Consider the following 57,671-nt stretch of genomic DNA (forward strand, 5'->3'; position numbering starts at 1 on the left):
AGTACGAGGAAGACGAAGATCAGGGCAAATCCAAGGTAGGTCATCTCATCTTTTGACGAGGACAAACCTCCGATAAGCGCTGTCATGATATCGAAGCTCCCGATGGGCTGGACGGTGATACCCTGCGGCGGCTGGAGGAACGCAATATCATCGACCATCTCTTTCTTGAGGTCTTCCTCCTGAGGGATCTGGAGCGAAATCGTCCCGAAGTGCACAACGCCACGCATCGATCCGCTGATATACTGGTCTTTCACGGATGATGGGATCTTTTCCAGTACGGCATTGAGCTGGCTCTGGGTCTGCGGCATCACCCCGCCGTTATAGTCCAAGATGTAGGTGACGATACTGGTAGCTGACGTAAGTTCCGAATGGGTGGCAAGCTCATGGTCCTGGAAATTCTTGAGCCAGACGATAGTATCGAGGTCCGTGACCCGGGCTCCCTGCACATAGAAATCTGCCGTGCTCGTTGCCCCGAGGACCCTTGTGACTTTATTCATTTCGATAAGTGCCGGCATATCGCTCGGGACAAAGTTGTTCTGGTTTGCCTCAATGGGAATATACGGGTCGAGCTGGAAACCGATCACTGCGATGAGTGCCGCAATAAGGAGAATCGGGATCGGGTTTTTCGCGATCTTGACAGAGGTATCGGTGAGGAACTGGCCATAGGTCCAGCCCTTCTTCTTTGGCGCCGGGAGGGTATCGCAGGCCTCTTCGCCAACTGCATAACAGACCTCGGGTATCTGCGGCTTGGGCTTGTAGCCGATGATGTGGGCAACCGCCGGTATTCCCACGAGCGAGATGCAGTAACAGCTCATTATACCGATTATTGCTACCAGCCCGAATGACTGGATCATGGGGACCGTGGAGATGAACATGGCAGAGAATCCCAGGGATGTGGCTAGCATCGCGTACATGACAGCAGGCCCGGTCCGGGTGATTGTCATGAACACGGCATCGTCAAGCGACCCTTTACGGGACTCCTCGTCGAGTCTGGCATGGAACTGGATCGCATAGTCGATCCCAAGGCCTATCATGACAGGGAATGCCCCCAGCACTGCCATGTTAAGCTGGATACCTGCAAGCCCCATGAGGCCGATGGCGGTCGTAAGCCCCAATCCCACAAATACGACCGGCAGGAAGCGGTGACTGACATACGAGAAGAGCAGGCCCATGACAATGATCATCAGGATCATAGCGCCTCCGATCAACACCCCCATCGAGGAACCCATTTCAGCCTGCATCTGTTTACTGAAAGCGGGAGTGCCGGACACCTCTACCGTTACCCCGGCAGGGGGATCGGAATGATCAACGATTTGCTGCACCGTATTCAGGACCATGGTTTCGGTATTAGTTGACAGGCCGTTATCGAGGTTTACCTGTACCAGGGTCAGGACATTTGACGGTACCGCTCTGGCCCGGGTGGCGGGTGGAATCTCGTTCACGAGTGAATCGATCTCCCCCTTGGACTGGGGAAGGACCCCGTTGTTCTCACTTTTCAGAATATCGACAACACTCGATGCTCCGGAGATGTGCTGCTGCTGCCGGATATTTCCTTCGAGTCGATCGATATAATTGAGCACGTTCGGGTCGAGTGGATTGCCGGTCTCAACGATCAGGATAATGGAGTCCGTGTTGAACGTCTCGGTATACTGCGTATTGGCGATACCTTCCGGAGAATTCCTGTCCATATAAGTATCGTTGCCGGTCTGCATGGTAATCATCGTCATACCGATAATGGCAACAATAAAGACAATCCCGATGATGCCAACAACCACTCGAGGCCGACGGTTTACGAACCGTGCGATTGAACTGAAGATCTGATCAATCATAGTAATCCTGTCTTACAAGCAATGTTGGCTGGAAAAAATGGGAACTCACTGTTTCCTGACCCGCCGTGAATAGACGAAGTATCCGAGAACTGCAAGAATACCGATGACAACCAGCGTGAGCAGGCCGGGGAGGCCCAGTATATCGATGACGCCCCTTGATGGCACGACCTGGACGTTGACCTTGAGGGGGTCTGAGGTGATCTCGTTGTTGAGGGCGTCCTGGTAGATCACCTCGGAATCGAGACCGTATTCCTTGACGGTTGCATCGGAATCGAGGGATACCTGGTAGGAAGCCTGCCGTACATCGCCCGGGGCCATGGTACCAAGGTACGCAGTATCGTCGTTGCTGGTGAAGGGGTCGACCGCACTGATCCGTGCCTGTGCTTTGTATGCCGTTGCGGTCCCGGTATTCTGGAAGGTGACGGTAATAATGGACGTTGCGCCGGGCGAGATGGTGGTCATGACCGGTGTTACGTTGAACTGGATCTTTTCACCGACCGGTACCCCGATAGTCTCGGTTGCGGAGTTGACATACACGCCATTGGTGTTCTTGTAATTGACCAGCACGTCAAGCGGGTAGGTCTTCTGCTGGGCATCACCGGAGACCATGAGCCGGAACGTGCAGTTTGCCACCGCACCGGCCGGGTAATCCCCGATATAATAGCTCCCTTCCGTGGGCGAGAGCGGGCTCTGGTCGGGCTGCTGGATCATCACTACCGCGTCCTGGCCGTCCTCATACCCGGTATTCTGGAGATTGATCGTGACATAGCCTTCATTTCCCACGTTCAGGTCCTGCGTATCGATCGATAATGCGGTGATCTGTACTTCCGGTTTGATCGTTATCGGGATCGTCACGGTCTGGTTGACGGTCTTATACATATACGAGAGCGTATCGGTCCCGTACTGGTTGGCGGCGTAGAGATACGTGTAGTTCAGCGTTACCGGCAGGTTGTATGTACCCGCCGGGGCGTCCTGATTGACGGTGATGTGGAATGTTGCCGTTACTACCGAACTGCCGGGAAGATCTCCTACCAGCTGCGGATCCGACTTGACCCGAAGGGGCGCATCGGCGGAACCGAGACTTACGCTGAGCTGCTTGGCAGTATTCGAGAGATCCCCAGGATCGATAATCGACGACTTGACGATCTTGAACTGGTTGGTCCCGCTATTCTCAATGGCTACAGGCACATTAAGATCGTCACCGGGGGAAAACTCGTTGGTCCCGGATATATGCGCTGTAAGTTCCGGGTTCCCGGCCATGTACCGGCTTCCGGAATCGTCCGCCAGCGATGGCATGGCCAGAAGGATCACGGTCATTACGGCAAGGCATATATATAAATATCCTTTGCTGCTACCCACTAAATGGCCATTCTGTCCATTTGTGGGACGTATTGATCTTGTACTCTCAAAATTTTTCCAGATGGTTTCGTTCATGCGGTTCCTCGGTTGTAATTTAAAAATTTTGAACTGCAGGTTTTCAGTTCATAAATAGAACACATCCTCCATATTGCATAGCCAACCAAAAAAATAATCGTTATAAGAATTTTTCCGGCTGCCATTTCATATTATGTACTCTATTTCATCAGATCCATCATCACTATACTCACCAATAAATTCATCATGAAGAAGACAATAATTACATCGTTTTATTTTTGCGATCGCTTAACCAAGTCCAGTCCATGATAATTGATTTTATGATTATTTCAAAATTTTGAAATTTAACTTCCTCATTATCAATGTTAATTCATTATTTAATTTTATGGATAGTGGATTAACGTTTATAGTTACATATATTCATTATCAATTGATGTAACAATACACAATTATTTATTTATACAATTATACCATTCTCTAACGTATGGAACAATTTCAAAAAGTTTCCCTTAAAATACTTGATATTCTTAAAAACTCTTCTCATGGCATGAGTATCACGGAGATCGCGCGCATTATACATAAAAATAAACATTCTGTCGGGAGATATCTTGAGGTATTACAGGTTTCCGGACAGGTTGAAATGCGAATGTTTGGGAAAGCCAAAGTGTTTTCAGCATCCAACAGGATTCCACTTGAATTACTCATGAATTTTTCCCGGGAGTTTATTCTCATTCTCGATAACGATTACCGAGTACTCCATGTTAATAATTATTTTCTCGACCTGATCAAAACCACCCGTGATGCAATAATCGGAAAAAATTGCTTTTATATTTCCTTTTCATCCTCTTCATCTTCACAAACTATCATCGATTCAATTCAATCCTGCATCAAATCCGGCATTCCTGAAACTGAGATAATTGTCGGAAATGGAATAAAACAGATCTATTTGCTGAGAATTATATCCATTGTTTTTAATGAGGGGACGAAAGGAACCGCCATTTCGATTGAAAATATTACTGACAGGAAAAATGCAATGTTTCTGGAACAGAAATATAACTTTCTGCTTGATCTAATTTCTGATTCCACTCAGTTGGGAATTCTGATCGTGAGGAATAAAAGTGTTATTTTTGCAAATACGCCGATCGAAAGATTATTTGGTCCATGCCTGGAGACACCATTACTCTATTTAATGGAAAATATTGTACCGGAAGACAGGGACAGGATAAGCAAAATGTTTTTGGAACCTCGTGTGGGACTGCAAAAAACTTATGATATAACATTTGGTTTGGAAGGTGCATCACGGAGCAGGATCATTGTTAAGGGTCGTATAGGTTCATTCAATGAGGCCGATGGAGTATCATGTTTTTTATTGGTAAACGATATTTCCGGATAGAAATTCCGTTTATTAGTATTTCCACAATATTACCTAATCATAAATCCATGATATCTTGATCAGAAATTGAAACGAATTTTTTATCTGAAAATTTTTTATCATTATGTGTATTTAAAAATAAATACAGAAAAAACTCAATTCTTACGGAAATTAAAGAAGATTTAAAAAATATTTACTGAATTTGATATGAGTCTTCGATAGGTTTCCGAATACAGATGAATATCAGGATTTTTTTAAAGGCATCCCTGAATTATGATACTTCGCAATTTAAAATTATTTAAAGTTTGTAATCCAGCTACAAGGGATATTTGAAATCCTTAATTACTAGGAATTACAGTACTCTGATTAATGAAAAACAAACAATTGTATCTGATCAGTTGCATCGTGTTGCTCCTTATAATTGCTGCAACGGGGTGTGTTGCGCCGCCAAAAGATACATCTGGTGGAGCAACATTGACATTTAATCCCGCTGAAGGTACTCCCACGACAACAATGCGTAATTCCTATGTGACAGAAGTTACTCCATACGTAACCTCGCAGGGATCGAACGTATGCCAGACAGAAACTCTTGGATATCATACTTTTGCAACCCCGACACCATTGCCATCTGACAAAAGCTGCCGCATCTATACAACTACTCAGACTTTTACCTATAATTCGTCCGCGTTCACGTTCGACCTGAAAAATCCACCAATGTACATCAATTACACGGTTATTCCTACGAATATTACGGGAATCAAAGAGGTGACTTCACAGTACGGATCCAAAGCTGTAGAGGATATTGCATATGATACCTACGATCCACAATCGTATTTTATAATCACCGTCCGTAACAAAACATCCGGGGAGATATATCTTCAGGACGGTTTCGGTACGGGTTACACGACGTATCTGGACCGGACTCTTAAAGTTTTAGATAGTGACAACATGTTGATTGAGATGAAAGGCAACAAGATTACTGCAACCATGAGCGTCTGGGTAAAGCCCCAGGGAAATTTTGATGATCCAGATAACATGACATTTGATGCCTGCACATACTGGCAAGGCACACCTCGCGACGTCACGGCTGTTGCCTTAGTAACAGGTACCCCCCTACCAACGTGGGCAGGATCAGGCACTTCATAACTTATGCTTTCAATCCGAGGATATCACATTCTTTTTTAACGGTGAGATATTTAAGCGATGAGAGCAATTTTAGTAAGGCAGTCATTAAGTGCGTCCCGGTGGGGTAGTGGACATCCTAGAAGATTGCGGATCTTTTGACCCGGGTTCAAGTCCCGGCCGGGGCGTTTCTTTTATTATTACAAATATGTGAATGTTTCTTTCAATGCATAGTATAAGATCGCTCAGTTTTATCTGACCGTTTAGGCTCACTCGATAAAATAACTTTTTTATCTACGTATACGTATTTATGAAATCGGGCTTCCTATAGACCCAGTAAAAATCAGAGAATGTGTTCCAGTGCAAGAAATGTATATGTGCAGCTGATAGTTGCCAATCCCAATAGTACACAAAAGTCCCGCGCATGAAAGATGAATTCTCGCAAGCGGGTCCGTTTACCGGTCCGATAGCCGCGAATATCTATTGTCAATCCCAGCACGGTTGCCCGCGACAATGCATTCGATACGAGGGGTATGACAACCGGGGCGACACTGCGGAGCTTTCCGATCAGCCCGGTTCCGGGGTTATATCCCCGCGCAAGCTGTGCTTCATGAATCCTTGTTCCCTCAATCTGGAGTGTAGGAATGAACCTGAGGGCAACAAGAAACATGAGCGTATAATCAACCGGAATTTTCAAGCGTTCCATTGTATGCACGATATCCCGCGGCTGGGTTGATATGACAAAGAGCTGAAAGGCACAGATAAGGATCATGAACCTGAGGGTAAGGACCAGCCCGAACTCAACAGCACCGCTTGTCACCGGCAGACTTCCGCCAATGACTGGGAACCCGTTGGGGATCAGGTAGCCCAAGATTTCACCGCTCGGCATTGTGATAATGGTAATGCCGATAAGGATCACGCTCATGATCACGATGAGACGGAACTGGTGCAGCACTTCGGAACCAAGGTTTGCATAACAGGAGATTATGAGTATCGAAAGCACCAGCAATGCAAGAAATCCAAGGTTTGTTGACAATATGGACATCAGGCCGACGATGAGTATGAAAAGGATCTTGGTCACCGGATGGAGCCGGTGAAAAAAACCGTCCTTATGGACGTAGGCAAGAATTTCAGCCATCTAGCATGCTCCCCTTGCCGAATCAGAGATGACCCTTCCTTTCTCCATCATAATAACCCGGTCTGCGCAATACTGTGCTATTTCCCGGTTATGCGTGATCAGGATTATTGTATGTCCTGTCTGTTGTAGCGTTTTTAATATCTCCATAACGAGCCGGGCCTCATTTCCGTCAAGTCCTGTAGTCGGTTCATCCAGGATAATTGCAGGAGGTTTCATAGCGATAACGCAGGCAATAGCAAGTCTCTGGCGTTCACCCCGGGAGAGCCAGCGGGGGTAAAGATCTTTTGTATGGGAGAGGCCGACTTCTTCCAGTGCCTTCTCTATTACAGAATCCCCGTTATGGATTCCGATATTTTTCAGGCCGAATTCAACTTCTTCCCTGACGGTGTCTGCAAAGAACATGTGATCCGGGTTCTGGAATACCAGGCCTACATCCCTGGCCAGGTTCGTGATAGTGCATTGCCTGGTATTTTTGCCGGCAATATACACGTTGCCCTCTGTCGGTGTGAGCAGCCCGTTGAAATGTTTGACGAGGGTGGTTTTCCCTGACCCGTTCTCACCGACAATGGCAATGAACTCACCGGGCCTGATTGCGAGATTCAGGCCATTGATAGCATTTATATCCCCGTAGGAATACGAAAGGTCCTGAACGGAAATAAGCGGATCCGCGGTGATAACCGGTGCCGGAGAGGAGGACTTATACACGGGCTTCAGGGCCCGTATTCCTGAAAAATCAGGAATCACGATCTTTCGCAACCGCTCATCCTTAAGCAGTTCTGCCGGAATTCCGGCTGCACGGATCTTCCCGTTTTCCATCACAACGATAGTATCGACAATCTCTTTAAAATGAGAGAACTTGTGTTCTATCAGGAGAATTGTTTTTCCCTGTGCCTTAAGAGTGTTCAGGATTGACACGATTCGTCCGGTAGCATGTTCGTCCAGCTCTGAAGTTGGTTCGTCAAGGATCAGTATGTCATTGCCAAGCACGAGTGTTGCAGCAAGGGCAACACGCTGTTTCTGGCCCCCGGATAGCTTATGCGGTGACCGGTTCCGGAGTTCTGACAGGTGGGTAACCTGCATGATCGACGCAAGGCGGTCTTCAATAACTGATGCTTCAAGACCCCGGTGCTCAAGGGCTGATAGGATCTCTTCTTCGACAGTGGTGAAGATCATCTGTGCTTCGGGATCATCAAAAACGATACCTATCTTCTGTGCAAGATCGCTGAGTCCTGCATAAGAAGCAACGTTTTTTCCCTCGACTGTAACAGTCCCCTCTTTTTTCCCACCATATTCATGGTGCAGGATACCGGCAGCGGCAAGGCACAGGGTGGTCTTTCCGGCACCAGACGGACCGGTGACCAGAATACACTTCCCTTGCGGTAAAGAAAAAGAGAGATCATGCAGGGCTGTCTGCACGGTATGGGGATAGGTGTAACTGACGTTTTCGAGTTCTATCATCACGGTCCTCGTGACAATACCCGGTTTGCAGGTATGTAGAGGATTTGGACGATAACGGCATTAAATACTGCAGTTATGACTACAATCGGTACAAAGACGATGATGAATCCTTCCATGGTGGTATATTTGTTAAGGATCGTCGGGGCAACAGCAATGAGTGCAATCGCAGCAAAGGAAAAACCGCTGACCAGCGTAACAAGGAATGTTGTTGCTGTAGGTGCGAGTTTTGACCGGTTTTTAATGACGGCATACAGCGCAAAGCAGACCAGGGCGCCGAGAGGTTCGCTGATCAGATTTGCCGGGGGAAATATCGATCCTGATATCAGCATCGATAATATCCCCGCTACAAGTCCGATACCCACGGCCTCGAAAACTGTCGGTGCAATGAGGATGATTGCAAGACAATAGAACGCAATGATCATGTTCGGTGTCAGGGGTGTATGCAGCATAGCAAGGAAATACCGGAGAATCGCACCAATCGCAAGCAGGATTCCAACAATAGCAATATCTTTTGACTTCATGATTTGCACATCCAGAAATTACAGATTTCCGGGAAACCTCTGTAAGAGATTCCCGGAGTTGACTGAATTATACCTTAATGTATACATTTGATCATAGATGTATTAAGTTTTGTCTTTCTGCCATTATTTTAATAGGTTAATGTGTACTGCTCAACCGATGCAACTGCTCCAAATGATTTCTGGTGAGTTATTCCGAAAATTCATTATATCGACCGCTAACTTCATTGCCTGCCCGCTCACTGTGACGTATGTGATGTGATCAGAATGGTCTTTTCTCCAGGCAGCGATGAGATCTACAAGGAATCTCTTGCTCTTCACGCACTTCACAAAGGAAAACTGGAAATCCATTCCAAAGTCTCCCTGAAGACACGGCAGGATCTCTCGCGTGCATACACCCCGGGAGTTGCCGAGGTCTGCCGGGTAATAGCAAAGGATCGGAATCTCGCGTACAAGTATACCCTAAAAGCAAATACCATCGCAATTGTCACGGACGGATCAGCCGTCCTTGGTCTTGGGAATATCGGGGGCTATGCAGCAATTCCTGTCATGGAAGGAAAGGCCATCTTGTTTAAGGAGTTCGCCGGGGTGGATGCGTTCCCGATCTGTTTTGAGAACTATGAGACCGACTTTGTTGACCAGATAAAAAATATCGCGCCGGTCTTTGGCGGCATTAACCTCGAGGATATTGCGGCCCCGAAATGTTTTGAGGTGGAGGACGCTCTTCAGGATATCGGTATTCCGGTGATGCATGATGATCAGCACGGTACTGCCGTTGTTGTCCTCGCTGCACTTCTCAATGCCTGCAAAGTCACCGGAAAAAAATATAAAGATCTCAACATCGTCATCTGCGGTGCGGGAGCTGCCGGATTTGCCATAACCCGGCTGCTCAAGTGTATTGGATACGATCCCCGGGTATGTACGCGGGTGAATGAGATCATTGTCTGCGATACTCAGGGAACCATTTTCCGTGAACGGGAAGGTCTGTACAAAAACAAGTACAAATTTATTATCGGTGAAGAGACCAACAGGCCAGCCCTTGCCGGATCGCTCTCTGATGCGATGATCGGGGCAGATGTATTCATCGGTGTATCGGCACCGAACATTGTAACAGAAGATATGATCGCATCAATGAACAAAAAAGCCATTGTATTTGCCATGGCCAATCCGGTCCCGGAAATCTGGCCGGATAGAGCAACGCATGCAGGGGCGATGGTCGTCGGGACCGGGAGGAGTGATTTTCCTAACCAGATCAACAATGTCCTCGCATTTCCCGGCATATTCCGGGGAGCGCTCGATGCCCGGGCCACGCGGATCACGGATGAGATGAAGATTGCAGCAGCCCACGCAATTGCCGATTATGTCCCACATCCGAGGAGTGATCGCATACTGCCCAGTATCCTCGACAAGAACGTGACTAAAAATGTTGCTGCTGCGGTGAAAAAGGCAGCGATAAGTTGTGGCTGCAGCAGGGATATTGAATAACGGAGCGGTCCCGGCAACACTACCCGTAGCCGGTGATATCATAATCGATCAAGGTGGAGTTCTTGGCACATTCCTTACCGTGGATGAGAACCTCATCGATCATCTTTTTCAGGATAGCGGGGTATATCGCGCCCACCATCTCCTGGACGGGTTTCCCGTTACAGAAAAACTTGAACGTGGGAGTACTTTTTACCCCGTACCGTTCCGCTGTCCACTGGCTGGTCAGGATATTGAGGCGCACAAAAATAACCGAATCACGGTATTCTCCGGCATAACTCCTGAAATACGGTTCCATCTGGTGACAGAATACACAGGTTGGAGAGTAGAACATGACGGCAACAGGTTTTTTGGACTTCTCGACGGCATTTTCCCAGGTAAGATCATCAGTTTCGATGAGCGGATCGCCGTCCGGCAGGACTGCCGGAGCGACACCAGCCTGCGGTGCAGCCGGCGTTTTCCCCTCTTCATGTTCACCTTCCATGCTGGTAACTCCCTAAATGCAGACTTTAGGGTATATGCCCAAATAGTTTGTTGTAATAATAAAGGAAAGATGCAGCGGGATGCAACAGGGGAATTTTACACTATGAATACACCATCTGAAACCATAATCAATCGGTAAAGGAGGGAACACGATGCTGATGAGGATCGGAGGGAAAGAATCTGCTTCCCTTGATGAAGCATGGACGGAGGTAGAAAACCCGGCCACAGGTGAAGTGATCGATCGGATTCCGGCTGGATCTCCGGATGATGTGGCACGTGCGGTGGATACTGCCGAAGCAGCATTCCGGACCTGGAAGAAGAAAACCCCGCGCGATCGGGGCATGATTCTCTTCCATGCCGCACAGAACGTTCGACAGCAGCACAAGGATCTGGCCAGACTTCTCACCATGGAACAGGGTAAACCTCTCACCGAATCCATTGACGAAGTACGCGGATTTGCCAACATCCTCGAGTTCTATGCCGGAATCTCCGCACAACTATCCGGGGATACAATCAGGCTCGGTGCTGCGGGGGACTGCATGGTAGTGCGTGAACCACTGGGTGTCTGCGGTGCCATCATCCCATGGAATATGCCCGTACTCATCATGGGATGGAAGATCGGACCTGCGCTTCTCGCGGGCAATACATTAGTCCTCAAACCAGCCTCTACAACATCCCTTACAAATCTTCAGCTCGGAAAAATTCTCGATGAATCCAGTCTTCCCCCCGGGGTCCTGAATATTGTAACAGGAAGCGGGAATTCTGTGGGGGAGGCACTGGTGAAACATCCATCGGTCAGGAAGATCTCCTTTACCGGAAATATTGCCACCGGCCTCAGGATCCGTGATCTTGCACACCAGAGTCTCAAGGCAGTCACGCTGGAGCTTGGCGGATCCGATCCCATGATCGTGATGAACGATGCGGATATTGACAAAGCGGTCGAAGGCGCAGTCCGGGGCAGGTTTTACAATGCCGGCCAGACCTGCACGGCGGTAAAGCGTCTTTATCTCCACGAGAAAATTGCAGGGCCGTTTGTTCTGAAACTGAAGGCGCGAATCGAATCTCTGCGGATCGGCAATGGCCTTGAGCCGGCTATCGACATGGGTCCCATGAACAGCCCCATGCAACGGGAACGGATCGAGAAGATAATTGACGAAGCCCGGGATACAAACAGCGGAACGATCCTGACCGGCGGGTGTCCCATGAAGGAGGGATCGTATAAGCAGGGTTATTTCTATAGCCCGACTCTCGTGACTGACGTTACCACGGGCAGTCGTCTCGTTACTGAAGAACTCTTTGGCCCGGTGCTTCCGGTCATGACCGTACCGGACCTGGAGACCGCAATCAGCGAGGCCAACAACACGCGGTTCGGCCTCGGTGCTTCGATCTGGACCTCAAACCTTGCCACTACCAAACGGGCATTTGATGAGATCCGGGCCGGCATCATCTGGGTAAACCGCCATCTCACAGTACCACCGGAAGTCCCGTTCGGCGGTACAAACGAGAGCGGGATCGGCAGGGAGAACGGGCACCATGCCCTTGACCAGTATTCAGAGACCAAAACGCTGTTTCTGGGATGGTAAATTAAAGAAAAAATCAGGTATTTCCTTTTCTCATCCGCGTAAGGATGAATGCAGTGGAAACAGCCCCGATACAGATCCCTGCGGCTAACGCGGATTTTTTTGTCGTGGGAATGGCAGTCACCGGAGAGATTGCTTCGGTCTGCGATGGCATCGTTGTTATCATGGGTATCGGGGAGGGTATTGGTATTGTTGTCGGGAGCGGTTCTACGATATTGAAGGTGGCAGACCCTTTGATATCCTGGATAATACCGCTGACGGTAACAATATATTTGTCAGGCTTGAAATCCTTCCCGTCCACGTCAAACGACCATGTGTTGCTCCCATCGCTACCCGGCATTACCTGGACAACCCCGGTTGCACCGGAGAATGAGCTGTCCTGGTTCTTTCCGGTCGGCTGGAACGAGGATGAGTACACCTCCACCTGGAGTTGGTCCCCGACAGCAAGATTCGTGGACCCGGTAATGGTAAAATTTTCCCCTACCACATGATCCCCGACAGGATGAATGATCGTATCCGGGGGACTGATGAAAAATGAGGCAGTGGCGAACGTATCATCAATATTCTGGCTACCGATAGCCTGCATAAGGGCTGAGGCTGCATCCGGACTCTGGAGGCTCCCGGTCTTTCCGAGCTGGAAGATAACTGTGCCCCCTCCAAGCTGGCGGTTGATCACATTGCCCGTTGACGGATCGTAGATGATATCAAACTGGCCGTTCATCATCGGGTGCTGGACAATCACCAGGTACTGACCGGATGCAAGATTTTCTGTATCTGCAGATTTCATCTCGTAATTGTAGGTATTATCAGCATTGACCTGGATGTTGGAAATCATAAGGTAATTGTACCCGATTACCCAGACCATAAGTCCTGCCTGGGGGTGACCGGTGGCAATACCATGAACTGTCACCGGATCCCCGTTGGAGATCGCCGGCATTGACGACTGGGACATCCCAGGCGTCAGGTCAAGCGCCTGGGAAGGCACCACAACCAGAAGAATGCAGATACAGAGTGTAAGAACACCAGTTATCAGCCGGATTTTCTGAAACCTGCGTGAAGAATTCATAAGACCCCTTTTTTGTGTACCACGTTTTCCGCGATAATCGATAGATGTATCCATCAGGATCCGGAATCCGTAAGCATATCCATACCGGGTAAGAAAAGAACCTGAACTTCAGGTACAGGAACCCTGGTCCGACCAAGAAATATTCTTATTAAAAAGATCCATCCGTATAAAATCCTTAAAAGAAGTGAGTGGGAGGAGTAAGCCTCCTTTTGTTCTAGCGGCATTCAGCTTTGCGTCAAACCCGGACGGATACCGGACGATCCATCTGTCCTGTTCTGACTTGCACCCGCAGGGATTCGCCGTTTCATCGTTTCCTGTCTGTTAGCGCTCAGCGGGTTACTCGCATGGAGACCATGCTTCTCGCCTTAACGGCTCAGCCGCATCATCACTGAAAACAGGCCGTGTCGTTTCTGTGCCATTGCCGTGACTCTCGCCACCCGTACTTGCGTACGGCTGCGTGACCGGTGGGTGGGGGGACTTTCCTCAGCGACACTGAAGTCACCGTCGGCCGCTCTCTCCCTCTCCTGTACATATATGATTTCGCACGTGATAAGCGCAGCGCCGTAGCTCGGATCACGGCCATCTGCCGGCATTCTCCCGGAGGTTCTATATACCCAACCAGGGAAGATTACCAAAAATCCGATAAGTTGTTATCCATGACGGGCTATAGACAGTCACAAGGATGGGGGAATACCATGGATTTGCTGACCGCTGAAGAGGGAACACTGGCCGTCCGCCTGGCACGCGGTACGATCGAACATATCTGTGCAAAGAAACCAAAACCTGTCCAGAAGCTGACGCCGGTTTTCCGGGAGAAACGGGGTGTCTTTGTCACACTCAGCAATCGCGGGGAGTTGCGCGGATGCATCGGACTCCCGTACCCGGTCATGCCCCTGGGCGAAGCCATAGTCCATGCCGCTGCTGCTGCTGCGCTCGAAGACCCCCGGTTTCCCCCGGTAAAAAAAGAGGAACTGGAGGATATCTCCCTTGAGGTCACTATCCTGACGGTCCCGGTACCCCTTGATGCAAAACCATCAGAACGCCCCCATAAGATCGAGATCGGGCGTCATGGGCTGATCGTCCGGGGCATGGGCACCAGTGGCCTGCTCCTCCCCCAGGTTGCTACGGAATACGGATGGGACCCCACGACATTTCTTGAACATACCTGTATGAAGGCCAGCCTTTCAGATCACTGCTGGAAGAACGAGGCCGTGGAGTTCCTCACGTTCGAAGGCCAGATCTTCTCCGAACAACACTGAATGAAGAGGGCCCGAAGGGCAACCGTTTAACCTGAAGAGAGCTCAATTAAAGGCACATACGGTGCGTCATGGCAATTGCATTTGAAAGTCTGGACAGCGATTGCGCAGGACGCGCAGGAAAGCTGGCAATCGGGAAAAAGACTGTCAGGACTCCCGCGCTGCTCCCGGTCATCAACCCTCATCTCCAGCTGGTCACCCCAAAGGAACTCAGGCAGATGGGCGTCGAGGCGCTCATAACAAATGCCTACATCTTCTCCCAGAGCCAGCAGTACCGGGAACAGGCACTGGCCGAAGGGCTCCATAAACTCCTGGATTTTGACGGCGTGATCATGACCGACTCCGGCTCGTTCCAGCTCTCTGTCTATGGTCAGGTCTCGATCACGAATACCGAAACCCTCTCGTTCCAGCGCGATATAGGGAGCGACATCTGGGTGCCACTCGACATCCCGACATCTCCCGCATCAGACCGCGAGACTGCTGAACGGGAACTCGCTGTCACCATGCAGCGCCTCAAAGAAGCCCGCGATGTATTCGGCAGCGATGCACCGATCGCGGGTCCTGTCCAGGGGGGCATCTTTGAAGATCTCCGGGAACGGGCGGGTCGCGAGGTGACCGATCTCGGGTTCACGTTCTGCCCGGTAGGCGCAGTGGTACCGCTCATGGAATCATACCGGTACCGCGATCTTGTCAGCGTCGTGATGGCGGCAAAGCGGACTCTCTCGCCCGCTTCCTGTATCCACCTTTTTGGTGCCGGCCACCCGGCCATGTTTGCCCTAGCCACCGCAATGGGGTGCGATCTCTTCGATTCGGCTGCTTACGCACTCTATGCAAAAGACGGCAGGTACCTCACCGCGCACGGCAGTTACCGGATCGGCGAGCTCGCAGATCTGCCCTGTGCCTGTGCGGTCTGTCGTTCGCATACCGCAGAAGAACTCCGGACGGCGAAAGATCGGGAGCGCCTGCTTGCCCTCCACAACCTCCACGTGACGCTTGCGGAGATCGCACGGATCCGGCAGGCAATCGCGGATGGCACGCTCTGGGAACTGGTGGACGAGCGCTGCCGGGGCCACCCGCAGCTTCTGGCCGGATACCGGGCCCTGCTCGGCCACGCGCCTGCGCTCGAAGCACATGATCGTGCCTCCAAACGACGCTTCTTCTACCGGGGTACCGAGAGTTGCCGGCGCACCGAGGTCCTGCGGTACCAGCGACAACTCTCGCGCCTGAACCTCGGGAGGGACGTGCTCGTATCATTCGATGGCACCCGCGCTGAAGGGTTCGATGATATCCTGCACTTCAAACCACCTTTCGGCCCGTACCCCGCTGAACTGAGAGAGACGTTCCCGATCGGGCCGTGCGAGATTCCCGAGTGGGACGAGGATATGGTGCGCCAGGGATGCCTCGGGATAAAAGCCTTATCCGAAAGCCACGCTGGCAGCAGGATCGTGGTCTCCTGCAGCCCTCGATGGGAACCGGTGGTCAGGAAGGAACTTGCCACCATGGAGCTCTGGCATGCCCCGGTATAACATAAGGAAGCGGGACGGCCTTGCCCGCACCGGCATGTTCGAGACCGGAATGACAGCCTTCAGATTACCCGCCGCTGCTGGATGTGAAGAACTCTTTCCCGCACTCCTGGAAGAAAAATATACGAACCTTCCTCTGTCAGCCCCTGCTGCACTCGTGCAGCAGTATCCCCCGGCAAACAAGGGCCAGCCGGTCACCATCCATCCGCGGCTCGACAATCCTGCGCAGAGTGGTGACTGCGTGATGGTGCCTGGATGGCACACGGCATACGCCAATCCACGAACCTATGTGGACTGGTTGGTTGATCTCAAGGAGAAGACACCGGCCGATACGGCATGGTACGCTCCTGCAGCGGCCCTTCCGTCAACCATCGCCATACTCTGCTATTCCGGGTTCGATTTGTTTGATTACGTGGCCGTGGATCTCAAGGCTGCACAGGGCCGGTTCTGCACACCGGAAGGCGATTTCCCCAAAGAGGTTTTGGCAGCCGGCCTGTGCGGTTGTGCAGGATGCAGGGACACGAATCTCAAAGAGCACAACAGGCAGGCGCTCAGGTCTGAAATCGCGCTCGTCACCCGGTTCATCGAGCAGGGGCAGCTCCGCGAACTGGTGGAGTCCCGGTGCCGGATGGATGCGCCCCAGGTAGCGATCATGCGCCACCTGGACAACAAGTATACCTTCATGGAAACGCAACAGCCTGTCGGCCGGAGCGGCGTCATGAAGGCGAACTCCGGTGAGTCTATGCAGCGCGTTGAAGTGAAGCGGTTTGCCGAGCGCGTGGTCAACCGGTATGTCCCACCCCGCTGCGATGTTGCGGTACTCCTTCCCTGTTCGGCACGAAAACCATACTCCCTCTCCCAGAGCCACCGTAAATTCCAGATGGCGGCAGGTAGCCGGGCCCACGAGCTGATCGTCACCTCCCCGCTCGGCCTTGTCCCGCGGGAACTTGAGACCATCTACCCGGCCGGTCATTACGATGTGCCGGTAACCGGCTACTGGGATGCAGAAGAATGCGCAATCATAGCCGGTGTGGTCGAACGTTACTTCCGGCGCCACCAGTACCGGCGGATCATCGCCCACCTCGAAGGAGGAGCCCTGGAGGTTGCCCGGCAGGCTGCCGAAGCCTGCGGTATTACGCTCGAATATTCCTGCTCCGGGAACCCGGCGAGCCCCGCGGCACTGAACGCGCTCGATGCCGCACTTGCCGGGGAAAGGAAGATCAAAGACGACCGGCTCCACGGCATGATCTCCTACCAGTTCAACGTGGATGTCGATACAAAAGGGATCACGCTGCGCGGCCACTATCCCGAAGTTTTCTACAGCAAAGGAAACACGCAGCTCTTCTCTATCGACACCGGCACGGGGCTGCTCCGCCCCACGTTCGATGGCTGGAAGATGATACCGGAAGGGTACCGCGTCTGGATTGACGATTTCATACCGGAAGGCGATGTGCTTGTGCCGGGCGTAACCCGGACCGACCCCGGCATTCGTGACGGCGACGAGGTACTCGTAGTCGGTGCACGTGCGCTCGGCACGGGCCGTGCTGCGCTGCCTTCCGAAGAGATCCCCCGGTCAAAGCGCGGGATAGCCGTGCGGGTGCGTAAGATAAAGAAGCTCTAGCGAAAAAGAAGTACAGACAACATACTATCAGCAATATTCCCATCATCCCGGATATTTCGTATCTTTAATCGAGGAGTGAAAACGTTGTTTCGCATAGAAAAATCAGAGCAGCTTGCCGAGAAGATCTGCCAGATGTGGATCAGAGCACCCCATGTGGCCCACCACGCGCAGGCAGGCCAGTTCGTGATCTTACGGATCGATGAAAAAGGCGAACGGATCCCTCTTACCATTTCAGCAGTGGACGGCGATGCAATACGCATCATCTTCATGGCCGTCGGAAAGACCACCAACCACCTCGCCGCATTCCATGCCGGAGACCATATCCAGGACGTGGCCGGACCTCTCGGCAAACCCAGCGAGACACATAAATTCGGTACCTGCGTTCTTGTCGGCGGTGGTGTCGGCACGGCAAGCCTCCCGATCATTGCCCGGGCACTCAAAGCCTCGGGCAACCGGGTCATCGGCATTGTCGGCGCACGGAACAAGAGCCTGCTCCTGCTCGAGGACGAGATGGGAAAAGCCTGCGACGAACTGCTCATCTCCACGGACGATGGCAGCAAAGGGTTCCATGGCTTTGCCGCCGACCTGCTGAAGCAGGTGATGGCAAGAGAGCCCGTCCATGCGGTCTGGATCATCGGGCCCGCAATGATGATGAAAGTGACCTGCGAAGTGACACGCCCCGCAGGGATCAGGACCTTTGTCAGCCTCAACCCGGTAATGGTGGACGGGACCGGCATGTGCGGCTCCTGCCGTGTAATTGTTGACGGTGCCACGAAATTTGCCTGTGTCGACGGCCCCGAGTTCGATGCCCATAAAGTGGACTTCAACGGGCTTATGCAGCGCCTGCGCACGTACCAGCCTGAAGAGAAGGAATCGCTTGAAAAGTACCAGGCACATCTCTGTGCGTGTGGCGGAGGCGATCACCATGCATGACCGGCCGGTTGAGCGGCGTATCCATGACTTTGGCGAAGTGGATACCGGGATCACGCCGGAAGAGGCTATGGCGGAGTCCGGGCGCTGCCTCCAGTGCAAGAAACCCCTCTGTGTCAAGGGATGCCCTGTAGGTATCGACATCCCCACGTTCCTCCGGGAAGTCGCGGCCGGAAATTTCAAAAAGGCTGCTGTCATCATCAAGGAGCAGAATATGCTCCCGGCGATCTGCGGGCGTGTCTGCCCGCAGGAAGAGCAGTGCGAAGGGGAATGCATTCTCGGGAAGAAGGAAGAACCGATCCCGATTGGCGAACTCGAGCGCTTCGTAGCCGACCAGGAACGGGAACATGGCATGGTCCTCCCCCGGAAGAAGCCCACCACCGGCCGACGGGTAGCGGTCGTCGGCGCCGGCCCGGCCGGGCTCACTGCTGCTGCCGAGCTGGCACGAATGGGGTACCATGTCACGCTCTTTGAGTCCCTGCACGCAGCTGGCGGCGTACTGATGTACGGCATCCCGGCCTTCCGTCTGCCCAAGCAGATCGTGAAAGCAGAGATCGATGCCGTGCTCTTGCTGGGTGTTGACCTGAAACTCAACCACCTGGCCGGGCGGAGCGTCACGATAAAGGAACTCCTGGATTACGATGCTGTATTCCTGGGTACCGGTGCCGGCCTCCCCTATTTTATGGGCCTGCCGGGAGAGAATCTCCCCGGCGTATATTCGGCAAACGAATTCCTGGCAAGGGTCAACCTGATGCATGCCGACCGGTTCCCCGTCTTCGACACACCGGTCAAGAGGGGCAGCCGGGTCGTGGTTGCCGGTGGTGGCAATGTCGCGATGGATGCGGCCCGCGTTGCCCTCAGGCTAGGAGGAAAAGTCACGCTTGTCTACCGGCGGCGCGAAGAGGATCTTCCGGCCCGGGCGGCTGAGGTTGCCCGTGCAAAAGAGGAGGGGATAGAGTTCGTTTCCTGCGCAAACCCGGTCAGGATCCTGGGCGACCAGGCAGTGACCGGTGTTGAATGCGTAAAGATGGAGATGTGCGCACTGGACTCTTCCGGCAGGCCGGAGCCGGCACCAATAGAAGGCAGCCGCTTCACGATCGATGCCGACATCTTTATCGCGGCGATCGGGCAGGGGCCAAACCCGCTCCTCATCAGCCTGCTGCCGGAACTGAAGCGGGGGAAGCGGGGAAATGTCATTGTGGACGAAGAGTTCCGTACCTCTATGCGCAAGGTCTATGCCGGCGGTGACGTGGCAACCGGCGCAGCGACCGTCATCCTCGCAATGGGTGCCGCCAAGAGTGCCGCCCATGCGATCGACCGGATGCTCCGGGAAGAATAATCTTTTTTTACGTCCGGGTCTCTCGTAAGTTCCGGTGCTGTTCCAGGGTGAATGATCGCAAGGACCGGTATATGACGCTGCTTCTTATTCTGTCGGATTCTTAAAAAACGGTGACCTTATATGGTTATCTGCCAGAATGATGGTATCAGAGGGGGCTACACTATAGAAGATACCGTCCCGGTTCCGGATGGACAGGTTGTCCGCAAGAAACTCCACTTTTTCTGGATTGCCGACTGCTCAGACTCCATGCGGGGCAAGAAGATTGCGACCCTGAACCAGGCAATACGGGAGGCAATACCGGAAGTCCAGAAGGCCGTTGCTGCATACCCCCAGGTCGAGATCTTCATGCGGGCGATCAAATTTTCCAACGATGCTGCGTGGCACGTGGGCCCGGACCCGGTCCCGATCGAACAGTTCACCTGGCCGGAACTCGGGACCTCTGGTCTGACTGCCACGGCAAAAGCCCTGCGGTTGCTGGAAGGGGAACTCTCGATCGAGCGTATGCCCCGTCGCGGTCTTCCCCCGGTCTGTATCCTTGTTTCCGACGGATTCTGCACGGATCCCCGCGATGAATACGATAACGCGATCGCCGATCTCGCTAAGATCCCCTGGGGCGTCAAGGCAGTCCGGCTCGCAATTGCGATCGGCGATGAGTCTGACTACAATGAACCCGAACTCCTGAAATTCGTGAACCAGGACTCGGTCGGTCTCCTGAAGGCGCATTCCCCCGAAGAGCTTGTCTCCTACATCAAGTGGGCCTCGGTCTCGGCATCGGTTGCTTCCTCCCGGGGCAGGAGCCGCAGTACCGGTATCGCAGACGATACCTCCAATGTCACGCTCGACTCCCCGCCACCCATGATCACGTCCAACACCGACCTGTTCTAGTTCTGTCGCATGCACCCCTCACGACAATTTCTCTGTTCCGGTGATCCCGGCCTCGGCTGGGCATTCGGCTCCAGCCGGACCGGCGCCTCCCATCTCCGGTCGGACAGGCCCTGCGAAGATGCATTCGCCCTCTGGAGCGGAACTTCCGGTGCAATACCCTGCATTGCGGCAGCGATAGCTGATGGTCACGGAGACTTCCGCCATGACCAGAGCCGGGCCGGTGCCGCGCTTGCTGTCCACGCAGCGATAGATGAACTGGTCTCATTCCACCGGATCCACGGGGAGACCGCATCCCGGGTGATTCTGCGATCGGAATTCCGGGCCGATTTCCCACGGCGGGCTACCCGGCGCTGGCGGGAAGCGGTGCTCGGGGATGCACAACGGCGTCAGATCGACATTTTGCCGCAGGATGGCAGCAGATCCGGGGATTTTTCACGGTACGGCACTACGCTGATCGCCGCCATGGTCCTTGCAGATACGATCCTTATCGGGCAGATTGGCGACGGGGATGTAGTCCTTGTCCGCCCGGACGGGACGCTCGATACTCCTATTCCTGCCGATACCACCCTCATGGGTGCGGAGACCCGTTCCCTTTCGTCCCGGGACGCCCACCTGCTCTGGCGCACGGCCACGCTGGATCGCGGGGCCGGAGGCGTCCTCATTGCAGCCACCGACGGGGTCTCGGATTCATTCGATGGATCGGAAGGCGAAGAGTTCAGGAAATTCATAACAAGCCTCGCTGCCCGCATCCGGGATTTCGGGATCGAGAGCGTGGCCGGTTCCCTCAGCGGGTGGCTGGACAGGTACTCGGAACTCGCCAGTGGCGATGACATGACGATGGTGTTCGTCTGCATCAACCCGTCGGCAGGAACCTGTGAGCCGGGCCCTGATCCGGCACCTGAAGATAACCGGCAGATTGCAGAGCCCCGGCAGGATACGCTCTCGGGAGTGTGGTGATGCCGCTCTCGATCGGGCAACGGGTGAAAGCGGAATTATCCGGCGCCGAACTCCATGTGCTGAAAAAACTGGGCGAAGGCACGCAGGGAGAGGTCTATCTTGTCGAAGGACCGGACGGGTACCAGGCAGTCAAATGGTACAAGCCCGAACAGGCAACACCGGAACAGCGGAACGCGATCCTCTACCTGGTCCGGACCGGCCCGCCGTTCGGTGCTGCCGGGAAACGGTTTGTCTGGCCTCTCGATCTCGTTACCACGGGAACGTCAGGCCCGTTCGGGTACCTGATGCAGCGGATTGACACCAGGAGGTTTACCGAGCTCGGCGAAGTCTGGGCACACCTCAAGCCGGTGCCGAACTTCTCCGCGTTATGCGAAATCTCGTACCAGCTTGCCAACAGTTACCGGGCACTCCACCTTTCCGGCCACTGCTACCGGGACATCTCGGCGGGGAACCTGATGTTCGACCCGGTGACCGGTGATATCCTGATCTGTGACAACGACAACGTGGGCGTGGACCGCCAGTCGCGCTGCCAGGTCTGGGGTACGATGGAGTACATGGCACCGGAGATCATACGCGGAAGGGCCGATCCATCCACCCAGACTGACCTGCACTCCCTTGCGGTCCTCCTCTTCTACCTCTGGGTCTGGCACCATCCCTTCCACGGCGAGATGGAGTACCGGTTCCATTGCTGGGACATCCCGGCAAAGAAGAAGGTCTATGGAGAGACACCCGTCTTCGTGTTTGACCCGCAGGATGTGTCTAACCAGCTCCCGCAGGACCCGGACTATGCAATCGCACGTGAACGATGGGCATATTGTCCTGGAGAACTCCGGGACACCTTTATCCGGGCCTTTTCAGAAGGACTCCATGACCCGGACAGGCGCGTAACCGAGGGGGAGTGGCAGGGCCTCTTCTCCCGGATCAAGGACCGGATTGCCTGCTGCCCGCGGTGCAGGGCCGAGAACTTTGCCGGGCCTGGCAGCAGGATTCCCCCCTGCTGGCACTGCCATACTATGATCACCCCGCCACCTGCCCTCCATATCCGCCGCCCATCCGGGAATACCTCCCTCCTCCTCTCGCTCGGGACAACCCTGCGAAAGCGTCATATCTCCTCCTCGGCAACGCCCCGGGATGACGGGGCGGCTGTCGTGGGCATCGTAGTCCCGCACCCGTCTGTTTCCGGGGCAGCCGGTATCCGGAACATGTCAGCAGAACCCTGGCATATCACATTCCCGGACGGAAGGACCACTGATGTCCCCCCGGATCGTGCGGTACCGTTACATCCCGGGACTGCCATCCGTATTGAAGGCGTCGAGCTCATTATCCTTGCCCCCGGACCAGGAGCAAACCCATGAACGACGAACCGGCCCGGATTCTTGCATCGCTTGTTGCACGGTATGGCACATCCCTTGCGTATGATCCGCTCCGGTGCGAAGGGCTGCTACGGGATACCTGCGCCCGGTGCACCAGGGAGATCTTTGTTCTCGTTAATGCCGTCCGCCAGCAGGTGCCGGCCGATCTCCTTTCCCCGCGCCACTCGCTGCCGTTCCCGCTCTTCAAGGGATTCCTGGCAAAACGGCTCCAGGACGAGCTGGGCTTTTCGGACAACGCAGCACAGTGGGCTGTGGAGACCTGGTCAGTTGCGCTCGGGCTCGACCCTGGAGGGCCGGGAAAGGATCCGCTGCGTGATGCCACTACGGTTTCTCCGGGAAACCGGAAAAGTACGGTGCCTGAAGATCAAAGGACCCGGTGGGCAGACGATCTTGGGTCCGACAGGCAAGGAACAAGACTTGGTGCGGTCCGGGGACTGGCCGAAACCGGTGATCCCGCCTGCATCCCGCTCCTCATCAGCGCCCTGGAAAACGATCAGTGGCAGGTGCGATCTGCGGCGTACGATGCCTTGGTACATACCGGTGACCCCGCTGTTCCGGCCCTGGTTGAGGCGCTGGGCGATTCCCATCGGAATCTTGTCGGATCCGTAATTTTCATCCTTGGCGCCATCCGGGCCCCGGAAGCCGTAGATCCACTCGTCCGGCTTATGGAATCAGACCGGGACCTTGCCGGATATGCAATATGGGCCCTCGGCGAGATCGGAGATCCACGGGCCTCGACACCTCTCGTGAAACGTCTCTCGGACGGCAACAACTCCCTGCAAATGGCTGCTGAAGAAGCCCTCAGAAAGATCGGCTGATCCCATAAGGCGTACCGGCCAGATGTAACACAATTACAAAAAGCCAAAAAGAATTATGGCAGGGCGGGATTTATCACTTCAAAAACCAGGTTCCTGCCGAACACTTTTTCAAAGCTCCGCCGTTCACTTTCTATCCCCCAGATCTCCAGCTGGCAATCCCCGCGTGCAACTATTTCCAGGTGCACAGTCTCTTTTTCGACCCGGGCAAACCGGACATGCTGGATCAGGGCTGCATGGCTCCGGTCCAGGCTCTCCCCGAGCCGGATAAATGTGGAAAGCACCTTCAGGGCCTCCCGCTCCCGCATATCAAGATCGGAGATATCGAGATCTTTTTTCTTAGGTGTCTTCTTCCGGTGGAATTTTGCGAGTGTGGCCATGAAAGTCACCTCCTTCTGGTCGAACCCGAGCAGTTCTGAATTTTTTATTATGTAATACGAGTGGGCATGATGATTGGTATACGAGATAAAGGAACCTATATCATGGAGGAATGTGGCATATTCGAGGAGTTCGCGGTCGAGATCGGAAAAGTCATGGAGCTTCTGCTCCCGGGCAGAATCGAACATCTCGAGCACGAGGCTCGTGACTGTCCGTGCATGCACCTCGTTGATACCGCACGATCGCCCGAGCTGGAGCACGCTCCGCTGGCGGGACGAGAGTTCCCCAAGGAGGGGGAAGTTGTCCATGCGGGAGAGGTAATCAACCAGGAGACCGTCCTGCAGGCCACGCCCGGTGGTAGCAATAACATCGAGACACAGTTCCTTCATGAACACCTCAAGGATCGCTGCCCCCGCGATGATGATATCCGCCCGCTCCGGGTTGATCCCCGGGACTTTCCGGCGTTGTTCGAGCGGGAGGGAACAGAGCAGGTCAATCACTTTCTTTAAGTCCTTGTAGGTAAGTACCGCAGCGTCAGATGAGTCAGCGCCGGGATGCAATGCCTTCTGGGCAATCTCAGCAAGGTTCATGATCGACCCGGAACTGCCTATAGCAGATGCAGGCCTGAGCTTCCGTATTTTCTCGAGGGAATGGATGATTACGTTCCGGACATGCTGCTGGATCTTCCTGTACTGTTCAGGAGATAACGGGCCCGTGTCGTCCGGAGTGTTGTAAAGGTTTGAGAGCCGGATTGCCCCGAGCTTGAAACTGTCCAGGTACTGGTAATCCGCCGCGTCCCCGATGGCTATTTCGGTACTGCCACCCCCGATATCAATGAAAAACACCGGGGTAGTTATCAGGTTTGTACCGCTTGCTACACCGAGATAGATAAGCCGGGCTTCTTCGCGGCCGGAGATAACTCGTATATCGATCTGGGCTTCCTGGCGGAGCAGGTGCAGGAGCTCGTTCTGGTTGGATGCCTCGCGGGCGGCAGATGTCGCTACAGCCACAAATTCTTCAGAACTGAATGTCCGGGCAAGATCGGTAAAGCGCTTTGCAACGATTGCCGCCCGTTCCATCGCCTGAGGTGTGATCTCCTCATCTTCAAACTCCCCCTCACCGAGCCGGACCTGCTGTTTCTGCCGGGTCAGGATCGTGTAGGAATGGTTCGGGTTGAGACGGACAACGAGAAGGCGGAGAGAGTTGGTACCCATATCGAGAAATGACACTACGCGCCCGTTCGGGCCGGGAGACCGGGGTTTCACCGGATCACCAGTTCGCGCCCGAATGCTTGTGCAAACAGTGCAGATTTTGATCGCGCCCGTTCCTTCTCCTGCGCCACATCGACCGGTGAAACTATATCACAGAGAATCTCTCCGGCACCGGTAATGCAGTGGACCTCCTGCACGGAGCCGAGGTGCAGGTAGTCCAGCCCGTCCGCCACCCGGAGGAGAGCGGCGAGCTGCAGGATCTTCTTCTGCAGGTCTTCCGGCAGGAGCGGGAAGAGGATCTGGGTTTCCGGCATCGCCTTTCCGCGGTGGGCAAGCGCGATGAGCCCGACTGCCGCGCGGTCAGGGAGATCGAGCGGGAGGCTTTCCTCAGCATAGATACGTGCAGCGCTCAGCTCGTTGTGCCGTTTCTGCCGGATCATCCAGCCGATATCATGCAGCATGCCGGCGCATTCGAGCAGCAGACGATCATGAGTTGTCATCCTATGGACCGGCTGGAGGCTGTCAAACAGCATCAGGGCAAGATGCGTCACGTGCCGGTGGTGGGCAAGTCCATCCGGGAACTGCGCAGCAACAGTGCCGACAGCCCGTTGGATATCCACATTTCTTACATCCGGGCCCGGCTGGAATTTCTTTTTCCTGCCGTAGAGGAGGGTCTGCCGCAGCTCATCCCAGAGATGCGCCCGCTTCTGGGATTCCCAGTACCGCACGAACTGCCTGTGGAGGAGGATCCGGGCCCGTTCGCGTTCCTTAAGGAAGAGCCTGAGACTTGCCAGCGTCGCAGTATCCGGGCGTTTCTCTTCGTTCCGTGTACGCAGGTGAGACCGTTCACGGAGCAGGATGCGGGTGACGTGATCGATCCAGACATCGCAGTCATGGAGATCCCCGAGAATCTCCTGGATCTTCTTCACCCGGATTAAGGGTTTTTTCAAGGACAGGCGGTATACGGGACCGTAAATCTCCATCGTGTACCGGAGTTTTTTTGCTGCAATGCGGGTGGCATGGTGCTCGGCAACCGCATCAGGATAGGGCACCCAGGGCTCATATGAGAGCAGGGTACCAAGCCGGGTCTCGATCCGGAGCGCAGCGACCGTAGGAATACCATAACTCACGGCCTTCCAGGGAGTCCTGCGTACTGCGGATTTCCGGGCAGCGAACAGGGCCTGCATCTCCCCGGTTGCCCCGCTCTTCTCCAGCGCATCGAGTGCGGTGAGAACACGTACCTGGAGCTGGGACCGGCGTTTCCGGAGATCGGCGAGAAGGTAGAGGAGAGCCGGATCGAAAGGGCTGACTGGGATATCGGCACCGGGAGCACGTGCCTTGTCCTTCTGGGCGGACCGGGACCGTTTCTGGTATTTGACGAGAAATGCGATCTGGACATCCGCATCGCGGGCATCTCCGAGCGCACGGGTGATATTCGCAATCTCCTGCATCCAGCGCGAGTACTGTTTCCCGGAAAAACAGGTGCGGAAGAGCGGGAGTGCTGCACGGAGACGGCGGGTGGCTACCCGCATGCGGTGGATGTACTCGATGTCTTCTGCGGCACGGACACCATCGATCTCCCGGATGAATGCGTCCAGCAGGATCGGCAGCCGCTGGAGGCCGAACCAGCAGAGCCCGGGTTCCGGTGCTACCGGATCAGGACCGGGTATCGTACCAGATTCCACGATTTTCCACCAGCCATGTCTGGGCGTTCATCGGTTGTTCATCAGGGGCAGGGGTAATCCGGACATAGGTGCCGTCGGCCTGCATAAGCCGGGACTTGACATTGTCGCCGAGCTGGGCCGGGAGGATCAGGCTGATGATCGCCTTCCGCGTCGGGAGATCCTGGACCGGGAAGAGAATCTCGACACGCCGGTCAAGGTTCCGGGGCATCAGGTCCGCGCTGCCAAGGAAGACCTCCTCGTCGCCGCCGTTCCTGAAGTAGTATATCCGTGCATGTTCAAGGAACCGGCCGACAATCGCGGTGACCCGGATTGTTTCGCTGAAACCGGGAATACCCGGCCGGAGACAGCAGATACCCCGGACCTGCAGGTCAATCTTTACACCGGCCTGCGAAGCAGTATACAAAGCAGCTATGCAGACCGGATCAACGAGTGCATTCATCTTGAAGATGAGGTACCCGTCGCCATGCTCCTTCTGCCGGGCAACTTCCCGTTCGATCTTCTCCAGGATGATCCGTCTCAGGGTGACTGGTGCCACGAGGAGTTTCCGGTACTGTTCGATACGGGCATAGCCGGTCAGGAAATTGAAGAGGTTCGCCACATCCTCGCCGATTTCCCTGTCGCAGGTGAGGAGGCCGAAGTCCGTGTAGATCCGGCTCGTTGTTGCATTGTAATTGCCGGTGCCAAGGTGCATGTACCTGCGTATCCCGTCTTTCTCACGCCTGACCACCATGCAGAGCTTTGCGTGTACCTTGAGCCCGACAACGCCGTAGACCACGTGGACGCCTTCGCGTTCGAGGGCCCGGGCCCACCCGATGTTGTTCTCCTCGTCAAACCTGGCCTTGAGTTCGATCAGGGCTGCAACGGCTTTGCCGTTCTCCCGCGCTTCCATAAGCGCATTGACTATGGGAGAGTTTGATCCGACCCGGTAGAGCGTGATCTTGATCGCAAGTACGTCCGGATCGTGGGCGGCCTGCCGGATAAAATTGACGACAGGTGAGAAGCTGTCGTAAGGCTGGTAGAGCAGGATATCGTGGCGCCTGATAGCAGCGAAGATATCCCTGTCATCAGCAAGATCCGGGGGAAGCGAAGGCAGGAACGGGGAGTCCTTGAGATCGGGACGGTCAAGGGACATCATCTGCATGAGGTCCGCCATGCCGACCGGGTGTCCGACCGGGTACAGCATCGAAGCACTGATACCGAGTTTCTGTTCCAGCATATGGCAGATCCCTTCCCGCATGCAGGAATCCACTTCGATCCGGACCGGTTTGCCCCGGGCCCGCTGTTCCATGATCTCCTCCACCGTTGTCAGGAGATCGGATGCTTCGTCGACCTCGATCTCAAGGTCGGCATCCCGGGTAATCCGGAAGGGGAACGAGGCCACCGTCTCGAGTCCCGGGAAGAGCGTATTGAGATGGGCGGCGATGATCTCTTCGAGATAGACAAAACGGACTATGGTGTCGTCATTCCGTGTAGAGCCGTCCGGCTCGGGAAGCCGGATGAGCCGGGAGAAGAGGTTGGTCGGTACCTTGACCCGGGCGAAGAATTCCTTGTTGTTCTGGTCCCGCACAATGATCGCGAGGTTGAGGGAGAGGTTGGAGATGAAAGGGAACGGGTGGGAACTGTCGAACGCGAGCGGTGTAAGCACCGGGAAGACCTCATCGATAAAAAAGCGGTGCATTGCTTCTTTCTGGGGGCCCGTAAGAGTATCGTACTTGTGGAGATGAATGCCGGCTTCTGCCAGTTTCGGGAGGAGTGCCGTATGCCAGCAGTCGTCCTGCGCCTTGAGCTCGGGGTCGAGCATATGCCGGATCGCATCCAGCTGCTGGGCTGGGGTCATGCCGTCCGGCGGGGCCTTGAGCACGCCTTTTGCCAGCTGCCTCTGGAGACCTGAGACGCGGATCATGAAGAACTCGTCCATGTTATTGGCATAGATCGCAAGGAACTTTACCCGTTCCAGCAGGGGATGGCTGCTATCAAGGGCTTCGTCAAGCACATGACGGTTGAACCGGATCCAGCTCAGTTCCCGGTTGATATAGAGCGACGGATTGTCAATAAGCAGTTGTGGTGTATCCATTCTCGTGCCCCGCAGTAAATATCGGCAGATGACGGGATGTAGGGTATGATCTGTAACAAAGATAGATCTCTTATAAAATATACTCTTCCCTGATGCATGACGTGGCAACAGAAAAACAGTTTGGATACGGGCACCTTTTGCCAAAAATATAGATAATCAATAGATTTTCAGCCATTGAAGTTATGGAACCGGTAGCAGTGCCCGATGAACTCCTGCTTCCGGTGCTCGCTCGGGTTCGTGGGAGGCCGGAGGTACCCGATCCCGGGAGTCTGGAGGGCCGGGCAGTACGGGCAGAGCGCTTCATCCACATCGCCAGCGTTCTCCCGGGCCGGGCAGTAATAGGCCCCGTCAGTGAACTCGACCTGGTCCCCGCCCGGGAATGGTGTTCCCACCGGGTGGCCGGGTTCCTGCAGCACAAGCATGCAGTACCCGGCCAGGAGAAACTTCAGGAACCGTATCTTCGGGGCATCACCGCAGCCATCATCCCCACACTGCCCGGCAACCATATCCCAGTACGGGGAAAGTTCTCCCGGCACGGGCTCGTCCATGGTCCTGAATATCCCCTGCTGCTGTGCAAGACGGATACGCTGATACGTCCCCAGCAGGTGTTCGGTGATCTTTTTCGAAAGCCGGTCGCGGTACTCGGGCGGGATGTCCCGGACCTTGTTGTCGAAGTTCCGTTTCATTCGCTGGATATCGGCCGGTGAGTACGTGAGCACGAGACCGGCGATCTCTTCACCGAGTTCCCCCCGCGCCTTTGTCCCTTTGAGCACCGCGCAATGACGGGCAATGTCATCGCAGCTAACAGATGCAGGGTCCGGTTTTTTACCAAACAGCGACATGGAATATTCTCGCGATCGTGTGAACGAACGGTCCGGCTGATAGTTGGAACCCGGGAAATATAGGTTCTCCGGTCTGGACAAAACGGGTGAATCCAAAAGAGAATGTGGGTATTTTACCAATCCCGAACGTTTTTATAGTCTTCCTTCCCACATTTACCCATGGTGATTGCCATGCGTGAATGTTTTATTTGTTGAAAACCTGCGCTTTTTAGATACTACCTTACGGGACGGAGAACAGACTCCTGGCGTCTCGTTAAATCCTGACCAGAAATTCGAGATTGCAACAAGGCTTTCGGACATTGGTGTCGATGTCATCGAGGCCGGTTCAGCTGCTGCATCGGACGGGGAGCGTGAAGCAATCCGGCGGATTGCGGATGCCGGGCTGAATGCAGAGATCTGTACCTTCGTAAGAGCCCTCAGGCTCGATATCGATTATGCCGCAGAGTGTAACGTGGATGCAATCCACCTCGTGGTCCCGGTCAGCGACCTGCACATTGCAAAGAAGATGCGCAAGACCCGGGACGAAGTCGTTGCCATGGCGATGGATGCAGTAGAGTATGCGAAGAGCCGGGGGCTTATCGTTGAGCTCTCGGGCGAGGACGCGTCCCGTGCCGACCAGCAGTTCCTCCGGTCCATCTTCTCGGCCGGGGTTGATCACGGGGCCGACCGGCTCTGCTTCTGCGATACGGTAGGGCTGCTGACACCGGAGAGGGTGGCGGAATTCATCCCGCCGCTGGCAACGATCGCCCCGCTCTCGATCCACTGCCATGACGACCTCGGGTTTGCCGTGACCAACACGATGGCGGCTTTAAAAGCCGGTGCCTCCTGTGCCCACGTTACGGTGAACGGATTGGGAGAGCGTGCGGGAAATACGCCACTCGAAGAGATCGTGATGGCCCTCGAGCTCCTGTACGGGTACCGGACCCGGATAAAGACGGACCAGATCTACCATCTTTCCAGCCTGGTCTCCCGGCATACAGGAGTGCCACTTGCGGTGAACAAGGCAATTGTAGGTGAGATGGCCTTCACGCACGAAAGCGGCATCCATGCCCACGGCGTAATCCGCGAGCCATCCACGTATGAATCGGTAAAGCCCGAACAGGTAGGCCGCAAGCGCCGTATCGTCCTTGGCAAGCATTCCGGTTCCGCTTCGGTCGAGGCGGCCCTGCACGAGATGAACTATTCCGCAGATGACAACCAGATGAAGGAGATCGTGAAGCGGATCAAGCAGCTCGGCGATGACGGGAAACGGATCACGGATACCGACCTGATGGCGGTAGCTGATGCCGTGCTCGCAATCGAGTGCAAGCCGATCATCAAAATGCGGCAGTTCACTGCGGTCTCGGGGAGCAACATGATCCCCACGGCCTCTGTTACGCTGCTGGTAAATGGTGTGGAGATGACCGGGGCTGCTACCGGCGATGGCCCCGTTGATGCGGCAATGGAAGTGCTGCGCAAGTGCGTGGCCGATGTGGCGGATATCCGGCTCGAAGAATATCACGTCGATGCAATCCGGGGCGGCACCGACGCCCTTGTCGATGTGACAGTAAGATTAAGTAAAGACGGAAAGATAATTACTTCACGCGGCGCCCGCACCGACATCATCATGGCAAGTGTCGAGGCGATGATCGCCGGCATGAACAGACTACTGAGGGACAGGACATGAAAACCGGGGCAAAAATCCTCGTCGAATCACTCCAGCGCGAAGGGACCGAGATCATCTTCGGTTACCCGGGCGGAGTGGTGCTGCCGATCTATGATGAACTCTATGACTCGTCATTACGGCACATTCTTGTACGGCACGAACAGGCTGCAGCGCATGCCGCGGATGGCTATGCGAGGGCAAGCGGTCGTGTAGGCGTATGCCTCGCCACGTCAGGGCCCGGAGCCTGTAACCTCGTTACCGGCATCGCCACGGCCTACATGGATTCGATCCCGATCGTAGCGCTGACCGGACAGGTACCTACGAACCTGCTCGGCAATGACGCCTTCCAGGAGTCGGACATCACCGGCATCACGATGCCGATCACAAAGCACAACTATCTCGTGAAGAAAACCGAGGACCTCGGCCGGGTAGTGAAAGAGGCATTCTATGTTGCCGGTACGGGACGGCCCGGGCCGGTTCTGATCGATATACCAAAGGATGTCAGCACAACGTCAATAAAAGAAACGCCGGTGCCTGACAAGGTTGTCATGCGGGGATACAACCCGACATACACGGGCCACAAGCGCCAGATCGAGAAGGCGCTCCAGCTGATTGCAACGGCCGAGCGGCCGGTGATCTATGCCGGTGGCGGTGTAGTCCTCTCCAATGCTTCGGGAGAACTCGTCCGGGTAGCCACTGAACTTGGCATCCCGGTCACCACGACCCTGATGGGGCTCGGCTGTATCCCGGGCGACCACCCACTCAATCTCGGGATGCTCGGCATGCATGGCACCGAGTACGCGAACTTCGCGATCACGGAGAGCGACCTCCTGATCGCGATCGGTGTCCGGTTCGATGACCGGGTCACCGGGAAGACCGAGACGTTTGCCCCCCATGCAAAGATCATCCACATCGACATCGACCCGGCCGAGATCGGCAAGAACAAGCGGGTCGATGTCCCGATTGTCGGGGATGTCAGATCTGTGCTTGCCGATATGCTCAGCCTGCTGAAGAAGAACGGGGTGCATGAAGCCTGGATCAGGAAGATCAAACACTGGAAGCAGCACCACCCGCTCAAGTGCCCGGACGACGGCAGGCTCCACCCGCAGTACATCATCCGGCAGATGAACGAACTTGTTGACGGCAACGCGGTGGTCGTTTCTGAAGTAGGCCAGAACCAGATGTGGACTGCCCAGCACTTCTGCTTTAAGCACCCACGCACGTGGATCACGTCCGGAGGTCTTGGCACAATGGGCTACGGGTTCCCTGCAGCAATCGGCGCAACCTTTGCAAGGCCGGATGTGCCGGTCTTCGATGTTGCCGGTGACGGCAGCATCCAGATGAATATCCAGGAGATGGGCACGGCCGCCCAGTACAATATCCCGGTGAAGATCGTGATCCTGAACAACATGTTCCTCGGCATGGTCCGGCAGTGGCAGGAACTCTTCTATGACCGGCGCTACTCCTACACCGAGCTGCCGCCCGTGGAGTTTGTCAAGATCGCGAACGCGTACGGTATCGAGGGTATCAAGGTCGAATCACCGGAAGACGTAATGCCGGCCCTGAAAGCTGCAATCGATTGCAACGGGCCGTTTGTCCTCGATTTCCGGATCGAACGGGAAGAGAATGTCTTCCCGATGGTGCCGGCCGGTGCTGCGATCAACGAGATGATCGGGGGACACCCGCGATGAAGCACACACTCTCCGTGCTGGTCGAGGACCGGGCCGGTGTCCTGTCACGGGTCACCGGGCTCTTCTCCCGGCGCGGGTTCAACATCGAGAGCCTCGCGGTGGGGCCTTGCGAAGAACCGGGCATGAGCCGGATCACCATCGTCGTAGTGGGCGATGATGAAAAAGTCGAGCAGATCATGAAGCAGCTGAACAAGCTGATCGATGTGATCAAAGTCTCCGATCTCTCGGACAATGAGCGGGTCGAACGCGAGCTGGCGCTGATCAAGGTGACTGCGGAGATGGGTACTTCCCGGTCAGAGATCATGCAGATCGCCGAGATATTCCGGGCCCAGATCGTGGACGTGAGCCCGAAGTCCCTGATCCTCCAGGTGATTGGTGAGACAGAAAAGATTGAGGCGCTGGAAAAACTTCTGCGCCAGTACGGTGTCAAGGAGTTTGTCCGGACCGGGACTGTGGGGATTCTCCGCGGGTCAAAGACCGTATCGGGCGGGAAGTAATCTCTTCTTTTTTTAACCGCGATTCCAAAAAGCCCGGGAGAATTCCCCGCAGGACGTTTCAGTGCTGCCGGTTAATCGTTCAAAAGCTTCTGTTTCCGCATCACTCACGGGGCCCGGAAAAAGTATCTGGTGATGTCTCTTTTCACAGGTCACGGTGCTAATCGTAGTCCCGGAACAGCGCCGGGTTCTGCCACCCGGATCCACCAGCACCGGACATACCAGCCGGGGCCGGTAAGCACCAAAAAATCCGAAATGGTGTCACACGGATCAGAGCTTTTGCGATTTTTAGGAAATGTTCCATGCGGCTGATCACGAAAACGATTGTAACTGAAATTTTTCCGGCTGATTTTTTTCGTACAGGAAAAAAACCAAAACCCGGAAAGTATTTTCAAAAAAAATGTTTCCGGAAAATTCCCGGAAGATGTGTTCAAACAAAATTAAAAAACAAAGTTCAAAAAATTTTCCCGGGAAAAAATTTCCGTACAGATTTTCCAAAAAAATCCGGCACCAGCCACACCAGGCCGGCCCCACGATCGCGCCACAGTCGCCGAACCCCGGATACTCTTCCGGGCCCCCGCTCCTCGCGCAGTAACGGCTTCCCCCGGGTACTCCCGCCCTCACCCATACCACTCCTCCGACGGAGAATAACGATAAAATCCCATTCCTCCGTCGGAGACACCTGGAACGGCAAACGGCAAAACCCCTGTTTTTTTCGCTTGCCACTACTATCTAGTGATCAGGAAGCCGATCGACGAATTAAAAGGGTCCTATTAGCGCACTTTTCCATCTCCGACGTAATTTCCGGTAATCCGGACTCGTATCGGTCGATTTAAAATGAATTTACATCCATTTTCCACCAATTCCGCACTTTTCAGATCCGGGGGAAGATCATGGATATTTCGAATTCGCTCATTTTGAGCCCTGTTTGGCTAAATAAGCCTAATCTGAATCATATGTAAGATCCCCCCTTTGTGCATCTCCCTGAAGGTATCTGGCACCGTCGTTCACCTTCGAAGAACGGGGAGGAAGGGATATTTACAGGGACACCACCGGGTATTTGACCCGTGACAGGTAGTCTACCCGTGACGGGTCATGTGCCTCGGCCGGGTCAGTGACCCGTGACAGGTTTTTTGAGGGAGTCCGTTTTGCACTAATATATATAGGGGGTTTCCGGTGGGAAAAGTGTCGGGGACGGGGGAGATGTCGTGGCTTCAGCTGATAAAAAAATATAAAAAATTTCCGGAAAAATGTTCACGGATCTTTTTCTTACCGGAATTTTATTGTACGGATTTTCCGGAAAGATCTTCGCGAACAGTTTTCGCTTTCCGGATTTTCCCACACTGATTTTTCCGGAAAGATCTTCAACACCATAAAAAAATCCGGCAACGCTGCGAAAAGACATGGAAGATCCTGTACCGCAGCCGGTTTCACCGGAAAAACAAAAAGGGGAAATTCCCCCCCTGCACCGAAGTACTGAATCGGAAAGATACCCACGCTCATCAACCGGGATTACCATGAAGGTCCTCGGTTCATTCTGCAACGCGGTCATCAGCTCCGGTACTCCTGCCTGTACCCGTACGGGGCAACCGGACAAAAGACCTCGTCCATAAACTTGATACCCTGATCGGATAATATCCAACGCGGGAGAGTGCCATGAAACGGAAGATCATCAGCATAGACGACAGGAAATGTACTGGATGCGGCCAGTGCATCCCGGACTGCCCGGAAGGAGCGCTCCAGCTGATCGAAGGGAAAGCCCGGCTGGTCGGCGACCTTTTCTGCGACGGGCTCGGGGCCTGCATAGGTACGTGTCCCGAGGGAGCGATCTCGATTGTCGAGCGCGAGGCGGTGCCGTACGATGAGAAGACTGTGATGGGAACTATCGCAAAGCAGGGAACACCGGTCATCAAAGCGCACCTGGAGCACCTTACCGGCCATGGCCAGACAGCATTCTACAACCAGGCGATCGAGTACCTGATAGAGAACGACATTGCCATCCCCGAGCATGCTGCACCGGAACGGAAGAGTCCACCTGCGTCACCCTGCGGGACTCATCCTGTTGCCGGCCGGATGGGGGAGGGAGTCTGCCCACCCGCACCGCACACCCCGCACCCGCTCGCCACCTGCACCGGTTCAGCGGCCCATAGCATCTCCCGCGGCAGCCAGCAGGGAATACCACACCAGCCCACCGGTGTGACAACAGGCTCCGAACTCAGGCAGTGGCCGGTCCAGCTTGCCCTCCTGAACCCCGCAGCCCCGTACTTCGATAACGCCGATCTCCTCATCTCTGCGGACTGTGTCCCCTTCGCGTACCCCGGATTCCACGCCGGATTCCTGCGGGGCAGGATCCTGATCATCTTCTGCCCGAAACTTGACTCGGATATCGAAGGATACATCGGGAAACTTGCCGCGATCTTCACGCAGCACACGATTAAATCAATAACGCTCCTCCACATGGAAGTCCCATGCTGCGGTGGCGTGCGATATGTGGTTGACAAGGCGCTCGCAAAATCAGGTGTTACCGTCCCGTTGGACGAGAAGACGGTGACAATAGAAGGGACCGTGGAGTAACCAGTAAAAACGTTACTCCGCAGTGTCGGAATTTATCCTGTGGGTATCTCCACACCGTGATTTGGTCCGCCCCATTCTTTTTCAGATGCCGGACCTCCCGGTCCGGTTTTCATTCCAAGGGATCAGTCGACATATCCGGCTTACAATAAACTATAACGGTTTTTACCAATTGACGCGGATCGGTGAGTGGATCGGTGAGTGGATCGGTGAGTGGATCGGTGAGTGGATTATTGTAACTCACGGGTTCAATTATCCGCTGTACCCGGGGAATATTGCACCGGCCGTATAATTCCAATTTATCATGTGACAGGAGGAGTGGTGGTGAACGACAACTGGGTAGCAGCAGTTGCCGGAAGGAGAGAAACCGATGAAACTATTCAGACATCCATACCTTATCGTTGCGTTACTCTGGTGTGCAGCCATCATGCTCGCACCAGTTGCCTTTGCACAGGAATCCGGCTCTGGCAGCGTGCCGGGCCATGGAGGGGTTAACCACGGATCTCCCCACGGGAATATGAACACAATGCCTGCCCAGCCATCAGGTAACGCGGGGAACTCCAATGCCCAGGGCGGACCGCCGGGTGGTGCACAGGATACCGGAAATATGACCATGTCCCCGCCACCTTCCGGAGACAATGGCAATGCAGACTTCTCTGGAGGTCCCGGCGGATCACAGGATTACGGAAACATGACGATGCCTCAACCGCCTTCCGGAGATCTCGGTAATGCAACCGACACAAGCGGGCCAGGGAACTGGCAGGGCGGGAACATGACATCCCCGGATTTCCGGAACCAGGATTCCGGTAATATGACTGCCCGGGAGGATGGTCAGAATGGATGGCAGGGGATCGGAAACGTGACCCGCCATGCTCACGGAAACTGGACTGCCGGCAATGCAACGTTCCCTGGCAACGGGCCGGATGGCCTGCAGGGTAATGGCAACATGACATCCCCGCCACCCGGAAACTGGAGCACCGGTAATATGACCGCCCCGGGCAATGGGCAGAACGGAACACAGGGGGACGGGAATATGACACCTCCTTACGGCAGTAATAACCAGGGCCTGGCCGGGCAGCAGGCTTCCGGCAACAATATTACGGATATTGTAAACAGGATCCAGGCACTGCTTTCATCGATATTCTGAGTGGACAGATGGCCTCCGGCGGGGAAAGATCTCCCCGCTCCGCCATTTGGTACGAAAAAGTCCCCGGACTGTTTTTTTATCTTTTCTTACCCCGCTTTCCGATTGCGTCGGGCACAATGGAGCGGGAATCGGCAGGCCATGAACCTGCCGGTATTTTGTGGTTCGTCGGTACACGCCCTGAAACTTTTTTGAGATCAGATCCGATAATGGAAGTGAGAAGGGACAAATGACTGAAGCCCGGGAAGAGTCAGGCACAACATGGGCCGGATGATCGGCGATCCTGGCCGATGGCCAATCTGGCCGGCGAATGCTCTTTGGAAGGATACAACGGGTCATTCCCTGATCATCTTACGGATCCGGCTGACCATGGTAGAAAATTCACCAGCATCAGTCTTCCCCCGGGCAAAAACCACGTCGCTGCATTGCCCAAGCACCGCATCAATTGTCGTGATGTCAACGCCGGCACCCCGCAGGAGATTGATAATCTCCGTGGGGGTGACTTCACCGCGGTTACCGTATTCGTATGACAGGAAGATGCGGAGGGCCCGGCCCGCAAGCCCGTACGCATCAGCATACTGGTGCCGGGAGAATGCCAGTTCGGCTTCGCTGATGAGACGCTCCGATTCCATACGGTGATCGAACGCCAGGGGCCGGGGGCCGGTCCCGGCCGTGGGAACCGGAAGCCCGCGCCTCATGTATCTTCGGTGCACGTACCTTCCGGAAATGACAAGGAGCACCGCTGCCACTATCAGAACGGGCACCAGCGGGGACCCCGACGATCCGGTCGCCTGTTCCATGCTTACCTGCAAAACGCGGTTGTCTTCTGTGGTTGCATTCACGTACGCTTTCTTTCCGTCCGGTGAAGCATACGTGATATTCGCCATCGCGCCGGTGAGGGTCCGGTTGATAGCGATCTCCCCGTACCCGTAGTCCTGTTCCGCCAGCGTCCGGGTAAAGGACTGGAACGTTATGTTAGTATCCAATGCAGGATCGGCAGTAATATTGGCATTCGCCAGCTCAAGTACCGAGGGGACGGCACCTCCTTGCATGGACCCCTGAACAACCACCTGGTCCCCAGCACCCCGGCGGTACAGCATCGAGAACGTACCGGTATCGTTGCCGGCCGGCTGTGTGATAATTGCCTGGCGGGTAAAACCTTCGGAGACAAGGCTTACATTCACCGTAACGACCAGCGGATCCCGTCCGAGCAGGCCGCCAAACGCATCCTGTTCACGCTCCAGCAGTTCTTTATCGCGTTGCTGCTGTTGTCGGGCCGCTTCCGTATCCGGCTGCGGCTGGCCGCTTGCAGATGACTGCCGGCCTGTGCTGTCAGATCCCGCCTGCTCCTGTACACCAATATCCTGCTGGACAACACTTACCGAACTTGTAGCCGGGATCTCCCCGCTCTCCGGCAAACTGGTACTTTCCAGGGACACTGTGGAGTTATTCATAAGACTAGGGTCCGCGACAATGTGGACGAAGAACTCCGGCAGGCTTGCATTGACCGGAGACGGATCTGTATAATAGAACGAGACATGCACCTTGTAATCCCGGGAAACCGGCGATGGGGCTATCGTAAGATCCAGGGAGGATTGGCCGACAGGAATCGTATAAGCAAAGACCCTGTTCTCGGTGCTGATCAAAACAACGCCGGTCTTCTGGAGCTGCGCATCTGTGGAGAACCTGACTGTACCTGGGATCGCATCCGGGTAACTGCTGTTCATTGCAAGTGGTATCTCCACGGGTTGTCCGGTAAGGAAATAATAGTCCTGCCGGCCTGCCGTGAGAGTGATCGCAGCAGCTGTGGTTGCCGGGACGAGGAGACTGGACAGCAGGAGAGAGAACAGCAGGAGGGAAAAATGAATATGCCATCTCATGGGAGGATTCGCCCCCGCCCGTACCGGAGGATGAGTTCAGTGAGGAGGAGGAGGAGCGCGCCGGCTATGAACCAGTCCCCGATACGGGTTTCTACCGGTTCGCGAACGATCTCCTGGTTTATTCCTGCGTAAATATCCGATAGTGTCTTACTATCCACGGATTTGAAGTAACTGCCCCCGGTCTTTTCTGCAATCGATTTGAGAGTCGCCTCATCGAGCCCGGCGTACTCCGGATTGCCCAGCCAGTCATACCCGATCACTACCGGCTGCGGCGACCCCAGCCCCACCGTGAAGACCGGGATATGGGCGTCCTGTGCGGCCGCAACTGCTTCATCCACGGTGACCATGCCGGCGTTGCTCTCACCATCGGAAATCAGGATGATGACGCTCTTCCGGTCCGGGATGGACTGGGCCATATCGATGGCGAGCGAAAGGCCGTCACCTATGGCTGTCTGTCCCGGTTTAGGAGTTATGGCTGCAAGTTTCTGCCGGACCCGGTCCTTGTCGGGGCTCAGGTATGCCGCGGTTGTGGCGCCGGATTCGAAGACCACTATGCCGGCATTATCAACCGGCTCAAGGTTCCGGATCAGCAGATCGGCGGCACTCTTGGCCGCTTCGAGCCGGGTGGGCAGGTAATCACTGGCCTGCATGCTCCCGGAGTCGTCAATGGCAAAAACTACATTCACGCCCACTTTTGCCTGGTCGACAGGAATATGAGGATCGGCAAGGCCGATGAACAGCAGTGCCAGTGCGGCAAGAGCAAGGGCAAACAGGATGTGGACGCGCCGGGTCTTCTGCCTGTTACCAAGCGCGGATCTGGCAAATGCGACACTGGAGAAGACAAGGGCTTCCTGTTTCTTTTTTCTCACGACATACCCGTAGAGCAGGGAAAGGACAGGGATGAGAAGCAGTCCAAAGAGCCACACCGGGTTATAGAAGCCGGCCATGCTTCCTCCTTTTCTGTTTCATGCCCCGGAAGAACTGGTTCAGGGGGATTTCGCAGGAATCCGTTGTCAGGAGTGACACATACCCGATGCCGGCCCGTGACAGACCCGCAGCAAGCTCACGGCCTGATTCCGCCACCAGTGCTGCATATTGTTTCCGGAACGCCGCATCGGATGTGTCAACAATTACCTGTTCCCCGGTTTCAGGATCTTCAAGTGCAATGGTGCCCACGTCGGGGAGTTCCTGTTCCCTCACATCAGTGACACGGACCGTGATCACTTCGTGGCGCCGGGACAGGATCTTCAGCGCCCCGGGAACATCCGGGGACATGAAGTCCGACAGGATGATCATCGAACTCCGGCGCCTGATGGCAGTCCCGAGGAACCGGGCTGCTGCGGAGAGATCGGTCTTTGGGGATACGGCTTCGTGATCGATCAGCGTGTTGAGGAGCGTAACAAGATGCTTTTTGCCACGGTGTGCCGGCAGGAACTTTTCCACCCGGTCCGTGAAGAGGCACAGGCCGATCCGGTCGTTGTTCCGGAGCGCAGCAAACGCAAGGCAGGCCATCACTTCGAGCATCTTTTCCTGTTTTGGGATCCCGGAACCAAATGTACCAGACCCGGAGATATCTACGGCAAAGTAAAATGTCTGGTCGCGCTCCTCGGAATATTCCCTGATGAACGGGTGGTTGTACCGGGCAGTGACCTTCCAGTCAATGGACCGGACATCGTCCCCGGGCACGTACTCCCGGATCTCGGCAAACTCCATCCCCCTGCCTTTGAAGAGAGAGTGGTGAAGCCCCGGCTGGAGGCCCTCCACAAGGGCATTGGTGGTGAGTTCGATCTTCTTCAGCCGCCGGACCAGGCCTGCCCTGTCGTCCATACGATCACCAACCCTTCTTCACTGCTGATATTATCATAACCGTACTCAGGGTACCGCCACCGTCCTGAGAATCTGGTCGATGATCGCGTCCGGGGTCACGCCCTCCGCCTCGCCTTCATAGGTCAGGATAATCCGGTGCCGGAGCACATCGTGTGCCACCGCTTTGACATCCCCGGGGATCACAAAACCCCGTCCTTCCAGCAGGGCATGGGCCTTTGCACCGAGGATCATGCCGATGGACGCGCGCGGGGACGCGCCATATGCGATGTACTTCGCCGTATCAATGCCATACGCGGCAGGGTTGCGGGTTGCATCCACAATGTCAGTGACATAGCGCTTGATGGCGGCATCCGCGTACAGGCTTGTCGTGAAGGCCTGGATGGCGAGGATCTTTTCCCTGCTTATCACTTTTTTCGGGGTTCGTGTTGTACCTTCCGTGAACCGGTCGAGGATCCTGATCTCGTCCTCTTTTTTCGGGTAGGTCATCTGTACTTTGAACATGAAGCGGTCGACCTGCGCATCCGGGAGCGGGTACGTGCCCTCGGACTCGATCGGGTTCTCTGTGGCAAGCACAAAGAACGGGCGGTCGAGCGGGTGGGTTTCGCCCTGTATGGTCACCTGTTTTTCCTGCATGGCTTCGAGAAGCGCGGACTGGACCTTGGGTGGCGCCCGGTTGATCTCGTCGGCAAGGATAAAATGCGCGAAGACCGGGCCTTTGACCGTCGAGAAACCGGAGTCCTTCGGGTTGAAGATCTTGGTACCCGTTATATCCGCGGGGAGGAGATCGGGCGTGAACTGGAGCCGGACAAAACTGCAGTCAATGCACTGCGAGAGCGTGCGGATCGTAAGCGTCTTTGCAATGCCGGGTACCCCTTCGAGAAGCACGTGCCCGTCGGCACACAGCGCAATGATGAGCCGGTCGATCACCTCTTCCTGCCCGAAAATGACGGTCTTCATCTCGCCCCGGAGCCGGGCCAGCTCCTCAGCAAATACCTTTGCCTGATCGGTCAGTTGGGAAATATCTGCATTCATCGTGTCACCATGTATTGCATCTCTGACTGAGGTTCGCCGGGTCAACGGGAGGGCCTGCCCGTTCCGGCCGGAAGACCGTAATGGCCTGCCGGCATAACCGGGACCCGGTTACTCATCCGGCCAGCCGAACCTGCCGTTGATCTGCTTCCTGTTGCGGGTCGTCCGGTTGTGCGACCGGGATTGCGGTTGAATATGCAATTAGCCGGTATGGGCATTGAATCTGACGGATTGTATCCGCGTACCTAAATATTATTATTGATCGTTACCTCGCCGAACGGGAGGGACGTGGAATTTGCCGCAATCCGGGTCCCGTCCTTCCAGATCCCGACTGACAATACCTGTTTTGACGACCCGTCCTGTTTCTTTACCAGGGTAAAGACTGACGGGCCCGGATTTTCAACCTTAACTACCCGCTCCCCGGAGTTACTCAGATCCTGCGTCACGTTCCCGGACATATACTTCCCGGTATATTCTCCGCGGTAACTGACTTCGATAAAGATACCTTGTGCTGGTACGACAACATTCGTGAGTTCAAAATCCTTAGTCGGTGCGACACCGTAGTTCAGGATCCCGGGTTGCCCGGAGGAGCCGCCGGCAGGGACTGTCATTCCCTGGCCCGGGGATGACGGCGAGACCGCCGCGGGGGGCGTGGAAAGTCCGGCCGTATTTCCGCCACCACCCATGAAGAATACAAGCACACCCGCTACAACGATGAGCACTCCTGCAACAACTGCTATAACTGCCCACGGTTTATCCAGAAATCCATCTCTTCTTCTGTTTCCAGTTACCATTTTGTTCACCATTCCCTGAGGACACCCGTGACCCTTGCCAGGTGCTTCTGCCAAGAACTGCCCTTTGGGTATTTAAACGATTTATGAGCATATGCTCTACATATCGGGGTGCAGTACAGGCTGAAAGACAAAAAGCAATCCTGATATTATACCCGGGAGCAGCTGTTAGCATGAAGCTCCTGTGGATTGCGGTGCTGCTCTGTGCCGGTGCAGTGCTCGTCCTTGCGGTCGCACTGCCGGGTGGAGCCTTTCATGATCAGAACAATACGAGCATGGCCGGGGACAGTTCCCTGAACGGTTCCAGGGAAATAAATCTTAACAATCTTCTTCCCCCGCAGATCCAGGAGAGGGGCGGGAACTCGACTAACCTGTTCGGGACGGTAAGCGGGAATAAAACAGCCTTGTTCTCAAAATACGTAAGCGCAGACACACGGTATATTATTGTCTCGCTCTACAGTGGCGATATATCCGATCCAATCTCCGTGACGATTATCACGCCAGACAGTACGCTCGGCCCCTTTTATGACGGATCAGATGGCGTCATCGACGGAAGGATCGACCTGAAGATCAGCAACCCGGACGGTATGACTCCGGGGGTCTGGAAATTCCTCGTCCACAGCAACAAGAATATCTCCTACGGAAGTCTTGAGAACCTCTCGTGGATCAGGACCGGGACGGATTGACCACAAGACTGATGAATAAATAATAAAATATATGCTGATATCATGAAGCGGGGGCTTTTTTTTGCAGTACTGCTCATTTTCCTGTCCGTTGTACTCGCGGCTCCGGTCAGTGCGCTTCCGCATGGATATATCATTGAACCGGCCTTCGGGGCTACCGGATATGCAGCTCCGGATGTAGTTCCGATCACCTTCTGGAACCTCACGCTCCGCGAGATGGTGATCATAGTCGCCCTTGCCATCTCTCCCGTGCTGGTCTTCCCGGTCGAGATCTTTTTTGCTTTAAAACTTCTCTCCTGCTTCGGGTTCAGGAGAATTGCCCGGAACAATATCCTCGCGAGTACAATACGGAATACCCTATTCAGCCTCATCCGGTCCAGGCCGGGAATCAGTTTTGTGGAATTGTTGCAGGAGACAGCGATCTCCCGCGGGGCGCTCACCTATCACCTGGCTCGTATGCGAATAACGGGGAAGATCATTCTCCTCGAGGATCACGGGATTACCAGCTATTTCGAGAACTCAGGTAAATACGATCTGGGTGAACAGAAAGTGCTGAAATACCTGCGCCAGGACACGGACAGGCAGATCCTTGTCACTCTTGCCGGTAACCCGCTGATGTCCCGCAGGGACTTCGAAAAGATTCTCGGCATATCCGGCCCGACCATAACATGGCACATGAAACGGCTTACCGGTGACGGGCTCCTGAGTATCCGGAAGGATGGGCGGTTTTCACGGTATGAGCTGTCGGAAGGGACACGGTCATGCCTGGAAAAATACGGCGTGGGCACGATAGGATCGCAGGCAGGAACGGGAACTCCGGCAAGGTACCATCCCATGGCCGGGACTTCAGAGATATAACAGACGTTCTCTTCGTTTCTGCCATCTTTTTTCCATCACATTTACTGACGTGACATCCCGATTTGATGAGATTCCAGCAAAACCCCGGCAAAATAGTTCCGGTCTGCCCTCTTCAGAACATCCCGTTGGAATTAAGCAGTTTGCTGTAATCACCATTGTCGAGCGAACCCAGGGAGCCAACCTGGGACGTCAGGGCCGACATCACCATCGCGATGATGATCAGGACTGCAGCAATGATCACGATCACGGCAAACACAATGAACAGGACCATATGCAGCGCCCGGGTCTCGCGGAACGGGATCTCTCCGGTGTTCATCTTCCCAGCTACGGAATATGCATCGTACATCGCATAGAACCATGCTATAAGACCGGGGATTAAGAAGAGGAAGAGACCTGCAAGGGTAAGAATAAAGAGCGCGAACCCTTTTGCGGTCTCACCGTTGTATACCTGGCCGAGACCCGGAAGAACGGAGGAGCATCCCCCTGCAATCATCGTGCTCTTCTGCGGCCGGGGCGGTGCGGAATAAAACGGGTATCCGGCCGGAGGGCTCCCGTCCATCCGGGCTCCGCACCCGCTGCAGAACCGTGGGGATTCCTCGTTTGATTCCTTGCCGCAGTGAGGACAGATCCTGTTCATATAGTACTCTGAATGAAAATTGATCAACGGATGATAAAAAGACTCCTTCGCGACAAGATCCCGTGTGAGCATAAAAGAGAACAATATCCATCAGCCAGGATAACACGCCATCCATTCCGGCAGGAAACCGGTCGATCTACTCCCGGACAGTATTACATTAGATGAACCCGGTGAAGCACAATGAGAAAAGCAGGTTTGTATAAAAGTTTATTTTCAGAGTGAAACAGGCCCCGTCATGACAGCGGGGACCGTTCTCATACACCTTCGTTGTATTTTAAAAATATCCGGATGAATGTTACACAATGAAAGATGAATAAAAAAGGTCCGGGGGTTTTAAGATGGGACGCGGGTACGAAATACGAACTATTATACCATAGTGAAATTATCAGGAAGTATGAAGAAAAGTACAGAAATCATATTACTGATCTCTGTTATCGTGATTGCCTTTGTGGTGATTTATTTCGAAATACCCAGCCCCACGTTACCAGTATCCTCAAATACAAATACTCCTTCAGCACAAACGGCCCCGGTTGTAGAGATTGTCGATACGACAGCGGGATTTACCTCATATGGTGCGCCGGATTTTCACGGGACTGTACAGTCTAATACCGCTGTGCCGGTCACTGTCGATATAGCAGCCGATATTTATGACGAGTCAGGCAGGGTGCAGCTGGCACACGGAGATACTGAAGTCGGGATAAACCCGTATGCGCAGTCCCCGTTCGAGGTAACCATATTCAGATCCGGCCAGTTCCCGGAGAACTGGGAATACAGGGTCTATGTTGAGGATGTACATTGATCTCACTATATTCGCCCGATTTCCCTGGCCGAAAGCCATTATGCCGACAAATGCATCGGGAACCTGTATTGTAGCAAACGGTTTAAGAACAATTCATGACGGAAATCGCGTCATGCCGGTGTTTTTCAGTTCATCTGAACCACGAAGACGGAAGGTGGAAAAGCTCCCCGGCAGATACACATCCCGTCAAAGAACCTGCGGGTCCTTCACCAGCCTGCCATTCCCCGCGGGATAACCGTCTCCAATGAGCGTCAAGAATTTTCTTTTGGTCTCGTTAGAGCAGGAAAACGGGTTCTGCAGATGGTATTTCAGATTAACGAAAAAAAGAGGATCAGAAGATCAGCATCACGACAAGCATGACACCGGTGAGGATTGTCAGCACGATCGCAACCGGTGCTACCTTGCGGACGACTTCACCTTCAATGCCGATCTTGTCAACAACCGCTGCCGCATTGATAATCTTCGCCACGGCAACTCCCGAAGCGATACCACCGGCAACCGCGTGCGCGGCATAGACCTGCATGAAGTTCAGGTTCAGGACATCTGTGGACTTCTTGAGGATCCCGTAGAACATGACGTTTGAGGACGACTCACTGCCGGAGACAAAGGCACCAAAGAGGCCCAGCATCGGGCTGAACAGCGGGAATGCCACACCAAAGAAGAGGGCGAGCGACAACCCGATCACCACGTTCATGTTGAATGCATTTGCCCCGGGGGCAAAGCCTAGGGCCCCGTTGATTACCGACTCCCCGGACCAGGACATGACATAAGCGATCGCAAAGAAGACCATCGCCGCAAGAGTCGGGGCCCAGGCGCGTTTCAGCCAGAGAGAGAGGATGTGCTTTGCCTCATCACCGCTTCGTATCAAGATCGGGGCTGCGATGATGGTGCTGATAACCACCCAGAAGTAGGCCTGGTTTAAGAGTTTTAAGTCCACGAATTGATTGGCAACAACGTGGATTTTCTGAATTGGCCCGAGGAAGGCGTAGAGCCCGGACTGGATGAAGGGAATACTTATGAGGATCGCAAAGGTGACGAGCAGGATCCAAGGAAGGGCAGCCTTCCAGAGAGGCATTGCGGTATCCGCTGCCGGACTGGTGACGATTTTGGGCGCATTGAGAGGTTTGCCCCGGATCGCCCGCATGAGGAAGAGGACCGCGATCGTTACGAGGCCGGAGAAGACGCCGACGAGGCCGATTGCGGAGCCCGGGAGGATGTTAACAAAGACGATCGCCGAGAACCCGAGAGTCAGGCCAGCTACCAGCGCCGTGGTGAAGCCCTTCTTTACGCCATCAAACCCATCCGCAACCCAGAGCATACCGAGAGCAATACCCGTCGAGACGACCGGCAGAAAGAGCGCGACCGTGCTGCCGAGCACTTTTGCATCGAAGTTGAAGACTCCGGCAGGGATCGTGATCGGAACTGCGAGAAGCGAGAACGAGGTGAGCGGGTCATAACCAAGACACGGCAGTGCAACCGCAGCAAGCGGGGAGAAACCGAGTGCCAGCATGATCGGCGGCAGCATCGTGACCGGTGTTGCACCGACTGAAACCAGGAACGACCCGAACCCTACGTTCAGGATCATGATCTGTTCGTACCGCTCGGCCGCAATTGACTTGATGTACGCGGTGATCCGGGTGATCGCACCGGTCACGTCCATCATGGTAACCTGCAGGATGGTAAAGAACACCATCAGCGATATGCCGAATGAGGAGAGAATTCCACTCCATGATGCATAGAGCGCGATATCCGGCGATGTCTGGAAGAACAGGATCGCCAGTATGACCGTCAGCAGCCAGCCGACAACACCCATGAACGTTCCCGACTGCTTCAGGAACACGAGCCCGATAAAAATCAGGAGAATGGGCAGGATTGCAAGAATAAACTGAACAATGAGGTCCACTTTTATCTACCCTCCGGGGTATGTAAAAATATCTCTGCCATGCTATAGCATAACATTATCGTTTTGATCGTAGTATGCAGGGAAGAATTATAGAACGGGATCGATACCGGGCCGGGTCCGGAATCATCCCGGCTCAAGGCCGCTTAAGTAATTTAAACCCGGACGGCGCACGTATGTGCAGTGACGACAGCAGTTCTTGGTGCCGGACTTGCCGGCCTGACCCTTGCCCGGCTCCTGCATGAGAAGGGTAACGAGGTAATCATCCTCGAGGCGGAACCGGAGTACGGCGGGCTCTGCCGCTCCAAGACCCGGGAGGGGTTCACGTTCGACACCGGCGGATCCCACATCATATTCTCGCGGGATGAGGAAGTCCTCGCGTTCATGCGCCGGATGATAGCGGAGAATGAGCAGCGCAACAACCGGAACACGAAGATCTTTTACAAGGGGCGGCATGTCAAGTACCCGTTCGAGAACGGCCTGTACGAGCTCCCCCATGAGGACCGGTTCGCCTGCCTCCACGGGTTTGTCAGGAACCTGATCGCTGTTGAGAAAGGGGATGTAGGAAAGCCGGAAAATTTTCGGGAGTGGATTTATTATACGTTCGGCCCGGGAATCGCCGAGTGCTACATGATCCCGTACAACGAGAAGATCTGGAAATATCCCACGGAGAAAATGTCACTCCACTGGGTGGACGGACGCATTCCACGGCCACCGGTCGAAGATATCCTCAAATCCGCGATCGGGATCGAGACCGAAGGCTATACGCACCAGGCGGTCTTCTCGTACCCGCTTGACGGTGGCATCGGAGCACTCGTCCAGGCGATCGCACGGCCTGTAGAAAAATGCATCCGGACCGGGTTCCAGGTCAGCTCGGTGAAAAAAGACGGGAGAACGTGGCTCATCAGCAATGGCACGGATACCGTCAGGGCAGACCGGGTGATCAGCACGATACCGGTCCAGCACCTGCTCCCCTGCCTCGAGGGCGTACCCGACCGGGTCCGTGAGGCCTGCCGGGCGCTTACCTACAACTCCCTCATATGCGTGAACATCGGTATCAGAGGGCCAATCCCGGCGATCTCCTGGATGTACATTCCTGATCAGATGCTCGGCAAGACCAACCGGGTCTCTTTCCCGTCAACCTTCAGCGACCATGCGGCCCCGGAAGGCTGCAGCTCCGTACTTGCCGAGATCACCCACCAGCCGGGCGACGAAGTCGCCGGTCTCTCTGATGACGAACTTGTCCGGGAAGTAACGGACATGCTCGCATCCATGCAGGTCTGCACTCCGGATAAGGTCTTCTTCACATCGGTTGAGCGCCAGCCGTTTGCATACGTGGTTTATGACCTTGCATACCAGCAGAACATCGCCATTGTCCGGGACTACTGCACCGCGATCGGCATCCCGCTGATTGGCCGGTTCTCCCAGTTCGAGTACCTGAATATGGACGGGGTCATCCGGTCCGTCTTCGATTTTGTTGCACGGGACAATAATTCTTAAAAAAAGCCCTTGTGCATCACGCTTAATATCCGACAAGCCCAAAAATGAGAGAGGAGTCTAGTATCCCCATGATATCGGTGGTCATTCCGACTTTTAACGAGGAGGAGAATATCGCGCAGTGCCTGGTCTCGCTCTGCCACCAGACCGTACCCCGGAGCGAGTACGAGATCATTGTTGTCGATGGCGGCTCAAAGGACGCCACCTGCGAGATCGCACGGAAATATGCGGACCATGTCTTCATCCAGACCAGCAAAAAAGTCGGCGGGGCCCGGAACGATGGCGTGAACGCGGCCAAAGGCGGGATCATCGCCACAACGGACGCGGACTGCATCCTCCCGCCCCACTGGATAAAGCGGATTGGCGAGGATTTCAGGAACCCTGCGCTGGTACAGATCTACGGCCCGGTCTACCCCATCGAGGAGGGACTGAGGAACAGGTTCTCACTGCTCCTTGCAAACACCTTCTCCCGGATCGGTTACTACAGCCAGACGTTCTATTACACGCTTGGGTGCAACACCGCATTCCGCAAAGAGGCGTTTCTCAAAGCGGGCATGTACCGCTGTATCGATGCAGGCGACGATCTCGAGATTGCTATGCGACTCAAAGATCTCGGTTCCATCAAGTTTGACGAAAAACTTAAGGTCGGGTTCTCCATGCGCCGTTACAAGCAGTTTGGCACCATCCAGTCGCTGTACGAATGGATCTCCATCGTCTCTGATGGCGGCGAGAGCGGAAAATATTCCTACACCCAGAAAAGATACAAATAACCCCGGTGCCACGGTTCCCGGAACGGTCTCTCTCCATGACACAGAATCCTCATCCCCCCGGCACTGTGCCGGACAGCACGGTGAAAATGCAGGTCGATGCCTTTGACGTGAGTGAGTTTGCCCGATTGCTGGGTATGCGGGTTACCGAGGCCCGGGACGGCTACGCCCGGGTCATCATGAACGGTTCAGAGAAGAAGAATGCCCATGGCGTAGCCCACGGGGGAGCGATCTTCTCGCTCGCGGATCATGCATTCGGGGTTGCAGCAAACTGTGGCGGCATAGACCGGGTCGCAGTCTCCGTTCACATCCAGTATCTCGTCCCTGCAACCGGGGACCTCGTGGCGGTTGCAAACCGGGTGGCAGACAATGGAAAATACTCCACGTACCGGGTCATGGTATACGATGGCGAGAGAACGGTTGCCGCGTTCGATGGCGTGGCGCTCATGGTATCGGCATAAATCCACTTGTTTTTAAAAGATTGATCTGTCCGGCTGAGAACCCGGCATTAATCCTGCATATGCTTCTTTCCGGCTAAAGAACGCATTTCCGATCTGTTTCCCGAGATCGAAACATGTGGCCGGGGAATATACGATCGGGTCTACGTGGCATTCGGTTTTTCCGATACGATTTCCTCGGAGAAGAGATCATTTTTTCTGGCCCACTGATGGCCCGCCCGGATGATCTCCCCTCATGGCTGCCAGTTTCGGGTCCTGGACCCGGATCTCGTATTCGTCGTTCCCGAATGACTGCATGACCGGGATGATGAATTCGGCCGTGGTTAATCCGAAATACGTCTGTCCCCTGGCTTTTCGTGCACCCTTGTCCAGGTTCGTGTCCACCATCGGTGGAATCAACTCGAATACTTTGACCGGTGTCTCCTCCAGCTGCTGCCGGAGTGTGAGGCTGAAGCTGTGGACGGCCGCCTTGGTCGCGCAGTAGACAGGAAGCGGGGCCATGGGGTAAAAGGCGAGGCCCGAAGAGACATTGATGATCGCTGCTTCTTTCCGTTTCATCAGGTGGGGAGTAAAAAGTGCGGTCATATAGATGAGGGCTCTCAGGTTGACTTCGATCTCGTCCTCACCGTCTTCCGCCCGGTGCCTGAAAAGGTCTGCAGTCCCTTTTCTGAAATCGATCATTCTCTGGATGCCCGCGTTATTCACCAGAACGTTCAGGTCCTTAAAGTTGGCAACTGCCCAGTCGCAGAGTGATTCTCGTTCGTCTTCTTTTGCTATGTCGCATTTTTTCGTATGCAGCGAGGGCAGCTTATCTTTTGCCTGTTTCAGGTTCTCTTCCGTCCTCGCACAGACGATGACCTCGCTGCCCGCTTTGACAAACTCTTCGGCCAGGGCGAGGCCGATGCCTGTCGCCCCGCCAGTGATCAGGACTGTATTTCCACCGGTTTTCATGTTAACCTCGTAACCCTGGAGATGACAACACTATGTGCGCATCGTCACCAGTATTTCTATTCGCGATCCAGATTTCGCGTACAATGTTGTATAAATTCTTGCATCATAAGGGCACCCAACTTAAAGGCACCCCACTGGAAAACCCTTGCCTTTATTCCGGTTGCAAACCGCCGGTCTGGACGCCACACCGGTGTCATCGGTTTTCAGAAGCAGGTTCCATAAATATATTTACTATTCAGGTGCCGCCTCGCGTGTCTCCTGACCCCGCATCCATGAAAGCACCCCCGCAATACCGATGATGGCAACCGAGGCCCAGAGAGCGGCATCGATTCCCCTGATGAATGCACTGGAGACCCCTCCCACAAGATTGGTGGTGCCAATGAAAACCTCGAATGCCACGTCCCTTGGTATCGAGGCCGCGGAGACGGTGATGGCAATCACGAAACTTCCCAGGATACCGATATTCTGCAATGTTCTCAGGATACCGGATATCCCTCCATAGGAACCCTGCGGGGCATTTGCCATGACGGCACTGTTGTTGGACGGGAAGAACATCGCTGTTCCCAATCCTGATATTCCCGAGGCGATCAGTACGACCCAGAGAGGGGTCGCGACCCCAAGTGTCAGGTAGATGAGGGTGGCAAGGATCAGCATAAGGGTGCCAGATGTCGCAAGCATCCTTGCCCCGTACCGGTCGGAAAGCTTTCCCATGTATGGCGCGAGCAGGCTGCCCACGATATACCCCGGGGTGAGGAGAAGCGCAGCATCGAGAGGCGATAAGGCGCGGATGCCCTGCAGGTACATAGTGATAAGAAACACTACCGACAGGTACCCGAGACTGAGGAAGAATGCCGCCAGCATGGAATACCTGAGGATCCGGTTGCGCAGTGCGGAAAAATCGATAATCGGTCGTTCTGTCTGTAGTTCAAAAAGCACGAAGAGCAGGATGAAGACCGCACCGATACCTAACGCGGCAATATTCAGGGGCGCCGTCCCCTCAGTAGCAAAATCCACGCCGCTGAACGATATGAACGTCAGTGCAGTACCCATCAGGAACATCCCGGTGGTATCGAGCCGGGCATTCACCCGGGTATTTTCTGTCACGTACCTCAAGCCGAGGAGCGTGGCCGCAATGCCGATGGGGACGTTGATGAAGAATATGTATTCCCAGCCTACATAGGTCGTGATGATACCGCCAAGTACAATGCCGAGCATGGCGCCGCTCGACCAGCCCAGTGAGATGTACCCGTACGCGGTTCCCCTCACATTGGGCGGGAACGTGTCGGCAATGATCGCGCCGCTGTTGGCCTGCATGAGCGCACCGCCGACTGCCTGGATCCCGCGGGAGAATATCAGCCAGTAAATGCCCGGGGAAAGGCCGCAGAAGAGCGATCCAAACGTGAAGACGCCAAAGCCGGCATTGAACATCCGGCTCCTGCCATAGATGTCCCCGATCCGGCCGAGCTGGGTTGTGCAGACCGCGACAATAAGGAGGTAGATCAGGATTACCCATAGCGTTGCGATGAACGTGGCATGCAGGGAATCGGAGATGGTAGGGAAGGCAAGAATAACGATAGTTGAGTCGAGCGACCCCATGAGCGTGCCGAGCATGAGGACGAATATGATGATCTTCTGCTTCGTGTCCATTTCGTAATCTTACGAGATATTGACGGAGCCTGTTAATGTACCTGCCGAATAGAGAAATGCCTGGCGAAAAACGGGGATCAATCCCGTACTGCATCCATACCCTGCCATAGTAGCCGGTCTTTTTAATGAACGTAATTGAGACACCAGTATACCGTCCTTTTATTCACCGGAACTGCCAGATATTCCGGTATGACTGCAGAAAAAGACGCTCTCAACATGGTAGCCGGACTCATGATCCTTGCCGCCCGCACTGCCCCGAAAGCCCGGGGCCAGGACACCCTCCTGTATAAGGTGCTCACAGCCCGTGAGATCGAGGCGATCTCAGACTGGCTGGCAAAAGAGGGGAAAAAACGGGATCTCGCCTTCTTTATCAGGGACTCGAAGAACTTTGCCGATACGGAAGCCTGCGTTCTCATCGGGGTAAAAGGGGATGTACCGGTCGGCATCAACTGCGGTGCATGCGGTTTTAAGAGCTGTGCGGAATACTCAAAGGACTACGAAGTAAGGAAAAATCCTTCAACCGATTACCAGGGCCCGAACTGCGCAGTCCGGATGACCGATCTTGGGATCGCGGCAGGTTCTGCCGTGAAGACCGCCCAGATCCACAACATAGACAACCGGCTCATGTTTACCGGAGGCGTGGCGGCGCTCGATCTCGGTTTCCTTGGCAGGGAATGCACGGTTGCCTATGCGATCCCGCTCTCGGCGACAGGCAAAAATATATTCTTTGACCGGGAATCAAAGAAATGAAAATCCCTGTTTTAACCGTTATGACTTTCCGGAATACCTTGTATCATCCTCCTGATTACCCGGGGTGAAACCGGGGCACGCCACCCGTGTGAGGTTCATGCAGGGTAAAGAGCTGCAGTAAGTACAACACAGATCCTTACAGTAAATTACTTCCTGTTTCCGAAACGATACATCACAACCATTTTATCTCCCGCCCCTGACAGTGAATGTACCTATGCCGATCATGAAGATACGTGGCGGCGATCTCGATCTCGTGGAATACGAGTTCAAGGAGTTTGCCCCGGGAAAAGATCTCAAGACGCTGGGACTTGAAAAGAAGGAGTATGAGCTCAAACCCGTGGCAGGAACCGTTCATGTCAGGGCACCGGCCCGTATCCACCTCACGGTCCTGGACATGAACCGGTTCGCACCTGATCACCCGGGCGGGGGAGGTATCGGGTTTGCAATCCAGTGCTACTGCACGGCCGAAGTCGGTTGTACAAAAAAAGAGATCGTCATCGACTATAACCGGGCACCGATTATCCAGAACTTCGTAGCGGTCTTCAGGAAAGTTGTGGGATATACCGGGGGTTTCCGGATAAAAATCACGGACCACGAACACAAGCACGTGGGGCTTGGCTCGACCAGCACGGTAATGATCGCTGTGGCAACTGCAATGAACGAGGCGGTCGGTTCCCCGCTATCCACTACACAGCTCCGCCACCTGATCGGGCACAACTACGTAGAGGAAACCGCGGATGGAAGGATCGCATTTGGTTTTGAGACTGGCGTCGGCCCGGCCGTCAGCATCAATGGCGGCATGGCCGTGATGGGCGATGAACTCTCTCTCGTCTACCACCATCCGTTTGCAGAAGGGAAGAACGTCTTCATCATAATCCCGCCCACCGACACCTCGTCTGCCGGCACGCAGGAGTTCGATCTCCTGATGAACAAGGCCCGGACCCTCGATTACCGGGACCGCGAGCTCAAAGCCTACCTCTTCCTGATGGACCTAATTCCTGCGCTTGAGAAAGGCGATCTCAGGAAAGCCGGTGATGTGGTCTGGGAGATCGAGTTCCGGGGCTCGAAGCGGGCCGAGGTGGAGCACCACAGTTTCGAGATCTACCATTACATGAGCCGGCTTCGGGAGAAGGACCTGGAGTTTGTAGGTATGAGTTCTGTCGGCCCGTCTATCGCTGTAGTCACGGAACGGGACAGGAAAGCGATGGAAAACCTGATCAAACCGCTCGGCCTCAAAATTGCAATTGCCACAAAAGTGGACAACAGGGGACTTGTCGTAACAAAGGAAAAATAATTCGTATTTGCTGTAGTTTTGCGGGAATTCCGGTCTTCCCGGACTAATTTTCACTATACCCTTAACTATCAGATGTATCTTCACAACCATGGATTGGTTCATCCCCCGTTTTTTCATCGGTTCCCGATACATCCGCAACAGGTCAATGGTATTCACGGATTACAGAACTGAGGGCTTACAGCAAAAAAACGGGTTTATGTCCCGTCGGCAGGGATGCTGAAAACAGCGACGATGGGGGAAAACCGGGAACCCTTACACCTCATCTTTCCCGGAAGGCTTTCGGTTCCGGTAAGAAGAGAGCACGCTCCATGCAATAAACAGCACGGTCCCTGCGGTGATAATGAGGACACCGATCATCAGCAGGCCCATGTTCTCCCGCACGACAGGAAAGGTTCCCGTATAGTACCCGGCCAGCACCACCAGCAGCGTCCATGCCGTGGCGCCGAGGATATTATAGAACAGGAACCGGTAGTATTTCATGGACCCTACACCGGCAAGGAAAGGCGCAAAGGTCCTCACGACAGGAACGAACCGGGAAACGAAGATGGTAGTGCCGCCGTATTTTTCATAGAAGCCGTATGTCCTGTCAATGTACTCTTTCTTTACCAGGTTCGGGAACCGTTCGATAAAGACGTGGATTCCGACGTAGTTGCCAATCCAGTAGTTAACAGTGTCTCCCAAGACGGCACCAACAATGATTGCAACGACGAGCCACCATAGGTCGAGGATGCCACTCGCGGCAGCTGCACCGGCAACAAAGAGCAGCGAGTCGCCGGGAAGGAACGGCATGATGACAAAACCGGTTTCCAGAAAGATGATACAGAAGATAAGAAAGTACGTCCACATCCCGTATTCATGTACTACGCCGCTGAAATGCCGGTCCAGATGTAACATGAGAGGAATGATGGATTCGAGCATATCTGCCGGAACTATGCGCCCCGGGCGTATATTAACATGAGGAGACAGGTGAATTTTTACCCGGCTGGTGTAAGAGAAAATACTTAACGACTTCCCAATCGTATAGTTATCCGGTAATGTCCGGCCGAAAACAACCGGCCGCTTTCTACAGTCCGAATACATACAGGACAGGATATACTTTATGGCACTGACACAATCACGCACCCTGCGCTGTGGGCTCATTCTCGTCTGCATGGCGCTGCTGATCGCTGGCCCGGTCCATGCATTTACCGCCAATTCACTGGATATCACGGTCGATAAGAATGGCGATGCTGTTGCCATATTCCGTTTCACGCTCGACGGCCTGATCGAGAATGCAATCCCGCAGTCTGTCCTGCAGGATCAGCTGCAGAAAGGACTTACGACCAGCAATGATCCCCCGCAGCTCGTCTCGATGGACCGGTCCAGCGCCACCCTTCTCTTAAAAAATTTCTCTGATGTGTCTGATGTCCCCACGGGAACGCAGTACCAGACCGCCACCATAGACTTCACAAAAGCGGAGATCGCCCTGAAAAATTCCGCAGTCAGCAGCGTGATCTCAGCCGATTTCTCCCCGGCAAAAGTGACCGTGACGTTCCCGGACAATTATACCAAGGAACTGGATAATGTCGATACGCTCCCTGCGATCACGCACACCGTTGTCGATCCGGCAAAACAACTGGCAGCAGGTTCCGGGTCAACAAATGGCGAGATAACCGTGCTCTCCTCGCAATCGGGCGTCCGGATGTATATGGACGGCACCTACACTGGTGACATACCCTCCAGCTTCATGGATATTGCTCCGGGCCCGCACACCCTGGAATTCCGGAAAGACGGATATACGCCAGTGACAAAGACGATCAACATGACCGCCGGGCAGACCCTCCAGCTCTCGGTGTTCCTCGCCGTGATCCCGCCGACCGCTACGCCCGGCGCCCCCGGGTTCAGCGGGATCCCTGCCGGCATTGCGCTGGCATTCTGTATCATGGTACGGATGAGGAAGAAAGGGGAAGAATAATACCTGTTTTCAATTGTTTAAATAACGCACAGTGGATGGCAGTTGAATTAAAAATTGCTCTGTAGAAAACCTCATAATCGCTGACGCTTTTAT

48 protein-coding genes, 1 tRNA gene and 1 other RNA gene are annotated in these 57,671 nt (G+C 54.6%); 28 read left to right on the plus strand and 22 right to left on the minus strand.

Annotation, left to right across the window (positions count from 1 at the left end):
• Together WBL42_RS06830 and WBL42_RS06835 are read right to left on the minus strand one after the other, a co-directional pair.
• Positions 1-1,829: efflux RND transporter permease subunit (locus tag WBL42_RS06830; protein ID WP_424720526.1), on the minus strand; the 1,829-nt coding region annotated here is incomplete at its 3' end.
• A 45-nt stretch (positions 1,830-1,874) separates the two neighbouring features.
• Positions 1,875-3,146 (minus strand): COG1361 S-layer family protein, encoded by a 1,272-nt coding sequence (locus WBL42_RS06835; protein ID WP_424720527.1) that lies wholly within the window; start codon positions 3,144-3,146, stop codon positions 1,875-1,877.
• A gap of 541 nt (positions 3,147-3,687) precedes the next feature.
• Between WBL42_RS06835 and WBL42_RS06840 the strand changes: the two genes are divergently transcribed.
• From WBL42_RS06840 to WBL42_RS06850, 3 genes are all read left to right on the plus strand, one after another.
• Positions 3,688-4,596 carry a PAS domain-containing protein gene (locus WBL42_RS06840; protein WP_424720528.1) on the plus strand — a complete coding sequence of 303 codons (909 nt, stop codon included), beginning with the start codon at positions 3,688-3,690 and terminating at the stop codon, positions 4,594-4,596.
• 348 nt (positions 4,597-4,944) lie between these two features.
• Positions 4,945-5,721, plus strand: a complete 777-nt coding sequence (locus WBL42_RS06845) for a hypothetical protein (protein WP_424720529.1) — start codon at positions 4,945-4,947, stop codon at positions 5,719-5,721.
• A 92-nt stretch (positions 5,722-5,813) separates the two neighbouring features.
• Positions 5,814-5,885 (plus strand) — tRNA-Arg (locus WBL42_RS06850).
• Between the two features lie 155 nt (positions 5,886-6,040).
• Here the strand turns inward: WBL42_RS06850 and WBL42_RS06855 are convergent.
• The 3 genes from WBL42_RS06855 to WBL42_RS06865 are packed head-to-tail and all read right to left on the minus strand — an operon-like array spanning position 6,041 to position 8,814.
• Positions 6,041-6,835, minus strand: coding sequence for an energy-coupling factor transporter transmembrane component T family protein (locus WBL42_RS06855; protein ID WP_424720530.1), 795 nt, complete (start codon positions 6,833-6,835; stop codon positions 6,041-6,043).
• Positions 6,836-8,293: an ABC transporter ATP-binding protein gene (locus tag WBL42_RS06860; protein ID WP_424720531.1), complete on the minus strand. Its 1,458-nt coding sequence runs from the start codon at positions 8,291-8,293 to the stop codon at positions 6,836-6,838.
• Positions 8,293-8,814 (minus strand): tryptophan transporter, encoded by a 522-nt coding sequence (locus WBL42_RS06865; RefSeq protein ID WP_424720532.1) that lies wholly within the window; start codon positions 8,812-8,814, stop codon positions 8,293-8,295. The genes WBL42_RS06860 and WBL42_RS06865 overlap by 1 nt, the downstream gene beginning before the upstream one ends.
• Before the next feature lie 264 nt (positions 8,815-9,078).
• On the opposite strand from WBL42_RS06865, the gene WBL42_RS06870 reads away from it, so the two are divergent.
• A complete protein-coding gene (locus WBL42_RS06870) occupies positions 9,079-10,296 on the plus strand; it encodes an NAD(P)-dependent malic enzyme (RefSeq protein WP_424720533.1) in 1,218 nt (405 codons plus the stop codon).
• A gap of 19 nt (positions 10,297-10,315) precedes the next feature.
• Here WBL42_RS06870 and WBL42_RS06875 read toward each other — a convergent pair whose 3' ends face one another.
• Positions 10,316-10,777 (minus strand): thioredoxin family protein, encoded by a 462-nt coding sequence (locus WBL42_RS06875; RefSeq protein WP_424720534.1) that lies wholly within the window; start codon positions 10,775-10,777, stop codon positions 10,316-10,318.
• Positions 10,778-10,928: 151 nt separating this feature from the next.
• Here WBL42_RS06875 and WBL42_RS06880 point away from each other — a divergent pair, with 151 nt between their 5' ends.
• Positions 10,929-12,359, plus strand: a complete 1,431-nt coding sequence (locus WBL42_RS06880; RefSeq protein ID WP_424720535.1) for an aldehyde dehydrogenase family protein — start codon at positions 10,929-10,931, stop codon at positions 12,357-12,359.
• A gap of 13 nt (positions 12,360-12,372) precedes the next feature.
• On the opposite strand, the gene WBL42_RS06885 is transcribed toward WBL42_RS06880, so the two are convergent.
• Positions 12,373-13,344 (minus strand): hypothetical protein, encoded by a 972-nt coding sequence (locus WBL42_RS06885; RefSeq protein ID WP_424720536.1) that lies wholly within the window; start codon positions 13,342-13,344, stop codon positions 12,373-12,375.
• A 264-nt stretch (positions 13,345-13,608) separates the two neighbouring features.
• An RNA gene (gene rnpB / locus WBL42_RS06890) (RNase P RNA component) lies at positions 13,609-13,946 on the minus strand.
• 171 nt (positions 13,947-14,117) lie between these two features.
• Here rnpB and WBL42_RS06895 point away from each other — a divergent pair.
• From WBL42_RS06895 to WBL42_RS06935, 9 genes are all read left to right on the plus strand, one after another.
• On the plus strand, positions 14,118-14,681 hold the full coding sequence (locus WBL42_RS06895; protein WP_424720537.1) for a TIGR00296 family protein: 564 nt from the start codon (positions 14,118-14,120) through the stop codon (positions 14,679-14,681).
• A 68-nt stretch (positions 14,682-14,749) separates the two neighbouring features.
• Complete coding sequence (gene tgtA, locus WBL42_RS06900) at positions 14,750-16,204, plus strand: tRNA guanosine(15) transglycosylase TgtA (RefSeq protein WP_424720538.1); 1,455 nt, start codon at positions 14,750-14,752, stop codon at positions 16,202-16,204.
• Positions 16,191-17,822: an archaeosine synthase subunit alpha gene (arcS, locus tag WBL42_RS06905; protein ID WP_424720539.1), complete on the plus strand. Its 1,632-nt coding sequence runs from the start codon at positions 16,191-16,193 to the stop codon at positions 17,820-17,822. Before tgtA ends, arcS begins: the two co-directional genes overlap by 14 nt.
• Positions 17,823-17,906: 84 nt before the next feature.
• Positions 17,907-18,755 (plus strand): sulfide/dihydroorotate dehydrogenase-like FAD/NAD-binding protein, encoded by an 849-nt coding sequence (locus WBL42_RS06910; RefSeq protein WP_424720540.1) that lies wholly within the window; start codon positions 17,907-17,909, stop codon positions 18,753-18,755.
• Positions 18,748-20,091: an NADPH-dependent glutamate synthase gene (gltA, locus tag WBL42_RS06915; protein WP_424720590.1), complete on the plus strand. Its 1,344-nt coding sequence runs from the start codon at positions 18,748-18,750 to the stop codon at positions 20,089-20,091. The genes WBL42_RS06910 and gltA overlap by 8 nt, the downstream gene beginning before the upstream one ends.
• 120 nt (positions 20,092-20,211) lie before the next feature.
• Complete coding sequence (locus WBL42_RS06920) at positions 20,212-20,976, plus strand: vWA domain-containing protein (RefSeq protein WP_424720541.1); 765 nt, start codon at positions 20,212-20,214, stop codon at positions 20,974-20,976.
• A gap of 9 nt (positions 20,977-20,985) precedes the next feature.
• Entirely contained in the window at positions 20,986-21,933 is a 948-nt protein-coding gene (locus WBL42_RS06925) for a protein phosphatase 2C domain-containing protein (protein WP_424720542.1), read from the plus strand.
• The gene (locus WBL42_RS06930) at positions 21,933-23,288 is read left to right on the plus strand and encodes a protein kinase domain-containing protein (protein ID WP_424720543.1); all 1,356 of its coding nucleotides are present in this window, start codon (positions 21,933-21,935) and stop codon (positions 23,286-23,288) included. Before WBL42_RS06925 ends, WBL42_RS06930 begins: the two co-directional genes overlap by 1 nt.
• Positions 23,285-24,124: a HEAT repeat domain-containing protein gene (locus tag WBL42_RS06935; RefSeq protein ID WP_424720544.1), complete on the plus strand. Its 840-nt coding sequence runs from the start codon at positions 23,285-23,287 to the stop codon at positions 24,122-24,124. The genes WBL42_RS06930 and WBL42_RS06935 overlap by 4 nt, the downstream gene beginning before the upstream one ends.
• Positions 24,125-24,177: 53 nt before the next feature.
• On the opposite strand, the gene WBL42_RS06940 is transcribed toward WBL42_RS06935, so the two are convergent.
• The 4 genes from WBL42_RS06940 to WBL42_RS06955 form a co-directional block, all read right to left on the minus strand.
• Entirely contained in the window at positions 24,178-25,764 is a 1,587-nt protein-coding gene (locus tag WBL42_RS06940; RefSeq protein ID WP_424720545.1) for a Ppx/GppA phosphatase family protein, read from the minus strand.
• On the minus strand, positions 25,761-27,395 hold the full coding sequence (locus WBL42_RS06945) for a CHAD domain-containing protein (protein WP_424720546.1): 1,635 nt from the start codon (positions 27,393-27,395) through the stop codon (positions 25,761-25,763). The genes WBL42_RS06940 and WBL42_RS06945 overlap by 4 nt, the downstream gene beginning before the upstream one ends.
• A complete protein-coding gene (gene ppk1 / locus WBL42_RS06950; protein WP_424720547.1) occupies positions 27,367-29,469 on the minus strand; it encodes a polyphosphate kinase 1 in 2,103 nt (700 codons plus the stop codon). The genes WBL42_RS06945 and ppk1 overlap by 29 nt, the downstream gene beginning before the upstream one ends.
• Positions 29,470-29,636: 167 nt before the next feature.
• On the minus strand, positions 29,637-30,311 hold the full coding sequence (locus WBL42_RS06955) for a DUF2115 domain-containing protein (protein WP_424720548.1): 675 nt from the start codon (positions 30,309-30,311) through the stop codon (positions 29,637-29,639).
• 175 nt (positions 30,312-30,486) lie between these two features.
• Here WBL42_RS06955 and WBL42_RS06960 point away from each other — a divergent pair, with 175 nt between their 5' ends.
• The 5 genes from WBL42_RS06960 to WBL42_RS06980 all read left to right on the plus strand — a co-directional run bounded on the left by WBL42_RS06960 (position 30,487) and on the right by WBL42_RS06980 (position 37,859).
• Positions 30,487-31,977, plus strand: coding sequence for a 2-isopropylmalate synthase (locus WBL42_RS06960; protein WP_424720549.1), 1,491 nt, complete (start codon positions 30,487-30,489; stop codon positions 31,975-31,977).
• A complete protein-coding gene (gene ilvB, locus WBL42_RS06965; protein ID WP_424720550.1) occupies positions 31,974-33,647 on the plus strand; it encodes a biosynthetic-type acetolactate synthase large subunit in 1,674 nt (557 codons plus the stop codon). The genes WBL42_RS06960 and ilvB overlap by 4 nt, the downstream gene beginning before the upstream one ends.
• Positions 33,644-34,144 (plus strand): acetolactate synthase small subunit, encoded by a 501-nt coding sequence (gene ilvN, locus WBL42_RS06970; RefSeq protein WP_424720551.1) that lies wholly within the window; start codon positions 33,644-33,646, stop codon positions 34,142-34,144. Before ilvB ends, ilvN begins: the two co-directional genes overlap by 4 nt.
• A 1,653-nt stretch (positions 34,145-35,797) precedes the next feature.
• Positions 35,798-36,715 (plus strand): ATP-binding protein, encoded by a 918-nt coding sequence (locus WBL42_RS06975; protein ID WP_424720552.1) that lies wholly within the window; start codon positions 35,798-35,800, stop codon positions 36,713-36,715.
• Positions 36,716-37,082: 367 nt separating this feature from the next.
• A complete protein-coding gene (locus WBL42_RS06980) occupies positions 37,083-37,859 on the plus strand; it encodes a hypothetical protein (protein ID WP_424720553.1) in 777 nt (258 codons plus the stop codon).
• 332 nt (positions 37,860-38,191) lie between these two features.
• Here WBL42_RS06980 and WBL42_RS06985 read toward each other — a convergent pair whose 3' ends face one another.
• The 5 genes from WBL42_RS06985 to WBL42_RS07005 all read right to left on the minus strand — a co-directional run bounded on the left by WBL42_RS06985 (position 38,192) and on the right by WBL42_RS07005 (position 43,386).
• Positions 38,192-39,736, minus strand: a complete 1,545-nt coding sequence (locus tag WBL42_RS06985; protein WP_424720554.1) for a hypothetical protein — start codon at positions 39,734-39,736, stop codon at positions 38,192-38,194.
• Entirely contained in the window at positions 39,733-40,683 is a 951-nt protein-coding gene (locus WBL42_RS06990) for a vWA domain-containing protein (RefSeq protein ID WP_424720555.1), read from the minus strand. The genes WBL42_RS06985 and WBL42_RS06990 overlap by 4 nt, the downstream gene beginning before the upstream one ends.
• Positions 40,667-41,563, minus strand: a complete 897-nt coding sequence (locus WBL42_RS06995; RefSeq protein ID WP_424720556.1) for a DUF58 domain-containing protein — start codon at positions 41,561-41,563, stop codon at positions 40,667-40,669. Before WBL42_RS06995 ends, WBL42_RS06990 begins: the two co-directional genes overlap by 17 nt.
• Positions 41,564-41,608: 45 nt before the next feature.
• Positions 41,609-42,595 (minus strand): AAA family ATPase, encoded by a 987-nt coding sequence (locus WBL42_RS07000; protein ID WP_424720557.1) that lies wholly within the window; start codon positions 42,593-42,595, stop codon positions 41,609-41,611.
• A gap of 242 nt (positions 42,596-42,837) precedes the next feature.
• The gene (locus WBL42_RS07005) at positions 42,838-43,386 is read right to left on the minus strand and encodes a hypothetical protein (protein WP_424720558.1); all 549 of its coding nucleotides are present in this window, start codon (positions 43,384-43,386) and stop codon (positions 42,838-42,840) included.
• A 170-nt stretch (positions 43,387-43,556) separates the two neighbouring features.
• On the opposite strand from WBL42_RS07005, the gene WBL42_RS07010 reads away from it, so the two are divergent.
• The gene (locus WBL42_RS07010) at positions 43,557-44,069 is read left to right on the plus strand and encodes a hypothetical protein (RefSeq protein WP_424720559.1); all 513 of its coding nucleotides are present in this window, start codon (positions 43,557-43,559) and stop codon (positions 44,067-44,069) included.
• 42 nt (positions 44,070-44,111) lie between these two features.
• The gene (locus WBL42_RS07015; RefSeq protein WP_424720560.1) at positions 44,112-44,924 is read left to right on the plus strand and encodes a winged helix-turn-helix transcriptional regulator; all 813 of its coding nucleotides are present in this window, start codon (positions 44,112-44,114) and stop codon (positions 44,922-44,924) included.
• Between the two features lie 112 nt (positions 44,925-45,036).
• Here WBL42_RS07015 and WBL42_RS07020 read toward each other — a convergent pair whose 3' ends face one another.
• The gene (locus WBL42_RS07020; protein WP_424720561.1) at positions 45,037-45,561 is read right to left on the minus strand and encodes a hypothetical protein; all 525 of its coding nucleotides are present in this window, start codon (positions 45,559-45,561) and stop codon (positions 45,037-45,039) included.
• A 394-nt stretch (positions 45,562-45,955) separates the two neighbouring features.
• On the opposite strand from WBL42_RS07020, the gene WBL42_RS07025 reads away from it, so the two are divergent.
• Positions 45,956-46,360 (plus strand): hypothetical protein, encoded by a 405-nt coding sequence (locus WBL42_RS07025; RefSeq protein ID WP_424720562.1) that lies wholly within the window; start codon positions 45,956-45,958, stop codon positions 46,358-46,360.
• Positions 46,361-46,691: 331 nt separating this feature from the next.
• Here the strand turns inward: WBL42_RS07025 and WBL42_RS07030 are convergent, their stop codons facing one another.
• Positions 46,692-48,263 carry an L-lactate permease gene (locus tag WBL42_RS07030; RefSeq protein ID WP_424720563.1) on the minus strand — a complete coding sequence of 524 codons (1,572 nt, stop codon included), beginning with the start codon at positions 48,261-48,263 and terminating at the stop codon, positions 46,692-46,694.
• A 180-nt stretch (positions 48,264-48,443) separates the two neighbouring features.
• Here WBL42_RS07030 and WBL42_RS07035 point away from each other — a divergent pair, with 180 nt between their 5' ends.
• From WBL42_RS07035 to WBL42_RS07045, 3 genes are all read left to right on the plus strand, one after another.
• Positions 48,444-49,760, plus strand: coding sequence for a protoporphyrinogen/coproporphyrinogen oxidase (locus WBL42_RS07035; RefSeq protein WP_424720564.1), 1,317 nt, complete (start codon positions 48,444-48,446; stop codon positions 49,758-49,760).
• A 68-nt stretch (positions 49,761-49,828) separates the two neighbouring features.
• Positions 49,829-50,527, plus strand: coding sequence for a glycosyltransferase (locus WBL42_RS07040; protein ID WP_424720565.1), 699 nt, complete (start codon positions 49,829-49,831; stop codon positions 50,525-50,527).
• Between the two features lie 35 nt (positions 50,528-50,562).
• Positions 50,563-50,985, plus strand: coding sequence for a PaaI family thioesterase (locus WBL42_RS07045; protein WP_424720566.1), 423 nt, complete (start codon positions 50,563-50,565; stop codon positions 50,983-50,985).
• A gap of 186 nt (positions 50,986-51,171) precedes the next feature.
• On the opposite strand, the gene WBL42_RS07050 is transcribed toward WBL42_RS07045, so the two are convergent.
• Both WBL42_RS07050 and WBL42_RS07055 read right to left on the minus strand, forming a co-directional pair.
• Complete coding sequence (locus tag WBL42_RS07050; RefSeq protein ID WP_424720567.1) at positions 51,172-51,933, minus strand: SDR family oxidoreductase; 762 nt, start codon at positions 51,931-51,933, stop codon at positions 51,172-51,174.
• A gap of 231 nt (positions 51,934-52,164) precedes the next feature.
• Positions 52,165-53,580: an MFS transporter gene (locus tag WBL42_RS07055; protein ID WP_424720568.1), complete on the minus strand. Its 1,416-nt coding sequence runs from the start codon at positions 53,578-53,580 to the stop codon at positions 52,165-52,167.
• 189 nt (positions 53,581-53,769) lie between these two features.
• Between WBL42_RS07055 and WBL42_RS07060 the strand changes: the two genes are divergently transcribed.
• A complete protein-coding gene (locus WBL42_RS07060; protein ID WP_424720569.1) occupies positions 53,770-54,330 on the plus strand; it encodes a ferredoxin domain-containing protein in 561 nt (186 codons plus the stop codon).
• Positions 54,331-54,544: 214 nt separating this feature from the next.
• Positions 54,545-55,624 carry a GHMP kinase gene (locus WBL42_RS07065; protein WP_424720570.1) on the plus strand — a complete coding sequence of 360 codons (1,080 nt, stop codon included), beginning with the start codon at positions 54,545-54,547 and terminating at the stop codon, positions 55,622-55,624.
• 252 nt (positions 55,625-55,876) lie between these two features.
• On the opposite strand, the gene WBL42_RS07070 is transcribed toward WBL42_RS07065, so the two are convergent.
• A complete protein-coding gene (locus WBL42_RS07070) occupies positions 55,877-56,542 on the minus strand; it encodes a VTT domain-containing protein (protein WP_424720571.1) in 666 nt (221 codons plus the stop codon).
• Between the two features lie 181 nt (positions 56,543-56,723).
• On the opposite strand from WBL42_RS07070, the gene WBL42_RS07075 reads away from it, so the two are divergent.
• A complete protein-coding gene (locus WBL42_RS07075; protein WP_424720572.1) occupies positions 56,724-57,578 on the plus strand; it encodes a PEGA domain-containing protein in 855 nt (284 codons plus the stop codon).
• Positions 57,579-57,671 lie beyond the last annotated feature (93 nt).

The organism is Methanoregula sp., from assembly GCF_049686655.1.
In the GTDB taxonomy this organism is placed as follows: domain Archaea; phylum Halobacteriota; class Methanomicrobia; order Methanomicrobiales; family Methanospirillaceae; genus Methanoregula.

Coding starts and splice junctions, on each gene's coding strand:
- WBL42_RS06835 (WP_424720527.1), bottom strand. CDS start 3,146: ATGACCGTGATCCTTCTGGCCATGCCATCGCTGGCGGACGATTCCGGA.
- WBL42_RS06840 (WP_424720528.1), top strand. CDS start 3,688: ATGGAACAATTTCAAAAAGTTTCCCTTAAAATACTTGATATTCTTAAA.
- WBL42_RS06845 (WP_424720529.1), top strand. CDS start 4,945: ATGAAAAACAAACAATTGTATCTGATCAGTTGCATCGTGTTGCTCCTT.
- WBL42_RS06855 (WP_424720530.1), bottom strand. CDS start 6,835: ATGGCTGAAATTCTTGCCTACGTCCATAAGGACGGTTTTTTTCACCGG.
- WBL42_RS06860 (WP_424720531.1), bottom strand. CDS start 8,293: ATGATAGAACTCGAAAACGTCAGTTACACCTATCCCCATACCGTGCAG.
- WBL42_RS06865 (WP_424720532.1), bottom strand. CDS start 8,814: ATGAAGTCAAAAGATATTGCTATTGTTGGAATCCTGCTTGCGATTGGT.
- WBL42_RS06870 (WP_424720533.1), top strand. CDS start 9,079: ATGGTCTTTTCTCCAGGCAGCGATGAGATCTACAAGGAATCTCTTGCT.
- WBL42_RS06875 (WP_424720534.1), bottom strand. CDS start 10,777: ATGGAAGGTGAACATGAAGAGGGGAAAACGCCGGCTGCACCGCAGGCT.
- WBL42_RS06880 (WP_424720535.1), top strand. CDS start 10,929: ATGCTGATGAGGATCGGAGGGAAAGAATCTGCTTCCCTTGATGAAGCA.
- WBL42_RS06895 (WP_424720537.1), top strand. CDS start 14,118: ATGGATTTGCTGACCGCTGAAGAGGGAACACTGGCCGTCCGCCTGGCA.
- tgtA (WP_424720538.1), top strand. CDS start 14,750: ATGGCAATTGCATTTGAAAGTCTGGACAGCGATTGCGCAGGACGCGCA.
- arcS (WP_424720539.1), top strand. CDS start 16,191: ATGCCCCGGTATAACATAAGGAAGCGGGACGGCCTTGCCCGCACCGGC.
- gltA (WP_424720590.1), top strand. CDS start 18,748: ATGCATGACCGGCCGGTTGAGCGGCGTATCCATGACTTTGGCGAAGTG.
- WBL42_RS06920 (WP_424720541.1), top strand. CDS start 20,212: ATGGTTATCTGCCAGAATGATGGTATCAGAGGGGGCTACACTATAGAA.
- WBL42_RS06925 (WP_424720542.1), top strand. CDS start 20,986: ATGCACCCCTCACGACAATTTCTCTGTTCCGGTGATCCCGGCCTCGGC.
- WBL42_RS06930 (WP_424720543.1), top strand. CDS start 21,933: ATGCCGCTCTCGATCGGGCAACGGGTGAAAGCGGAATTATCCGGCGCC.
- WBL42_RS06935 (WP_424720544.1), top strand. CDS start 23,285: ATGAACGACGAACCGGCCCGGATTCTTGCATCGCTTGTTGCACGGTAT.
- ppk1 (WP_424720547.1), bottom strand. CDS start 29,469: ATGGATACACCACAACTGCTTATTGACAATCCGTCGCTCTATATCAAC.
- WBL42_RS06955 (WP_424720548.1), bottom strand. CDS start 30,311: ATGTCGCTGTTTGGTAAAAAACCGGACCCTGCATCTGTTAGCTGCGAT.
- ilvB (WP_424720550.1), top strand. CDS start 31,974: ATGAAAACCGGGGCAAAAATCCTCGTCGAATCACTCCAGCGCGAAGGG.
- ilvN (WP_424720551.1), top strand. CDS start 33,644: ATGAAGCACACACTCTCCGTGCTGGTCGAGGACCGGGCCGGTGTCCTG.
- WBL42_RS06975 (WP_424720552.1), top strand. CDS start 35,798: ATGAAACGGAAGATCATCAGCATAGACGACAGGAAATGTACTGGATGC.
- WBL42_RS06980 (WP_424720553.1), top strand. CDS start 37,083: ATGAAACTATTCAGACATCCATACCTTATCGTTGCGTTACTCTGGTGT.
- WBL42_RS06985 (WP_424720554.1), bottom strand. CDS start 39,736: ATGAGATGGCATATTCATTTTTCCCTCCTGCTGTTCTCTCTCCTGCTG.
- WBL42_RS06990 (WP_424720555.1), bottom strand. CDS start 40,683: ATGGCCGGCTTCTATAACCCGGTGTGGCTCTTTGGACTGCTTCTCATC.
- WBL42_RS06995 (WP_424720556.1), bottom strand. CDS start 41,563: ATGGACGACAGGGCAGGCCTGGTCCGGCGGCTGAAGAAGATCGAACTC.
- WBL42_RS07000 (WP_424720557.1), bottom strand. CDS start 42,595: ATGAATGCAGATATTTCCCAACTGACCGATCAGGCAAAGGTATTTGCT.
- WBL42_RS07005 (WP_424720558.1), bottom strand. CDS start 43,386: ATGGTAACTGGAAACAGAAGAAGAGATGGATTTCTGGATAAACCGTGG.
- WBL42_RS07010 (WP_424720559.1), top strand. CDS start 43,557: ATGAAGCTCCTGTGGATTGCGGTGCTGCTCTGTGCCGGTGCAGTGCTC.
- WBL42_RS07015 (WP_424720560.1), top strand. CDS start 44,112: ATGAAGCGGGGGCTTTTTTTTGCAGTACTGCTCATTTTCCTGTCCGTT.
- WBL42_RS07020 (WP_424720561.1), bottom strand. CDS start 45,561: ATGAACAGGATCTGTCCTCACTGCGGCAAGGAATCAAACGAGGAATCC.
- WBL42_RS07025 (WP_424720562.1), top strand. CDS start 45,956: ATGAAGAAAAGTACAGAAATCATATTACTGATCTCTGTTATCGTGATT.
- WBL42_RS07040 (WP_424720565.1), top strand. CDS start 49,829: ATGATATCGGTGGTCATTCCGACTTTTAACGAGGAGGAGAATATCGCG.
- WBL42_RS07045 (WP_424720566.1), top strand. CDS start 50,563: ATGACACAGAATCCTCATCCCCCCGGCACTGTGCCGGACAGCACGGTG.
- WBL42_RS07050 (WP_424720567.1), bottom strand. CDS start 51,933: ATGAAAACCGGTGGAAATACAGTCCTGATCACTGGCGGGGCGACAGGC.
- WBL42_RS07055 (WP_424720568.1), bottom strand. CDS start 53,580: ATGGACACGAAGCAGAAGATCATCATATTCGTCCTCATGCTCGGCACG.
- WBL42_RS07060 (WP_424720569.1), top strand. CDS start 53,770: ATGACTGCAGAAAAAGACGCTCTCAACATGGTAGCCGGACTCATGATC.
- WBL42_RS07065 (WP_424720570.1), top strand. CDS start 54,545: ATGCCGATCATGAAGATACGTGGCGGCGATCTCGATCTCGTGGAATAC.
- WBL42_RS07070 (WP_424720571.1), bottom strand. CDS start 56,542: ATGCTCGAATCCATCATTCCTCTCATGTTACATCTGGACCGGCATTTC.
- WBL42_RS07075 (WP_424720572.1), top strand. CDS start 56,724: ATGGCACTGACACAATCACGCACCCTGCGCTGTGGGCTCATTCTCGTC.